The sequence below is a fragment of the Paracoccus aminovorans genome (assembly GCF_001546115.1).
Classification (GTDB): Bacteria; Pseudomonadota; Alphaproteobacteria; order Rhodobacterales; family Rhodobacteraceae; genus Paracoccus; species Paracoccus aminovorans_B.
This window is the reverse complement of record NZ_KQ955209.1, coordinates 483,949-541,619: the sequence shown is the minus strand read 5'-3', so window position 1 is coordinate 541,619 and position 57,671 is coordinate 483,949. Positions and strand designations below refer to the sequence as shown.

General features: G+C 67.2%; 48 protein-coding genes, 5 pseudogenes and 1 riboswitch (1 of these 54 running past the window's edge). Of the genes and pseudogenes, 23 read left to right on the top strand and 30 right to left on the bottom strand.

The genetic code is table 11. The annotated features are described in order from the left end of the window. From ASV56_RS14470 to ASV56_RS14430, 9 genes are all read right to left on the bottom strand, one after another. A protein-coding gene (locus ASV56_RS14470; RefSeq protein WP_062562744.1) for a purine-cytosine permease family protein crosses the window boundary here: on the bottom strand, window positions 1-115 show its 5' end (the start). 1,514 nt of this gene lie to the left of the window's left edge; the window shows 115 of its 1,629 coding nt (coding positions 1-115); the start codon lies at window positions 113-115; the stop codon falls past the left edge of the window. A 393-nt stretch (window positions 116-508) separates the two neighbouring features. Then, window positions 509-1,237, bottom strand: coding sequence for an IS21-like element helper ATPase IstB (gene istB, locus ASV56_RS14465; protein ID WP_062562743.1), 729 nt, complete (start codon window positions 1,235-1,237; stop codon window positions 509-511). Next, the gene (gene istA / locus ASV56_RS14460) at window positions 1,237-2,736 is read right to left on the bottom strand and encodes an IS21 family transposase (protein ID WP_062562742.1); all 1,500 of its coding nucleotides are present in this window, start codon (window positions 2,734-2,736) and stop codon (window positions 1,237-1,239) included. Before istA ends, istB begins: the two co-directional genes overlap by 1 nt. A gap of 78 nt (window positions 2,737-2,814) precedes the next feature. Continuing rightward, window positions 2,815-2,994, bottom strand: coding sequence for an NAD(P)-binding domain-containing protein (locus ASV56_RS24925; protein WP_062562741.1), 180 nt, complete (start codon window positions 2,992-2,994; stop codon window positions 2,815-2,817). Between the two features lie 50 nt (window positions 2,995-3,044). Continuing rightward, window positions 3,045-3,518, bottom strand: coding sequence for an NAD(P)-binding domain-containing protein (locus tag ASV56_RS14450; protein WP_082724850.1), 474 nt, complete (start codon window positions 3,516-3,518; stop codon window positions 3,045-3,047). Then, window positions 3,515-4,585: a CobW family GTP-binding protein gene (locus ASV56_RS14445; RefSeq protein ID WP_062562739.1), complete on the bottom strand. Its 1,071-nt coding sequence runs from the start codon at window positions 4,583-4,585 to the stop codon at window positions 3,515-3,517. Before ASV56_RS14445 ends, ASV56_RS14450 begins: the two co-directional genes overlap by 4 nt. Next, on the bottom strand, window positions 4,582-5,106 hold the full coding sequence (locus ASV56_RS14440) for a transcriptional repressor (protein WP_062562738.1): 525 nt from the start codon (window positions 5,104-5,106) through the stop codon (window positions 4,582-4,584). The genes ASV56_RS14445 and ASV56_RS14440 overlap by 4 nt, the downstream gene beginning before the upstream one ends. A gap of 173 nt (window positions 5,107-5,279) precedes the next feature. Continuing rightward, window positions 5,280-6,176 (bottom strand): nickel/cobalt transporter, encoded by an 897-nt coding sequence (locus ASV56_RS14435; RefSeq protein WP_062562737.1) that lies wholly within the window; start codon window positions 6,174-6,176, stop codon window positions 5,280-5,282. Next, window positions 6,164-6,823, bottom strand: coding sequence for a DUF1007 family protein (locus ASV56_RS14430; RefSeq protein WP_062562736.1), 660 nt, complete (start codon window positions 6,821-6,823; stop codon window positions 6,164-6,166). The genes ASV56_RS14435 and ASV56_RS14430 overlap by 13 nt, the downstream gene beginning before the upstream one ends. Window positions 6,824-7,137: 314 nt before the next feature. Between ASV56_RS14430 and aztA the strand changes: the two genes are divergently transcribed. The 4 genes from aztA to ASV56_RS14410 all read left to right on the top strand — a co-directional run bounded on the left by aztA (window position 7,138) and on the right by ASV56_RS14410 (window position 10,977). After that, window positions 7,138-7,860 carry a zinc ABC transporter ATP-binding protein AztA gene (aztA, locus tag ASV56_RS14425; RefSeq protein ID WP_253880049.1) on the top strand — a complete coding sequence of 241 codons (723 nt, stop codon included), beginning with the start codon at window positions 7,138-7,140 and terminating at the stop codon, window positions 7,858-7,860. Beyond that, window positions 7,860-8,726: a zinc ABC transporter permease AztB gene (aztB, locus tag ASV56_RS14420; protein WP_062562734.1), complete on the top strand. Its 867-nt coding sequence runs from the start codon at window positions 7,860-7,862 to the stop codon at window positions 8,724-8,726. Before aztA ends, aztB begins: the two co-directional genes overlap by 1 nt. Before the next feature lie 19 nt (window positions 8,727-8,745). Then, window positions 8,746-9,675 (top strand): zinc ABC transporter substrate-binding protein AztC, encoded by a 930-nt coding sequence (aztC, locus tag ASV56_RS14415; protein WP_062562733.1) that lies wholly within the window; start codon window positions 8,746-8,748, stop codon window positions 9,673-9,675. A 75-nt stretch (window positions 9,676-9,750) separates the two neighbouring features. Further along, the gene (locus ASV56_RS14410) at window positions 9,751-10,977 is read left to right on the top strand and encodes a metallochaperone AztD (RefSeq protein WP_062562732.1); all 1,227 of its coding nucleotides are present in this window, start codon (window positions 9,751-9,753) and stop codon (window positions 10,975-10,977) included. Window positions 10,978-11,038: 61 nt separating this feature from the next. Here ASV56_RS14410 and ASV56_RS14405 read toward each other — a convergent pair whose 3' ends face one another. The 6 genes from ASV56_RS14405 to ASV56_RS14380 all read right to left on the bottom strand — a co-directional run bounded on the left by ASV56_RS14405 (window position 11,039) and on the right by ASV56_RS14380 (window position 17,159). After that, entirely contained in the window at window positions 11,039-13,030 is a 1,992-nt protein-coding gene (locus tag ASV56_RS14405) for a PhoX family protein (RefSeq protein ID WP_062562731.1), read from the bottom strand. A gap of 184 nt (window positions 13,031-13,214) precedes the next feature. Then, entirely contained in the window at window positions 13,215-13,898 is a 684-nt protein-coding gene (locus ASV56_RS14400; protein ID WP_062562730.1) for a class I SAM-dependent methyltransferase, read from the bottom strand. Further along, window positions 13,895-14,329 (bottom strand): pseudoazurin, encoded by a 435-nt coding sequence (locus ASV56_RS14395; RefSeq protein WP_062562729.1) that lies wholly within the window; start codon window positions 14,327-14,329, stop codon window positions 13,895-13,897. Before ASV56_RS14395 ends, ASV56_RS14400 begins: the two co-directional genes overlap by 4 nt. Beyond that, window positions 14,330-15,094: an ABC transporter ATP-binding protein gene (locus ASV56_RS14390; protein ID WP_062562728.1), complete on the bottom strand. Its 765-nt coding sequence runs from the start codon at window positions 15,092-15,094 to the stop codon at window positions 14,330-14,332. After that, window positions 15,091-16,152, bottom strand: coding sequence for a FecCD family ABC transporter permease (locus ASV56_RS14385; RefSeq protein WP_062562727.1), 1,062 nt, complete (start codon window positions 16,150-16,152; stop codon window positions 15,091-15,093). Before ASV56_RS14385 ends, ASV56_RS14390 begins: the two co-directional genes overlap by 4 nt. Continuing rightward, entirely contained in the window at window positions 16,149-17,159 is a 1,011-nt protein-coding gene (locus tag ASV56_RS14380; protein ID WP_062562726.1) for an ABC transporter substrate-binding protein, read from the bottom strand. Before ASV56_RS14380 ends, ASV56_RS14385 begins: the two co-directional genes overlap by 4 nt. 131 nt (window positions 17,160-17,290) lie before the next feature. Then, window positions 17,291-17,486: riboswitch (cobalamin riboswitch) on the bottom strand. A gap of 140 nt (window positions 17,487-17,626) precedes the next feature. On the opposite strand from ASV56_RS14380, the gene ASV56_RS14375 reads away from it, so the two are divergent. The 5 genes from ASV56_RS14375 (at window position 17,627) to fes (ending at window position 24,093) form a co-directional block, all read left to right on the top strand. After that, on the top strand, window positions 17,627-18,061 hold the full coding sequence (locus ASV56_RS14375) for a hypothetical protein (RefSeq protein WP_156429185.1): 435 nt from the start codon (window positions 17,627-17,629) through the stop codon (window positions 18,059-18,061). 55 nt (window positions 18,062-18,116) lie between these two features. Beyond that, window positions 18,117-18,623 (top strand): copper chaperone PCu(A)C, encoded by a 507-nt coding sequence (locus tag ASV56_RS14370; RefSeq protein ID WP_062562724.1) that lies wholly within the window; start codon window positions 18,117-18,119, stop codon window positions 18,621-18,623. Between the two features lie 62 nt (window positions 18,624-18,685). Beyond that, complete coding sequence (locus ASV56_RS14365; protein WP_082724849.1) at window positions 18,686-20,032, top strand: PepSY-associated TM helix domain-containing protein; 1,347 nt, start codon at window positions 18,686-18,688, stop codon at window positions 20,030-20,032. A 390-nt stretch (window positions 20,033-20,422) separates the two neighbouring features. Further along, window positions 20,423-22,537: a TonB-dependent siderophore receptor gene (locus ASV56_RS14360; protein ID WP_082724848.1), complete on the top strand. Its 2,115-nt coding sequence runs from the start codon at window positions 20,423-20,425 to the stop codon at window positions 22,535-22,537. Beyond that, on the top strand, window positions 22,531-24,093 hold the full coding sequence (fes, locus tag ASV56_RS14355) for an enterochelin esterase (protein WP_062562721.1): 1,563 nt from the start codon (window positions 22,531-22,533) through the stop codon (window positions 24,091-24,093). The genes ASV56_RS14360 and fes overlap by 7 nt, the downstream gene beginning before the upstream one ends. Window positions 24,094-24,282: 189 nt before the next feature. On the opposite strand, the gene ASV56_RS14350 is transcribed toward fes, so the two are convergent. Beyond that, a complete protein-coding gene (locus ASV56_RS14350; protein WP_156429184.1) occupies window positions 24,283-24,543 on the bottom strand; it encodes a hypothetical protein in 261 nt (86 codons plus the stop codon). Between the two features lie 60 nt (window positions 24,544-24,603). On the opposite strand from ASV56_RS14350, the gene ASV56_RS23985 reads away from it, so the two are divergent. Further along, a complete protein-coding gene (locus ASV56_RS23985; RefSeq protein ID WP_062562719.1) occupies window positions 24,604-24,909 on the top strand; it encodes a hypothetical protein in 306 nt (101 codons plus the stop codon). Window positions 24,910-25,089: 180 nt separating this feature from the next. On the opposite strand, the gene ASV56_RS14340 is transcribed toward ASV56_RS23985, so the two are convergent. From ASV56_RS14340 to ASV56_RS14275, 13 genes and pseudogenes are all read right to left on the bottom strand, one after another. Continuing rightward, window positions 25,090-26,949: a DUF927 domain-containing protein gene (locus ASV56_RS14340; protein ID WP_062562718.1), complete on the bottom strand. Its 1,860-nt coding sequence runs from the start codon at window positions 26,947-26,949 to the stop codon at window positions 25,090-25,092. A gap of 737 nt (window positions 26,950-27,686) precedes the next feature. Further along, window positions 27,687-28,566: pseudogene (locus ASV56_RS14335) on the bottom strand (IS5 family transposase); the annotation flags it as partial. Between the two features lie 201 nt (window positions 28,567-28,767). Then, window positions 28,768-29,528 (bottom strand): annotated as a pseudogene (locus ASV56_RS22890) (IS5 family transposase). 423 nt (window positions 29,529-29,951) lie between these two features. Further along, complete coding sequence (locus ASV56_RS14320; RefSeq protein ID WP_062562717.1) at window positions 29,952-31,304, bottom strand: calcium-binding protein; 1,353 nt, start codon at window positions 31,302-31,304, stop codon at window positions 29,952-29,954. A gap of 74 nt (window positions 31,305-31,378) precedes the next feature. Then, entirely contained in the window at window positions 31,379-32,716 is a 1,338-nt protein-coding gene (locus ASV56_RS14315) for a GGDEF domain-containing response regulator (RefSeq protein WP_062562716.1), read from the bottom strand. After that, a complete protein-coding gene (locus tag ASV56_RS14310; protein WP_062562715.1) occupies window positions 32,713-33,567 on the bottom strand; it encodes a CheR family methyltransferase in 855 nt (284 codons plus the stop codon). Before ASV56_RS14310 ends, ASV56_RS14315 begins: the two co-directional genes overlap by 4 nt. Further along, complete coding sequence (locus ASV56_RS14305; protein ID WP_062562714.1) at window positions 33,557-36,622, bottom strand: response regulator; 3,066 nt, start codon at window positions 36,620-36,622, stop codon at window positions 33,557-33,559. The genes ASV56_RS14310 and ASV56_RS14305 overlap by 11 nt, the downstream gene beginning before the upstream one ends. 107 nt (window positions 36,623-36,729) lie before the next feature. Continuing rightward, window positions 36,730-38,091, bottom strand: a complete 1,362-nt coding sequence (locus ASV56_RS23980) for an outer membrane protein assembly factor BamD (RefSeq protein ID WP_062562713.1) — start codon at window positions 38,089-38,091, stop codon at window positions 36,730-36,732. After that, window positions 38,088-39,167 (bottom strand): glycosyl hydrolase family 8, encoded by a 1,080-nt coding sequence (locus ASV56_RS14295; protein ID WP_082724845.1) that lies wholly within the window; start codon window positions 39,165-39,167, stop codon window positions 38,088-38,090. Before ASV56_RS14295 ends, ASV56_RS23980 begins: the two co-directional genes overlap by 4 nt. After that, entirely contained in the window at window positions 39,167-41,389 is a 2,223-nt protein-coding gene (locus tag ASV56_RS24810) for a cellulose biosynthesis cyclic di-GMP-binding regulatory protein BcsB (RefSeq protein ID WP_062562712.1), read from the bottom strand. The genes ASV56_RS14295 and ASV56_RS24810 overlap by 1 nt, the downstream gene beginning before the upstream one ends. Before the next feature lie 2 nt (window positions 41,390-41,391). Continuing rightward, the gene (gene bcsA, locus ASV56_RS14285; RefSeq protein WP_062562711.1) at window positions 41,392-43,725 is read right to left on the bottom strand and encodes a UDP-forming cellulose synthase catalytic subunit; all 2,334 of its coding nucleotides are present in this window, start codon (window positions 43,723-43,725) and stop codon (window positions 41,392-41,394) included. Further along, window positions 43,722-44,432, bottom strand: coding sequence for a hypothetical protein (locus ASV56_RS14280; protein ID WP_156429181.1), 711 nt, complete (start codon window positions 44,430-44,432; stop codon window positions 43,722-43,724). Before ASV56_RS14280 ends, bcsA begins: the two co-directional genes overlap by 4 nt. Before the next feature lie 407 nt (window positions 44,433-44,839). Further along, window positions 44,840-45,367, bottom strand: a pseudogene (locus ASV56_RS14275) (integrase core domain-containing protein); the annotation flags it as partial. Between the two features lie 50 nt (window positions 45,368-45,417). Here ASV56_RS14275 and ASV56_RS22885 point away from each other — a divergent pair. The 13 genes and pseudogenes from ASV56_RS22885 to ASV56_RS14225 form a co-directional block, all read left to right on the top strand. After that, window positions 45,418-45,798 (top strand): annotated as a pseudogene (locus ASV56_RS22885) (transposase); the annotation flags it as partial. Further along, window positions 45,708-46,088, top strand: coding sequence for a LysR substrate-binding domain-containing protein (locus ASV56_RS24920; RefSeq protein WP_156429180.1), 381 nt, complete (start codon window positions 45,708-45,710; stop codon window positions 46,086-46,088). The pseudogene ASV56_RS22885 and the gene ASV56_RS24920, both read left to right, overlap by 91 nt. A 46-nt stretch (window positions 46,089-46,134) precedes the next feature. Continuing rightward, a pseudogene (locus tag ASV56_RS22875) lies at window positions 46,135-46,317 on the top strand (IS66 family transposase); the annotation flags it as partial. A 93-nt stretch (window positions 46,318-46,410) separates the two neighbouring features. Then, complete coding sequence (locus ASV56_RS23640; RefSeq protein WP_156429179.1) at window positions 46,411-46,614, top strand: hypothetical protein; 204 nt, start codon at window positions 46,411-46,413, stop codon at window positions 46,612-46,614. Next, complete coding sequence (locus ASV56_RS14265) at window positions 46,611-47,291, top strand: GntR family transcriptional regulator (RefSeq protein WP_062562708.1); 681 nt, start codon at window positions 46,611-46,613, stop codon at window positions 47,289-47,291. The genes ASV56_RS23640 and ASV56_RS14265 overlap by 4 nt, the downstream gene beginning before the upstream one ends. A gap of 18 nt (window positions 47,292-47,309) precedes the next feature. Next, a complete protein-coding gene (locus ASV56_RS14260) occupies window positions 47,310-48,302 on the top strand; it encodes a TRAP transporter substrate-binding protein (protein WP_062562707.1) in 993 nt (330 codons plus the stop codon). 103 nt (window positions 48,303-48,405) lie between these two features. Beyond that, window positions 48,406-48,909 carry a TRAP transporter small permease gene (locus ASV56_RS14255; RefSeq protein ID WP_062562706.1) on the top strand — a complete coding sequence of 168 codons (504 nt, stop codon included), beginning with the start codon at window positions 48,406-48,408 and terminating at the stop codon, window positions 48,907-48,909. Further along, window positions 48,906-50,183, top strand: a complete 1,278-nt coding sequence (locus ASV56_RS14250) for a TRAP transporter large permease (protein ID WP_062562705.1) — start codon at window positions 48,906-48,908, stop codon at window positions 50,181-50,183. Before ASV56_RS14255 ends, ASV56_RS14250 begins: the two co-directional genes overlap by 4 nt. Before the next feature lies 1 nt (window position 50,184). Next, window positions 50,185-51,228, top strand: a complete 1,044-nt coding sequence (locus ASV56_RS14245) for an L-idonate 5-dehydrogenase (protein ID WP_062562704.1) — start codon at window positions 50,185-50,187, stop codon at window positions 51,226-51,228. 4 nt (window positions 51,229-51,232) lie between these two features. Beyond that, window positions 51,233-52,396: an alpha-hydroxy acid oxidase gene (locus tag ASV56_RS14240; RefSeq protein ID WP_062562703.1), complete on the top strand. Its 1,164-nt coding sequence runs from the start codon at window positions 51,233-51,235 to the stop codon at window positions 52,394-52,396. 11 nt (window positions 52,397-52,407) lie between these two features. Then, a complete protein-coding gene (uxuA, locus tag ASV56_RS14235) occupies window positions 52,408-53,616 on the top strand; it encodes a mannonate dehydratase (protein ID WP_062562702.1) in 1,209 nt (402 codons plus the stop codon). Then, entirely contained in the window at window positions 53,613-55,067 is a 1,455-nt protein-coding gene (locus ASV56_RS14230) for a mannitol dehydrogenase family protein (protein WP_062562701.1), read from the top strand. The genes uxuA and ASV56_RS14230 overlap by 4 nt, the downstream gene beginning before the upstream one ends. Continuing rightward, complete coding sequence (locus ASV56_RS14225) at window positions 55,064-55,972, top strand: sugar kinase (protein ID WP_062562700.1); 909 nt, start codon at window positions 55,064-55,066, stop codon at window positions 55,970-55,972. The genes ASV56_RS14230 and ASV56_RS14225 overlap by 4 nt, the downstream gene beginning before the upstream one ends. 615 nt (window positions 55,973-56,587) lie before the next feature. On the opposite strand, the gene ASV56_RS14220 is transcribed toward ASV56_RS14225, so the two are convergent. After that, window positions 56,588-57,671, bottom strand: a 1,084-nt coding sequence (locus tag ASV56_RS14220; protein WP_156429231.1) for a TRAP transporter large permease subunit, incomplete at its 5' end; no start/stop codon positions are given.

Sequence of the window (57,671 nt, the reverse complement as noted above, 5' to 3'; positions counted from 1 at the left end):
GCCAAGTGGGCGGCACGATATGCAGGGAGAAATCTTCCGCCGCAGCCTGTCGCAAGACTTCAGGCTCATCGTGATAGATGATGTCCGGGGCTGGAATGGTTCTGGCGGTGGTCATGACTTCCGACTCCTCAAGTTGAACTGCCTTCGAAATCGGACGTCGGTGGGGAAACAGTCGTGCAGGGGGGACGGCGGTCGCGCGGGACCGCATGGATTTGCCGGGCGTCCTGGTCTGCGATTTGCCTTGAACAGCTTCGACCCTGCGGCGCTTTCGCACGGGAAAGGTCAATTCGGGAAGTCATCTGATCGGGAGGGCGTCAGATCTGCTCCGGGCAGTCTCCATAGTCCGACATCCGCGTGAATTCCGTGGAGTTTGGCTGTCAATCGGCGTTGAATGGTGCCCCCTTATCGGCGTCCAAAAGGGACCCCTCTGGCGATGTGGTGAGCAGGCCCGTGGCGGCGTAGCTTTTCAGCTGGCGCAGCCGACGCGGGCCTGCGTTTTGGAGGGCGGTCAGGCTCTTGTTTTGATGCGCCAGCTGTCGTTGCCGGTTTCGACGATGTCGCAGTGGTGGGTGAGACGATCGAGCAGCGCGGTGGTCATCTTCGCGTCTCCGAAGACGGTCGGCCACTCTCCGAATGCGAGGTTGGTGGTGACGATGACGGAAGTCTGCTCGTAGAGCTTGCTGATCAGATGGAACAACAACTGGCCGCCGGACTGCGCGAATGGCAGATATCCGAGTTCATCGAGAATGACGAAGTCGAGCCGCATGAGATGCTCGGCCAGCCGGCCGGCCCGCCCTGCACGGCCCTCGGCCTCCAGCCTGTTCACGAGGTCCACAACGTTGAAGAAGCGGCCGCGAGCGCCGTTGCGGATGACGGCGCGCGCGATCGCCACGGAGATATGGGTCTTGCCGGTCCCGGTGCCGCCGACCAGCACGACATTGCGCTGCTGGCTGAGGAATTCCCCGCTGGCCAGGTCGCGCACCAGCGTCTCGTTGATCGGCGTATCATCGAAGGTGAACTCCTCGATCTCCCGGGCATAGGGCAGCTTGGCGGTGGTGATCTGGTATTTGACCGAGCGCGCCTTCTTCTCGTTGATCTCGGCGGCCAGAAGATCTCCGACGATCTGGCGGGGTTCGTGCTGGCGGCGCACAGCCACCGCCATGAGTTCGTCGTAAGCGGCGCGCATGCCGTAGAGCTTCAGCTCGCCCATCGCTGCCATGATCTCTGCACGATCCATCAGCCGGCCCTCCGCAGCAGGTCATAGCGGGCACAGTCGGCCACCGGTTCATGGGTCAGGCGCAAGGCCGGAGAGGTGAGCAGCAAGGGTGGCGGCTCCGGGTCGCACCTGCGGGACAGGATGTTGAGGATCACATCGGCGGAGTGGACGCCCTGCGAGAGCGCTTCGGCGCAGGCCTTCTGCACGGCGGGAACTCCCTCCGTCAGCACGGCGCCGAGGATCTTCACCATCTGGCGGTCACCGTCCGAGGAGCCCTGCAGCTTGCGACGGATCTGCTCGAGGGCGCCGGGCAGAACCCAGTCCTTGAACGGTGCGCCATTGCGCTGCGCCCCGGGTTTGCGAAGCAGGACAGGCACATAGTGCCAGGGATTGTAGATTGTCCGGTCCCGCCCGAAGTGACGGGGATGGTCCCCGACCAGCCGCCCTTCCTGCCGGATCTCGATCCGTTCCGCATAGGCCCTGATCTCGACCGGCCGCCCGACAGCCGTTGCCGCGACAGAGTATTTGTTGTTGTCGAACCGCACGAGGCAGGTCTTCGATACCGCCGCAGGCAGCGAGTGGAAGCCGTCGAAGCGCCCGGCATAAGGGACGAGGTGCGGGCGTTCTTCCTGAAAGACTTCCCAGATGGTCTTGTCCGTCAACTCCGGATGCTTGCTGCTCCTGGCCGAGGCGATGCACTTGTCCAGCAGCCAGGCATTCAGTTCCTCGTAGCTCTTGACCCTGACCCGGGGTGAGAAGAACCGTTGGCGAACCGTGCCGACCTGGCTCTCCACCTGACCCTTCTCCCAGCCCGAGGCCGGGGTGCAGGCGACGGGCTCGACCAGATAGTGGCTGGCCATCTGCAGGAACCGACGATTGTAGAGGCGCTCCTTGCCGACAAAGATGGTCTCCACCGCCGTCTTCATGTTGTCGTAGATCCCGCGGGTGCAGGTGCCCTTGAAGAAGGCGAAAGCCCGATCATGGGCATCGAACACCATCTCCTGCGTCTCGCGCGGATAGGCCCGCACGAAGAACATCCGGCTGTGGCACAGGCGAACATGGGCCACCTTGATCGTGGTGGTCGCCCCATCGATCAGGACAACCTCGTGGCTCCAGTCGAACTGATAGGCTTCGCCGGGGGCAAAACTCAGCGGCACGAAGGCGGACGAGGCACCGGAGCTTTGAGTGCGCGCCCAGACCGAGGCGTAGCGGCGGACCGCATCATACCCGCCTTCATAGCCAAGGCCGCGCAGTTCCTCGTAGATCTGGATCAGCGTCAGGCGTTCCCGGCGCCCACGAGCCGCGTTGATCGCCAACAGCCGGCTCAGTTCCTCAAGCCAGGCGCCCAGCTTCGGGCGTGGCTGAACCGTCCGGGTGTAGGTGAACTCCGTTATCCCGGTGCGGATCACCTTGCGCACCACCTTCTTCGACAGCTTCAGGTCGCGGCAGATCGTCTTGATCCCCTTGCCCTCGGTAAAATGCAGCCGCCTGATTTTTGCGATTGTCTCCACGATCAGCATCCCGCGCTCGGCCTCCGATAATCCTCGGAAGCACAATGGACCCAACCCCCGGTCGGTGGGGTCCCTTTTGGACGCCGATCACCCCAGAAGCGGGGTCCTTATTCCACGCCGCTCAACACTGGGGTCCTTGTCGCCGTCAAGCCACGGCGCTGCACCACGCTCCAGCACCGTGACCCGCCGGCCCGGGCGGGCTAGCCCGATCGCCGCGTCGATGCCGCTTTCATAGCCGCCGATGACGAAGACCTCGTCGCCCGGCACATCCTGCCAACGGCCGACCGTGGCGTAGTGGCGGGCATGTTCCGCACCGATCAGCCGCCATCCGAAGGGGTTCCGAACTGCACGCAGGCCCAGATCACAAAAGCCGCGCTGATTTCGCCGCCATCCGCGTGCAGGATGAATCCGTCATCCGCCGGCTCCAATTCCCGCACCTCAATGCCGCATGCGACATTCAGCCCGAAAGCCAGCGACGCCTGCTCCAGATAGCGCGCATAGGCGCCGCCGTCGGGGTGTTCGCGCTTCAAAGACCAGCCGGGCGAGCTGTCATAGCTGATCGCGTTCAGGTCGGTCAGCCCGAAGACATTGCCGGGAAAGGACGGCGTCAGCAGGCGCGTGCCCGCAGGCCAGCGCAGGAAGCTCTGCCCGATCCGGCCACGCTCCAGCACCCAGACATCCGGGATCGCCAGGTCGCGCAGCACCCGCGCCACGCCCAAGCCCGCCGGCCCCGCCCCGACGATGGCCACGGTCACGTGATCGGGGATGTGACGATCTTGGGACAGGTTCATGATACCACCTCGGCGGAAAGATAGCCGACGGGCAGCACATGCTCGGTCACGGCAATGGAATTCAGGGCAGAGAACAGATCCCGCAGCTCGGGATCGGTGAAGTCGCGCAGGATCAGCACCAGCTTCGAGCGGCGATCCTCGCCCTGCCAGTCGGTCAGCAGGACCGGCGGATGAAAGATGTGCTGGACCCCGTGGACCACGAAAGGATGCGGCACGCCCTGCAGGTGGATCAGCCCCTTGAAGCGCAGCAGATCGGCGCCGCGTTGCGCCATCAGCATCTCCATCCAGAGGTCGAAGGCATTGGCCGAAATCGGCTCGTCGATCACCCAGGAGATCGAGCGGATCGCGTCCAGATGCTTCAGCGCTTCCACGTCGGCAAGATGCGGGGCGGGCACCGTCTCCTGCCGCAGCCAGTCCCGGACCTGCGACGACTTCATTGCCGGATCGAAATGCCCCAGCACGGTCAGCCGCCGGGGGTCGATCCGGCCATGCAGCGCCACATCGACCGGCGCACCGGCGTTCAGCGCCGCGATTTCGCGGCGGACGGCAGGCTCGTCGGCCTCGGGCTGGTCGGTCTTGGTCAGCAGGACAAGATCGGCCATGGCGACCTGGCGTAGCGCCTCTTCATGCCGCAGCAGCGTGCCCGCCCCCGTCGCGGCGTCGACCGTCGCCACGACCCCATCGGTCACGAAACGCTCTGACAGGTCAATGCTGGTCAGCAGCGTGTGCAGGATCGGCGCCGGATCGGCCAGCCCGGTGGTCTCGATCATCACCCGGTCGAAAACCAGCTCGCCCGCCTCGCGCCGCTCCGCAAGTTCGATCAGCGTGTCCAGCAGATCGCCCCGCAAGGCACAGCACATGCAGCCCGATTGCAGCAAAACCATGGTCTCGGTCGTCGAAACCACCAGTTCGTGGTCCAGCCCGATCTCGCCGAATTCGTTGATAATGACGGCCGTGCGTCCGAAATCGGGATGGCGCAACAGCCCGTTCAGCACCGTGGTCTTGCCGCTGCCCAGAAACCCGGTCAACAAGGTGAGCGGGACGGGCGCGGATGGAAGATCGATCATCCGCGGCTCCCTTTCGTTGTCATGGCCTTTGCCGCCTGACCCTGTCCCTCGACAGCCGCCGCGGTATGCTGACAATCGGCGCAGATCCCCTGCAACTCGACGACGCGCCGGCCGACACGGAATCCGAATGTTTCGGCCCGGCGCGCGAACTCGGCTTCCAGGCCGGGTAGGTCCACTTCAAATGTCGCACCGCAGTGGTTGCACAGAAAAAAGGCGCCGACGCCGGGGTCGTCCGGGTGCGACGACGGCACGAAAGCGTTTCGGGTCTCGATCCGGGTCACGAAACCATGCTCCTGGAGAAATTCCAACGCCCGATAGGCCGTAGGCGGACCTACGGATTTGCCAAGCTTGCGTTCCAGGGCACGGAGCAGGTCATAGGCGCCGACCGGACCGTTGAACTCCAGCAGCGCCTCCAGGGCGAGGCGGCGCAGCGCCGTGAACCGGACGCCGCGCTCGGCGCAGATGCGCTCGACCGATTCGATGCTCAGGGTGTAAGCAGGACTAGGACCGGATCCCGACATGCAATCGCCTCGCCGATGATTGGGTGTAATGTTATTACGTTACCAAATCGGACGCAAGACGCACCGGCATGAATGGCCCGCGGCCCGGATCAAGGCGGACGGCGCAGGCCGCAACCAGCTTGATTGGCAATTCCTCTGGTCTTGTCGGGTAGCCGCGCCGGGATCGGCGCAGTTCAGAACGGCGTCTGGACCAGGCGAAACGCCGTTGCGAAGGCGAAGATCGCCACCAGACCGCCGAAGGCGATCTCGACCAGGCTGGCGAGGACCGAGGCGCGGCCGAGGGCCGGCAGCGAGACCTGCACCCCGCGGCGCAATCCGACCGCGACGACCGCGGCAAGTCCCGTCACCATCATGGTGCCGATCCCCATGGCATAGGCGCCGGCGATCCCGACCGCGTCCAGGCCGAACCGCCAAGTCAGGATCAGCAGGAACAGCGCCCCGGTGCAGGGTCGCAGGGCTACCCCGGCGACCAGCGCCGCGGCTTCGCGCCAGGACCGGATTGCCCGAACCTCCTGGACATCGGGGACATGGGCATGGCCGCAGCCGCAGGTTTCGGAATGCGCGTGACCATACCGGTGCCGGCCGGCGGCCAGCCTGCGCAATCCGCGCCAACACAGGATCACCCCCAGCAGGGCGATGGCCGCGGCCGAGAACGGCTCGAGACCGGCCGCGGCGCCCTCGACACGATCACGCGCGCCGCCGAAGATCCAGATGCCCAGATAGACCACGATCACTGCCACCGTCGCCTGCGCAAGGCTGGTTATCGCGGCAAGACCGACCATACGCTTCATCGGCACGTCGGTCGCAACACCATAGGCGCCGATCAGCGCCTTGCCGTGGCCTGGCCCCAGCGCGTGCAGGAAGCCATAAGCGAAGCAGATGCCCAGGAATGCCGTGACCGCCCCGGCGTCGCCGCCCCGTAATGCCCGCAAGGCACGCGCCAGCGCGTTCTGATAGTCGCGCTGCCAGCCCAAGGCCATCCGGGCGACGCGATCATCCAGCCCGGTCCAGAAGACCAGACCGGCGGCCACCGCAAGAGCCAGCAGGACGATGGGGATCACCTTGCGCATTCCAGCCTCATGTCGTCGGCGAAATCGCCGCCCACATCGGGGTATTTGCCCTGATCCATGATCTCGTCATTGGTCAGCTTGGCCAGCTCGTCGCCATATTTGCGTTGCGCGGCGGCAATATCCGCCTTTTCGATCTCGATCCGGCAGTCGTCCCGGCCGTTGATCCGGGGCGATCCGGCCAGGTCATAGAAGGTGTAATAGGTCGGATCGTAGACCTGCGCCTCGATCCCGTCCTTCCCGGGGTTGATCCGGTCCAGAAGCGCGCGGATATGGGTCACGACGATCCTGCCCTGCTGATAGCGGACGACAACGTCCAGTGGTCCCGACAGCGCGACCGGCTTACCGTCGCGGGTCAGGTAGAGATCGCCGGCGAAATCCTCGGGCCAGTCGCTGAACATGGCGGTGAGGCGGGCGATCTCGTCATCGGTCAGCACGCCATCGCCGTCCTTGTCCATCTCCATGTCCTCGACCATGAGCATCGACGAGAAATCGTCGAAGGCCCAAACGACGCTGACGCCACCCAGCTTGCCCTCGCCGTCGAAGCGGAACGTCAGCCCGGTGTCGATGAAGACATGCGGATGTGCCTCGGCCCTTGCAAGGGCAAGGACCGATAGCAGGGACAGCAGGGCGGGCCGGAGACAGCGCATGGGGCAGGCTTTAGGCCGCAGGCCGCCCTTCGACAAATCACAAAGGCGGCGCGCTGGCGGAGAAACGCCGACGGCTTCTCCCGTCGCCCGGGCTGCTCCTTCCCGTTTCCCGGGATAGCGGCGCGGCGCGCGATCCCATCCGGGGGCCGGGCTCTCGTGCCATCTTGTCTTTTCCGAACGCCACGTCTTGCCGTTACAGAAAAGCAATGTAATAACATTACCGAAATCTTGAGTCCCTCCTCCCGATGTCCGAAATCCGTCCAGACATGAACCCTGACCCGGCCGATACCTGCATCGCCTTTCGCGACCTGACGGTGGGCTATAACAGCCATGCCGCGGTTCATCACCTGAACGGGGTCATTGCACGCGGCAGTCTGACGGCCATTGTGGGACCTAACGGGTCCGGCAAGTCGACGCTGATCAAGAGCGTGGCCGGCCTGCTCAGGCCCATGAGCGGGATCTGCCGGGTCGCGCCTGGCCTCAGCACCGCCTATCTGCCGCAACTGTCGGAACTCGACCGCAGTTTTCCTGCCCGGGTTAAGGATCTCGTCGCGCTCGGCCTGTGGCAGAAGCGGGGCCTGCTGGGCCGCCACCGCCCCGCAGACAGGCAGGCGATCGTTGCGGCCCTGCGCGCGGTCGGGCTGGAGGGTTTCGACGCCCGGCCCCTCGATTCGCTTTCGGGTGGGCAGTTGCAGCGCGCCCTGTTCGCCAGGGTTCTGGTTCAGGATGCCGATCTGATCCTGCTCGACGAGCCCTTCAACGCCATCGACGAAAAGACCATCCGCGATCTGATCGGCCTGATCCTGCATTGGCATGGCGAAGGCCGCACGGTGGTCGTGGTCGTCCATGACCTCGACCTGGTGCGGACGCATTTCCCGCAGGCGCTGTTGCTTGCCCGCCGCCCCATCGCCTGGGGGCCAAGCGCCGAGGTGGTGACGCCCGAGAACATGCAGCGCGCCCGGCAGTTCCAGGAAGCCTGGGACGACCAGGCGCCTTGGTGCGAACCGTCGCCCGCCCCGGCCAGAGGCGTGGCGTGATGGCCGACTGGGTCGTGGCGCCTTTTCTCGAATTCGCCTTCATGCAGCGCGCGCTGGCGGGGGCGCTTCTGCTGTCGCTCTCGGCCTGCCCGGTCGGGGTGTTCCTGATGCTGCGCCGGATGAGCCTGACCGGCGACGCCATGTCCCATGCCATCCTGCCGGGCGCGGCGGCGGGCTTCCTGCTTTACGGGCTGGAGATCGTGCCGATGACCATCGGCGGGCTGGTCGCCGGGGCCATCGTGGCGCTTGGCGCCGGCGCCGTCGCACGGCTGACGGTGCAAAAGGAGGACGCCTCGATGGCGGCCTTCTACCTGGTTTCGCTGGCCATCGGGGTCGTCATGGTCTCGCTGCGCGGTTCCAGCGTCGATCTGATGCATGTTCTGTTCGGCACGGTGCTGGCGCTGAACGACGATGCATTGCGGCTGATCGGGCTTGTCGCCGCCGTCACGCTGGCGACCACGGTGCTGCTGTGGCGCGCGCTGGTGGCGGAATGCCTCGACCCGCTGTTCCTGCGTTCGGTCTCGGGCCTGGGCGGGGTGGTGCATTTCGCCTTCCTGGGGCTGGTGGTGCTGAACCTGGTCGCCGGGTTCCAGGCGCTTGGCACGCTCCTGTCGGTCGGGCTGATGATCCTGCCGGGCGCCGCGGCACGGTTCTGGGTGAACAATACCCTCGCGATGTGCGTCGTCTCGGTCGGGATCGGCATCGTCTCCTCGCTGGGCGGGCTCTTGCTGTCCTATCACGCCAGCCTGCCCTCGGGTCCGGCGATCATCCTCTCGGCCGGGGTGGTCTATCTCCTCTCGCTTCTGGCGGGGCCGCGCGGCGTGCTGCGGCCCGCCCTGCCCCGCCGCCACCACCGGACGGCCTGACGCCATGAAAGGATATCCCATGAAAGACTGGCTCTTCCGCATCGCCGCCTGTTCGGCAATCACGTTTTCATCCCTTGCGGCTGCGCAGGCGGAACCGCTGGACGTGGTCGCGACCTTCTCGATCATCGGGGATTTCGCGGCAGAGGTCGGCGGCGACCGGATCAGGCTGAACGTGCTGGTCGGCCCGGATTCCGACACGCATGTCTATGAGCCGCGCCCGGCCGATGCGATCGCGCTGGCCGGCGCCGATGTGGTGCTGACCAACGGGCTGGAATTCGAGGGTTTCCTGACCCGCCTGATCGCCGCCAGCGGGACAGACGCCGCCATCGCCACCCTGACCGACGGGGTCGAGACGATGGAGGAGCCGGGCGGCGGCCATTACCACTATGTCGACGGCAAGGCGGTCTTCCACGCCGGCGCGCATGATCCCCATGCCTGGCAATCGGTGCCGAATGCCAAGGTCTATGTGCAGAACATCGCCGCAGCCTTCTGCGCCGCCGATGCCGAAGGCTGCGCCGCCTATCAGGCGAATGCGGCCCGCTATGCCGGCGAACTGGACGCGCTTGATACGGAAATCCGCGCCGCCATCGCCGCCCTGCCCGAGGACCGCCGCACCGTGGTCGTGGCCCATAACGCATTCCGCTATTTCGAGGCCACCTATGGCGTGCATTTCCTGTCGCCGCAGGGCGTCTCGACCGAATCCGAGGCCGCTGCGGCCGATGTGGCGGGCCTGATCCGCGAGGTCCGCGACCGCAAGGCCGCGGCCATCTTCGCCGAGAACATCAGCGACACCAAGCTGCTGGAGCAGATCGCGCGCGAGGCCGGACTGCCGCTGGCAGGCACGCTCTATTCCGACGCGCTGTCCGGGCCGGACGGTCCGGCGCCCGACTACATCGCGATGATGCGCCACAATGCCGGCGCCATCGCCGCGGCGCTGGCCGCCCGCTGACCAGATTTCCGCTGGGGCCAGCCATTGCCCCGTCCCGGCGCCTTCATCCCGATCCACCATCCAAGGAGACCATCCATGCTCAGACATCTCGCGGGCGCCAGCGCCCTGGCGCTGGTCCTGGCCGGCGGCGCCGTCGCCCAGGATCACGACCACGACCATGAGGACGTCACGCTTTACCGCGTCTTCGTCGGCGACCATGAAAAGGGCCAGGTCACGGCGTTCGACCTGTCCGAACCCGATCATCGCTGGACCTTCCCGACCACCGGCCAGGTCAAGCTGTTCCCGGTGGCGGGCGGCGCGGTGGTGGCCGCGGTGCAGTCCGATGCCGACACGGTGCAGTTCATCCGCAGCGGCATCGCGTTCCACGACCACGGCGACCACCGCGACATCGAGGTCGGCGATCCCGCGGCCATCGACGCCAGCCTGACCGGGCCGCGCCCGTTCCATCTGGTCGAGCACGACGGCAAGGTGGTGCTGAACTACGACCAGGGCGGCTATGCCGAGATCCTCGACGGCCACGCGCTGGCCGAAGGCAAGGTCGAGCCGGTCAGGTTCCCGCAGGCCCGCGCCCATCACGGCTTCGTCGCGCCCCTGGGCGACAGCTGGCTGTCCACCATCGCCTCGGACGAGAAGGTCGAGGGCGACGCCTCGGTGCCGCGCCTCGGCCTGCAGGCCTTCGACGCCGAGGGCAAGCCGGCAGGCGACCTGGCTAGTTGCACCGCGATCCATGGCGAGGCCTTCTCGGGCGCCTATCTGGCCGCGGGCTGCAAGGAGGGCGTGCTGACCGTCAAGGCAGGCGCGAACGGCCCGGAATACAAGCTCCTGCCCTATCCCGCCGAGCTGCCGCAGGGCGTCACCACCGGCACCCTGCTGGGCTCGACCGGCATCCAGGTCTTCCTAGGCAATTACGGCCCCGACGGGTTGGTGGTCATCGACCCGGTGGACGAGCCGCATTACCGCTACATCAAGCTGCCCTTCCGCCGGGTGGATTTCGCGCTCGACCCGGCCAAGCCCTCGACCGGCTACGTGCTGACCGAGGACGGCAGCCTGCACCGCATCGACCTGCTGAACGCCGAGATCGCCGACAGCGCCAAGGTGACCGAGCCCTATTCGATGGACGGGCATTGGAACGACCCGCGCCCGCGCATCGCCATGGCCGGGGACGAAATTGTCGTCACCGACCCCAATGCGGGTCTGGTGCGCCGCATCGCGACCGAGGACCTGTCGGAGCGCGGCACCCTGCCGGTCGAAGGCAAGCCCTACAACATCGCCGTGACCGGCGGCAGCGGCGTCACGCACTGACGCAGGCACGACACGAAAGGGGGCGGTTTTCCGCCCCCTTCTTTAGTTCGGGCAGGACGTATCAGCCGATCCGACCGCCGCCCTGTTTCGTGATCGCCACCACCGCCGGGCGCACCGGCATGTCGTCGTGGAAATCCGGCCAGCGGGTCGACAGGTCCTCGTAATAGGACGGGCGGCCGTGGCCCTCCCAATCCTCGCCGCCGTCGCCCGGATGCTGCACAGCCACGAAGAAGGTGGTCAGGTCCGGCGTCGGACAGGGGCCGCACATCTCGGCCCCCACGGGCACGCGATAGAACAGCCGCGAGGTGCCGCGCGCCGCGCCCTCGACATCCACCGCCCACAGCCCGTCCGTGCGTCCGGTATCCGAAGGCGAATTGCCGTCGGTCGAGACCCAGAGCCGCCCGTCGCTGTCGATGGCGCAATTGTCGGGCATGCCGAACCAGCCATTCGCCGTGGTTGCGGTCGAGAAGGTCGCGCCGACCTCGGCCACCGAAGGATCGCCGCATTGCAGCAGGATTTCCCAGCTGCCCTTGGTCGCCGCCAGATCGCCCCCGTCCTCGAGAATCTCGATGATATGGCCGAAGGCATTGTCCACGCGCGGGTTGGCGGCATTCGCCTCTTCACGCTTGGTGTTGTTGGTCAGCATGACATAGGCCCGACCGGTCTCGGCATTGGGCTCGATATCCTCGGGCCGGTCCATCGGCGTCGCACCCAGCAGGTCGGCGGCGCGGCGGGTCTCGATCAGCACGTCGGCCTGGCTCTCGAAGCCGTTCTCGGCAGTCAGCGGTCCCTGCCCGTGCACCAGCGGCAGCCAGACGAAGCTGCCATCCTCGTCGAAGCGCGCGACGTAAAGCGTGCCCTCGTCCAGCAGGTCCAGGTTCGCGGCGCGGTCGTCCGGGTTGTAGCGGCCGGCGGTCACGAACTTGTAGACATAGTCGAAACGCTCGTCGTCGCCGAGATAGAAGACGACGCGCCCGTCCTTGGCCAAGGCGCTCGCCGCGCCCTCGTGCTTGAAGCGGCCGAGAGCGGTGCGCTTCCTGGGGGTCGAGGTGGGGTCCATGACATCGACCTCGACGATCCAGCCGAAGCGGTTGGGCTCGTTCGGTTCCTTGCCGATGTCGAAGCGGTCGTGGAACTTGCCCCAGGCATAGCTGTCCTCAGGGATGCCCATGCGCTTGTAGTTTTCGGCCTCACGGTGACCTTCGGGCAGCGTGCCGGTGAAATAGCCGTGGATGTTCTCTTCGGCCATAATGTAGGTGCCCCAAGGCGTGACGCCGCCGGCGCAATTGTTGATGGTGCCCAGCACCTTGGTGCCGGCGGGATCGGCGGCGGTCTGCATCCGCGCATGCCCGGCGGCCGGGCCGCGGATCTCCATCGGCGTCTTGGCGGTGATGCGGCGGTTCAGCGCGCCCTCCAGCACCGGCTGCCATTTGCCGCCCTGCTTGCGGATTTCGATCACCGTGCCGCCATGCGCGGCCATTTCGATGTCCACGCGCGCCTCGGTCGCGTCGGCGACGGCGATCTTGCCGTCCTGGACGGTGACGATGCCGGGGAACATCAGGTGTTCGTTGGTATATTCGTGGTTCACCACCAGCAGGCCGCGGTCATCGGCGCCCTCCAGCGGGATGAAGCCGACGAAATCGTTGTTATAGCCGAACTGGCGTTCCTGCGCGGCTTCGGACTGGTTCAGCGGGTCGAATTCCGGCGCGTCGGTAAAAACCTTGTCGCCCCAGCGCAGCAGGATGTCGGCGTCATAGCCCTGGGCCACGTGATGGTCGGCATCGACGCCGGCCGTCACCTCGGGAAAGCTGAAGGCAGAGCCCTCGACGGCATCCTGGGCGCGCGCCTCGTCGGCGGCCAGCAGGGCGAAGGGGCTGACGGTGGCCGAGATGGCGGTCGCGGCCATCGAGCCCTTCAGGAAGCCGCGGCGCGAAAAGCGGGCGGCGATGATCTCGCCCATGGTGCGGTTGTCGGTCGGGTTGTGGCCCGGTCCGTCAGCCTCCTCCAACTGGCTGGTGCGGAAGACATGGCGGGACGGATGTTGCTCGGTCATATAATGCTCCTGGCGGGTGGCGCGGCCCGTGACAGCAAAAGGACCGCGGCCCCTTCCTAGAGCGCCAACCTGTCCATTATGTGACGAGATAACATTACGACGCCACAGCCCGCCCTTCTTGCGCCCGCAGGCATGGAAACGACCAGCGAGAGAGCCCCGATCTTCGGCGTAAGACCGATCCCGATCAGGGCGTGATGCGTTCCACCTTGATCGCCGTCAGGACGAAGAAGGGAATCGGTGTCTCGGGTTCGTCGTAAAGCCCGCCATAGGGGTGGTGGACGAAGCGGTCATGCCATACGGTGATGCCCCCGAAGCCCGCCCCGCAAAGCCAGTCACGCGCTTCGACTTCGCTGACACCGCAGGCGTTGGGAAGATGGGCGGCAAGATCCGCCATCGTCGGGTCGGGGTTACGCCGCCAGAGCCCGTCCGAGACCAGAACCTTGCCGCCGGGGCGCAGCAGACGGGCCGCCAAGTGCAGGGCATCGGCTGGATTTTCTAGCGTCCAGAGCACATTGCGCAAAGTGACCACGTCTGCCGCGCCTTCGGCAAGCCCACACTGGTCCATGTCGGCATGGATGAAATCCACATGAACACCGTCACGGGCGGCGGCACGGCGTGCTTCCGCCAACATGGCGGACGAGCCATCGACGCCCGTGACATGATGCCCCATGCCCGCCAGCAGCACCGCGCAGGCTCCGGTCCCGCAGCCCAGATCCACGACGCGTTGCGCGCCCTGCCCGACCGCCGCCGCCAGCACGTCCCGCCACGCATCCCGGTCGCGGTTATGCGAGGCGGCCCCCTCGAAGCGATGCGCCCGCCCGTCCCAATGCCCCGCCATGGTGGCAGCGGTCTGCGGCGCGACGCTCATTCGGCCGCTCCGGCGCGCGCGATGATCTTCGCGAAGCGGTCCTTCGCGCCCTGCGGCATGTCCTCGGGTAGTTTTACCCCTTCCAGTGGCGCATCGCCGACCCGGATCAGCATGACCATGCCCATGTCGAAATGCGGCGAGCATTTGATACCGTAGAAGCCTTCATGGGCCAGGCTGATCTCGATCTCCTCGTTGATGCGGCCGAGGAAGGTCTCGGCGCCTTCGGGCAGGAAGCCGCCGATGCTGGCGGCGTTGTGGCCGCGCTGCGTGGCCAGGAACTTGACGCTGTCGCCCGGAGAGACGCTCAGGAATTCGGGCTCATAGACCATGCCGCCCAGATGGTTGCCGTTCAGCATCTTGACCAGATGGGTCTCGGCCAGCGCGGGCGGAGCCGCCAGGGCAGCCAACAAGGCGATGGGGAACAGGCGCATTCAGTCCTCCGATAAAGCAAAGCGGATCAGCCGATGACCATCGGCCGGATCGGTAAGGTAATTGGCCCGCACAGCAAACACGCGGGCGATAAGATCGGGCGTCAGGATTTCGGCCGGCGGACCGCAGGCCACAAGCCGCCCGGCCTGCATGACGCCGACGCGGTCGCATTCCAGCGCCTGGTTGAGATCGTGCAGCGCGACCAGCGCCGTCACCCCCAGCTTGCGCACCAGCCGCAGGATCGACAGTTGCTGGTGGATGTCGAGGTGGTTTGTCGGCTCGTCCAGCAGCAGGATGCGCGGCTCCTGCGCCAGCGCGCGGGCCAGATGGACGCGCTGGCGCTCGCCTCCCGAAAGCCCCTCCCAGTAGCGTTCGGCCTTGTCCGACATGCCGACGCGGACCAGGGCATGGGCCACGATCCGGTCATCCCCGGGGCCGAAGGGGCACAGCATGGAGAGCCAAGGCGTGCGGCCCAGCTCGACCGCATCGCGCACCGTCACGCGCTCGGCGGTATCGGCCTGCTGCGCGACGAAGGCCACCATCCGCGCGGCCCGGCGCCGCGACAGGCGGGTCTGGTCGATCCCGTCAAGCCGGACCCTGCCCGCCGAAGGCGTGAGCACCCCCGCGACCAGCCGCAGCACCGTCGACTTGCCCGAGCCGTTGGGACCGACAAGGCCGAAGGTCTCGCCCTTGCGCACATGCAGGGCGATGTCCCGGACGATGACGGCCGGGCCGGCGCGCCAGGCGACATTCTCCAGCCGGATCATGCGCGCTGCCTCCGTCCCCGGATCAGGATGACGGCGAAGCCCGGCGCCCCGACCAGCGCGGTGATCACCCCGATGGGCAGCACCTGCCCCGGCACGATCACGCGCGAGACGACATCGGCCATGACCAGGAACACCGCGCCGATCAGCGCCGAGGCCGGCAACAGCCGGTCGTGCCTGACGCCCACCAGGAAGCGCGCGGCATGGGGGATCACCAAGCCGACGAAGCCGATGGCGCCGGTGATGCTGACCATCGTGGCGGTGATCATCGTCACCACCCCGATCAGCACCGCCTGCGTGCGGCGCACCGCGATGCCCATGGTGACGGCCGATTCCGCCCCGAAGGTGAAGGCGTCCAATGCCCGCGCATGCGCCATGCAGACCAGCACTCCCAGCGTCGAGATCGGCACCGCCAGCCGCACGTCGGGCCAGCGCACCCCGCTCATGTTGCCCATCATCCAGAACGTGACGCCGCGCACCTGCTCGGCATTGGCCGATTGCGCGATCACGAAAGAGGTCAGCGCGTTGAAAAGCTGCGTCCCCGCGATGCCCGACAGGATGATCAGCCCCGCTTGCGGCAGGCCGATGCCGCTGCCCGCCGCGCGCGCCAGCCCGATAACCAGCGTGAAGGCCAGGATGCCGCCCGCGAAGGCGCCGACCGACAGCGACAGCGCGCCCGCACCGATGCCCAGCACCATGACCAGCACCGCCCCGGTCGAGGCCCCGGCCGAAATCCCCAGGATATAGGGATCGGCCAGCGCATTGCGCAAAAGCGCCTGCAAGACCACGCCCGAGACCGCCAGCCCCGCCCCGCAGGCCGCCGCGACGATGGCCCGCGTCAGCCTATAGTTCCAGACGATGCCTTCCTGGATGGGGCGCAGGGGATAGTCGGTGCCGAAGAGTTGGTTCGACAACGTCTTCCAGATGACCTCGGGCGCAATGACGGTCTCGCCCACGGAAACCCCGAAGGCCAGCGCCGCGATCAGCGCCGCCAGCCCAAGGATCAGCCGCGACAGGCCCAGGGAGCGTCGCCGGACGGGGACTGTCGCGCAAACGGTCATTCCTGCGCGCCGCCGGCCTCGATGCCCGCAACCACCGTCTCGATCCCAGAAGGGATCCGGATCCCGGCATGGATCTGATGGGCATCGACGATGATGATGCGCCCGTCCCGGACCGCAGCCATCCTGCTGGTGACCGGGTCGGTCTTCAGATAGTCCAGCTTGACCTCGTAATCGTCGGCGGCGAAGCGGCGGCGGTCCATCCGGGCGATGATGATATAGTCGGGATCGGCGCTGGCGATGGTCTCCCAGCCGACCGAAGGCCATTCCTCGTCGGATTCCACCACGTTGCGCAATCCGATGGTCTTGAGCACATAGCCCGCGATGCCGTTCTGTCCGGCCACGAACGGGTCCAGCGCCAGGTCGGGGCTGGAGAACCACACCACCGCCGTCTTGCCCTCGGCGCCCAGTCCCCCGGCCTTGGCGACGGCGGCGTCGACCCGGCCGCGCAGTTCCGCCTCAAGCACGGCGCCGCGCTCCTCGACGTCGAAGATCTGCGCCAGTTCGCGCACGGCCCGATACATCGACTCGATCGAGAATTCGCTGGTGCGCGCGCCGTCGCCGCCGACCAGGTTGTCCTTGCCCACGCAATCGGCCGGCATGGCATAGACCTGCGCACCCAGTTCATTGAATTGCGCGCGCGTGCCGACCGCGCCCTGCGGACCGACGTGGAACTCGAACTGGGTGGTGACCAGCTGCGGCTCCTTCGCCATCACGGATTCGAACCCCGGATGGTTGTCGGCCAGACGCTCGATCTTGGCGTTGACCTCTGCGAACTCGGGCAGCACGTCGTTGAACCAGACCGATGTGCCCTGCACCTGCTCGCCCAGCCCCAGCGCATAAAGCATCTCGGTGGTGGACTGGCCGATGGTCACCACGCGTTCGGGCGCGCTGTCGAACACGAGGGGCTGGCCGCAATTCTCGATGGACAGCGGATAGTCGGTCGCCTGCGCCATGCCCGCCGCAAGGCCGCAGATCGCAACGGCGCCGAAAAGGCTTCTGAGGGTCATTCTCTGTCTCCGATGAGGGGAAAAACGCTCACCGGACAGCGCGGCCCTGGAAAAGGGCGCGCATCATCCGCGGTCAGGCCGCAAGGCCGGGCTCTGGTCATGCCGATCCTTTCCCGGACATCCCCGTCCGGTCTGGTGAATGCGCGCCGGTAGGTCTCCTGACTGGCGGGTCGTCGCGCGGATCCTGCCTTCCCGGACATCATGCCCAGTGGCCTGTCAGATCGCGCTCGCCGCCTACAGTTGCGGGGGCAGTTCCGTTTCGCGCCCACTCGGGCGCGCTGGATTCCCTTTTCATTCCTTGCGGAAACCGATGCGGCGACTTGGTAGCCGCTGCGAGCCTGCGAGGCAACGACATTCGGCTTCGGTCCATGCTCCGGCAAAGCCAGCGGGAATATCGCGAGGAGAACTCGGACATCTGGCGCGTGTGCCGCATCGCGCGCTATAGGGACGGGGGGAAAGGGTTTCCGGTGAGCAGAATCGCGCCATCATCCGCAAGCATCCGCCCGGCCTGCGGCCGGGTGCTGGCGCTGCTCATGGTGCTGCCTTTCCTGCTGTTGTCGCTGATGGCCCAGGGCACGATGGTCGCGGCCGGGCCGACGCCGCAAAGCTTCATGGTGGTGCTGTGCGCCGATCATCTGCCTGTCGAGATGGTGCTGGACGATGACGGCAGCGTCATCACGGCCGATGAATATCGCGCCCGGCAGGATGCGCCCGTCCCCAAGACGCCAAAGCCGCCCTGCGACTGGTCGGCCCATGCCCAGCCGGTTCTGGAGACGGCGTCCACGGTGCAATCGGCCAGGCTGGATGCATCCCGTCCCGCCGAAGCGGCACCGGCCCATGACTTGCGCATCCTGCGCGCGCAGGTGCTTGTGCCCTCGGCCCGGGGACCGCCCGCTGTCTGATCCTCGCCATCGCCCATCGGGGCGGTGAACGCAGTTCCAGACACGAGATAGAACCATGAAATCCAGAACTCTGGCCGCCCCGATGCTGGGCGTGCTTTTCCTTGGCCTCCTTGCCGCCTCGGCCTCGGCCGATGCCGTAACGCATGGCGATCTGCTGCTTTCGGACGGCTATGTCCGCGCCATGCCGCCCGACGCCCCGGTGGCAGGCGGCTATGTCACCATTGCCAACAAGGGCAGCCAGGACGACCGCCTGGTCGCGGCCCGTTCGCCGCGGGCGGGCGCGGTGCAGATCCACGAGATGACCATGAACGGCGACGTGATGAAGATGCGCGAACTGCCCGATGGCCTGCCGGTCCCGGCGGGCGGCTCGGTCGAATTGAAGCCCGGCGGCTATCACCTGATGTTCATGCAGGTGCCGACCCCCTTTGCCGAGGGCGAGACCGTCGAGACGACGCTGGTCTTCGAGAAGGCGGGCGAAGTCGCCCTGCCGTTCGCGGTGCGCGCCATGCATGCCGCACCCGCCGCCCACCAGGGCCATGCTTCGGATCATTCGGGCCATTGAGCGCCCGTTCCCAGCCAATACCGGCCCTTGCCCCGGCGGGCCGCCGCATGTGCGAGGATTCCATGTCTGCAATTCCCGATACTGCCCGCCAAAGCGTGGGCAACCTTTATCGCGCCGTCTGGCGCTGGCATTTCTATGCCGGGCTGCTGGTGCTGCCCTTCATGATCACGCTGTCGATCACCGGCGCGATGTATGTCTTCCGCGACGAGATCGACAACTGGTATCACGCCGACCTCAAGCGCGTGCAGGTGCAGGACAGCCAAAGGCTGGCACCGACCGCGCAGGTCGCCTCGGCCCTGGATGCGGTTCCGGGCACGGCGGTCAAATACACCGATCCGGCCGACCCCGGCGCCTCGACCGAGATCACCGTCAGCACGGATCGCGGCAAGATGGCGGTCTATGTGAACCCCTATAACGGCCTGGTGCTGGGCGCGATGCCGGATCGTTCGACGATCATGTGGACGGTCCGCACGCTGCACAGCTTCAAGTATTTCGGCACCTGGACGCGCTATCTCATCGAGATCGCGGCGGGCTGGTCGATCCTGCTGGTCGGCACCGGCATCTGGCTGTGGTGGCCGCGCGGGCAAAAGGGCGGCATCGTCTCGGTTCGGGGCCGGCCACAGCGCCGGGTGTTCTGGCGAGACCTGCATGCGGTGACGGGGTTGTTCGTGGGCTTCTTCATCGTCTTCCTGGCCGTGACCGGCATGCCCTGGTCGGGGGTCTGGGGCGGCAAGGTGAACGAATGGGCCAATGGCAACAATTTCGGCTATCCCGACGGGGTGCGGGTGAACGTGCCGATGTCCGGGCAGAAGCTGGACGAGGTCGCCAAGGCCGCCTGGTCGCTGGAGCAGGCCCGGATCCCCGAAAGCGTCGGGCACGGCACCCCGATCACGCTGGACGATGCGGTCGCGGCCTTCGACCGGCTGGGCCTGCATCGCGGCTATGCCGTCGGCCTGCCGCAAAAGCCCGAGGGCGTGTTCAGCGGTTCGGTCTATCCCGACGACCTGAGCCGGCAGCGCGTGGTGCATCTGGACCAGTATGGCGGGCAGCCGCTGCTGGACATGGGCTATGCCGATTACGGCCCGCTGGGGAAATGGCTGGAATGGGGCATCAACACGCATATGGGCCAGACCTTCGGCGTGCTGAACCAGATCATCCTGCTGGCAGCCTGTGCGGCCATCGTGCTGCTGGCCGTCTCGGCGGCGGTGATGTGGTGGAAGCGCCGTCCCTCGGGTTCGCTCGGCGTGCCGCCCCTTCCCACTGATCGGCGGGTGTTTCGCGGCCTGATCGCCATTCTTGCAGTCGGCGGCGTGATCTTCCCGCTGGTCGGTGCCTCGCTGCTGGTCATGCTGGCGCTGGACATGGCCTATGTCCGGCTGTCGAGGCGTAACCCCGCGGTTACGACCTGATCCGATCTACCGCCGTGTCCACGGTGCCTTCTCCCTCGCGCGGCTCCGATCGGGCTGCGCGAGAACCCCCGCATCAACGCTTATTGGCTTCACGAGCGATGTACGCCGACTGTAAGGATGGGAACTCCGCTGTTCGCCTGCATCCAGCCTCTGCTGCAAACAGGATTGTGATCGTCAACATGCGATTTTGTTGCTGGACCTTGGCGCAAGAGATCTCCGCCGGACGCTTTGCCGCCCGGCAAGGCCGCGACCCAAGCTCCATTGCCGTTGCGGCAAAGGCGAAACCCCTCGTCACGCATGGTGGACAAGCAAGGGGCAAGGGATTAGGAAGCAGCCACCATCGCGGCGCCAATCCCGAGTAGCCAGTCCGCTTCCTCACGGAGCTGGAACATGAAATCAGGGATTTCGCACCGTATGCGCCTGCATGCGGCACTTTTGACATCGACCGTGCTTGCCGCAGCCGTGCCGGCCCTTGCCCAGGCGCAAGAGGGCGCCGTGGTGCTGGACCAGGTGACCATCACCGCCGGGCAGGCGCAGGGTTATGCCGCGCAGCGCTCGACCGCCGGAACCAAGACCGATACGCCGCTCGATGAAACGCCGGCCTCGGTCTCGGTGGTGACGGATCGGCAGATGCAGGACCAGGGCGTCACCTCGGTCGCGCAGGCGCTGCGCTATACGCCGGGCGTCGCCTCGGAATATCGCGGCAGCTCGAACATCTCGGACGAGACCTATATCCGCGGCTTCGGCTACGTGCCGCGCTATCTGGACGGCTTGGCCATCGAGGGCTCGGGCCAGCAGATCGACCCCTGGATCCTGGAATCGGTGGCGACGGTCAAGGGTCCGGCCTCGCTGCTTTACGGCCAAGCCAGCCCCGGCGGCCTGATCGACATGGAACTGAAAAAGGCCGACGGCACGGAGCATAACAGGCTGGGCTTCGACACCGGCACCGATGCGCGCGCCGGCGTCCGCCTGGACATGGCCCGGCGGCTGGACGATACGCTGTCCTGGCGGCTGGTGGGCCTGGCCGAAAAGGCCGACACGCAGGAAGACGGGCTGGAAACCCGGCGGCTGACGCTGCTGCCCTCGCTGCGTTGGGCGCCGACGGATGCCACGACCGTGACGGCCTACGCGATGTATCAGCGCGAGCCCGATGCCGGCTACCGCAACTTCCGCGAGGCGCTGGGGACGCTGAACCCGACCTCCTACGGCTATATCCCCGGCGATTTCCTGGTCGGAGACCCGGATTTCGAGCGTTCGGAGCGGACCTCGAAAAGCTTCGGCTGGACGGTCGAGCACAAGATCGGCGACGCGCTGACCTTGCGCCAGAAGGCCCGGTATTCGATCGGCGACTGGGACCAGCGCACGCTGGTCTGGGGCGCGCTGGCCGCGGATGAGCGCACGATCAGCCGCACGGTCACGGAAAGCTACAGCAAGACGAAACAGGCCCTGCTGGACAATCAGGTCGAATACCGGCTGAACGCCGGCGGGGCTGAGCATGTGCTGTTGGGCGGGATCGACCTGCAATATACGCGCAACGACAGCACGTCGAGCTATGGCGCTGCGGCCAATTCCATCGACTGGACCGATCCGAACCATGCGGTCGGAACGGTTGGCGCGCCGCGCGGCCAGTCCGACGGCATCTCGCGCCTGCGCCAGACCGGCATCTATATGCAGGACCAGGCAAAGTTCGGCAATCTGCATGTTCAGGCCGGGCTGCGCTACGACTGGGCCACGAACGACTCCCGGGACCTGCTGACCGGCGACCGCGAAACCTATGACAGCGAGGCCCTGACCGGCCGCATCGGTTTGCTTTACGAGATGGGGAACGGCTTCTCGCCCTATGTCAGCTATTCGACCTCGTTCGAGCCGGTGACGCAGACGCCCGCCACCGGCCAGGACCCCTTCGACCCGACCGAGGGCCGGCAGGTTGAGATCGGCGTGAAATGGGCCAACAGCGCCGAGACGCTGATGGTCACCGCCGCGGCCTATGACCTGCGCCAGACCAATATCCTGAAATACGACGATGCCACCGCGACCTATCGCCAGATCGGCGAGATCAAGTCGCGCGGTTTCGAACTGGAGGCGCAGGGCCGGGTGACGGACGCCTTCTCGCTGGTCGCGGGCTATTCCTACAACGACTCGAAAGTGTCGAAGTCGAACGACCCGGACGAGGTCGGCACCCATAACGACCGCGTGCCGCGGCACCAGGCCTCGATCTGGGGCAAATACGACTTCGGCAATGGCTGGGATGCAGCGCTGGGTGTGCGCTATATCGGCAAGAGCTGGGCGCGCGGCAACGCCTTCACCGTGCCGGGCGTGACGCTGGTCGATGCGGCGGTCGGCTATGACTTCGGTGCGCTCGACCGCCGCTACGAAGGCGTGCATGCCCAGCTGAATGTCACGAACCTGACCGACGAGTTCTACACCGCCTCCTGCGCCAGCGCCTATGCCTGCTGGGTCGGAAGCGAGCGCCAGGCGCGGCTTTCGGTCGACTACACGTGGTAAGGCTCGCGCTGCTGCTGGCCGTGCTGGCCGGTCCGGTGCTGGCGCAGGACGCGCTGGTTCCGGGCCCGGCCGAAACGGTCGAACTGGCTGCGGGCGCGCCCCTGCGCCTGGCGATCGAGGCGCCGCCCGGCAGCTATCTGGCCGGGCGGATCGAGGCGGGCGCCTTGCCCGTCGACGCCGATCTGCTGGATGCGCAGGGCCGCCATCTGCGCCGTCTGTCGCATGACGGGCGCGGCAGCATCGGCTTTCATGCCGTGGCCGAGCAGGACAGGACGCTGCTGCAACTGTCCTCGCCACAGGCGGGCCGCATCGGGGTGGCGCTGGAACAACCGGTCCCGCCCGCCGACCAGCACCCGCCCGCGCCGGAGTATCTCAGCCCGCGCATCGCGGCGCTGGCGGCCGGTGGCGATGCCTTTGCCTTCTGGCGCGAGGTCGCCGCGGAGGGCACGCCCATGGTCGAGGCTGCCGGCAAGGGCGAGGCCATCGTCACCTTCCTGTGGCGCGGGGCCAGCCGCAACGTGCGGCTGTTCGGCGGCCCGTCGGGCGACCATGAATGGCTGGAGCGGCTGCAGGGCACGGATATCTGGTTCAAGAGCTTTCGCGTGCCGGACAGCCTGCGGCTCTCCTACAAGCTGGCGCCGGATGTGCCCGACATCCCGGGCGATGCCCGCGCGCGCCGGGTGGCGATCCTGGCCACGGCGCAGATGGACCCGTTGAACCGCCATCCCTGGCCCGTCGAGGCGCCGGACCGCTTCAATCAGGACGCGACGGTCGTGTTGCAGAATGTGCCCGCCCAGCCCGGCACGCCGCCTGCGGCCGAGGCGGACCCCGAACTCAAGCGCTTCACCTTCGACAGCCGGCTTCTGGGCAACAGCCGCGAGATCACCCTGTCTTTCCCGCGCGGCCTGGACCCCGCCGACCCGGATATCGTGCTGGCGCTGATCTTCGACGGCGAGCAGGCCATGAACCGGATCGACGCCCCGCGCATGCTGGATACGCTGACGCGCCAGGGGGCGTTGCCGCCGGTGGTGGCGGTGCTGATCCCCTCGATCGACGGCCGGACGCGGGGAAAGGAACTGCCCGGCAATCCGCGCTTTGCGCAGGCCCTGGCCGAGGAACTGCTGCCGCGCGTCGCGGCGGAAACCGGCATCCCCCCCGATCCGGCCCGGACCGTCCTGGCCGGCGCGAGCTATGGCGGTCTTGCCGCCGCCACGGTGGCGCTGGCCCGGCCCGATACCTTCGGCAACGCGATCTCGATGTCCGGCTCGTTCTGGTGGGCGCCCGATGGCACGGTGGCGGACGGCATCCCCCATGTCGCTGCCGCCTATGCCGGTCGCGAGAGGCTGCCCATCCGGTTCTTCCTGAGCGCAGGGCTGTTCGAGACCGGGCGCGCAGGCACCGCCGGCATTCTGGAGACCTCGCGGCAACTACGCGACGTGCTGCGGCTTCAGGGATATGAGGTCGCATGGCGGGAATATGCCGGTGGCCACGATTACCTGGTCTGGCGCGGGGCGCTGGCGGATGGGCTGATCGCCCTGTTCGGCAAGGCTGAGTGAGGGTGCCGCTGGCCGGCATGACTGGCCAGCCACCGGCTTCGCTCCCATCCCGAAAGTCGGGAGCGAAGCCGGCCGCCAGTTCGCGAACAGCTTGGTTCTTCATGGTGATGCGAAAGATGCGGCGACCCTGAAACGGCGCGGGCAGCCCCATGGGTCCGCATGGTCTGAACCTGAAGGGAGAAGGGGAAGTCACGCCTCAATCCGAACATCTGCAACAGTGCCTCGCCGCAGGCGAAGTGCTGGCTGGCAAAGATCGACGGCGTCTCCGGACGGGCACTCGCCGATGATGACCGAGCGGTCGAAGCCGTCGGCATCACCGAGACCATCATAGTGGGCGGTGCCAATGCAGGAGATGCGCAGGGGCAGCCTCTGGGCATGGTGCAGCCGGGGCAGCACTTGCCGCGACAATTCGCCGATGAGAGCGAAGACGGCCATGCGGGATAGGGTCATGGGGCATACTCCGCGACGGATGGCGGAAGCCTCTCTCCAGCCTAAACCCGTCACGACATCGTGACCTTCGACGCGGATCGCTGCCAAGGCCCGGCCATAGCGATCCGCGCCCTGACGCAGGATTCCAACGCGGCGCCATGCAGGAAGCCGGCGATCCCTTGCGCATCGATTTTCAAAGAGGCGGAGCAAACCAGGGTTTTCGAATGGAAGCAGGACGGTGCTTTGCCCGTGACGGGCGCTGGATACCCCCTGCCGTCCTCGGCGATCCGACCGGGGCACGAACTGCTCGTATTGCCCGACAACATGGCGAAACGCCGCTCCCCCCATATTATCGAGCTTTGTAAAATGCTTCTGTTCCTCCTGTGAAGCCCGCCAGGCGGGGAAATGATTGAAAGGGCGTTATCGGAGGTCCTGCCGCCTGAGAGACCGAGAGCAGACAGACGGTCTTTATTCCGATACCGAATGATGCCGGAAAGCCTGTCTGGGGCGGCTCGGAAACCGCCATGATAAACGTCTGCCCCCCGCCGGGGTGCAGCGCCTGCCAGGCTATCCGCCCTCGATCCTCTGCCGGTCGAGGCGATAGACCCGTGCCCTGTCCGGATCGACGCAGCGGGGAAGGCGATACTGATACGACCTCTGCTCACCACCAGGGATCAGCAGACCCGCATCGGCCAGAAGCTTCACCGCGAGGCCGGCCGGCATGCCCGCGGCGATGTCCGTCCGGAAGGCCTCGATGCCGAGATAGATCCAGCGGGCATCGCACCAGCCAATGGCATCCGGATCCGGCTCGGCTCCCGGCGGGCACAGGCGGTGGCGGTTGTGGCGCAGATATCCGGCCAGGCGCGCGGCCATAGCCTCGGCGGTCGAGGGCGGACGCGCCGCATGGGCTTTGTGCCAGATCACCGCGGTCTCGACGAGGGCACTGGTCGCCGTGCCTTTCCGCCAGGGCAGGATGCCGAGCCGGCTGCCGATTTCGCCAGCCGCGGCGATCAGGGCCAGACGGTTCAGAACCCGCAGCACCGGACCCTCTTTCGCATCCGGGGGCAGGCCAATCGCCGCCAGCATCACGTTGCGCAGGCGCGTGATCATCGGGCGCAGGATCTCCTTCATCAGGTCGTGTTGCGCGATGATCCTTTGCACGAACGCCGGCATGACATGTCCGTAATGCTCTCTCGCAGCACTCTGGAGCGCTTCGGCGAAGGCGTGGCCCGAGCCATGTCCATGCAATGTCTTGAAGAGGCCGAACTCCCATGACCGTGCAGGAACATCGATCAGTCGGACGCCGATCCCTTCGGGCATCTGGATCCCGGCAGCAGCCAGGATCCGCTCGATCGGTTGCTCCGAGGTCGAGAGCAGCACCGTCCGCCAGCGCGCCGTCTCTTCAAGGGTAAGCTTGCGGTTGCCGCGCCCCCGCCCCGTGCCGTTGCCAATCATGTAGAGGGCCTCGATGATCGCGGGCGAGGGCTGGGCCGGGAATTCGTCGAGCATCAGGACGCCGTCATGCGCCCGCCGGCAGGCCAGCTCCAGCGCAGTGTTGGTGGCGTTCCATCGGTCAAGTTCCGGCGGACCCATGCAGCTCTGCGCAAGGCTCAGGGCGGTGGTCTTTCCAAAACTGGTCGGGGCGTGGAAATTCACCCCCAGCGTCTCGATCCCCGCATGTTTCAAGAGCGGTCCGGCCAGGACTGCGGAAATGGCGCAGATCAGCGCCGGATTGCCTGCGGCCAGACGACCAACGGTGTCTTTCCACCCTTCCAGCGAACCCGAGGGCGGCACCGCACTGCGGGCATGGACCAGTTCGATCTGGTCATCAGGCTGCGGATCCGCCGAGAGCAGCGTGCCGTCCGGCAGCAGGTAGGCGGGTTCCGCATCCGTCCCTGCCATCCAGCCGGGACGCGAGACCGACAGGATCCGGGCCTCCACTGGCCAGCGGCGGATCAGGTCGATGATGTCATGCCGGTTGCCCTCGATGGCAAGTCCCGCCGAGATCAGCTGCGCACAGACGCTGCGCGGCTTTTCGAGAATATCGGCCTCGGGGACGGTTTCCCGGCGCAAGCACCCGTCGCGATCGAGAAAGCGGATGCGGCGGCTCCAGTTCCTGCCGCTGCCATCGCGCGTCAGGGCCTCGACACGCAGCGGCCCGCACATCGGCACCCATTCGTCGTCGATGCCGCCGTAGCCGAGCATCTGCTCTCGGGGAAGATGGGTCCAGAACGGCGGAAGATCCTGGCGCATGTCGGCCAGGAAGGCGGCGATTTCCGGGTCATGATGAAGAGGAACGGGCAGCCCGGCCTCGGTCGTCTCCTCAGCGACATCATCCGGCAGGAGGGTTTGCCCGGCCTCGGTCGGCGGAGGCGGGGTTTCGGCGAAAGCACTGTGGTGTGCGTCGATAAGATTGTTGTCCGGCATGAGTTTTTCCGTGTAAGGCGCGGGACTGCGCCATCCCCACCATGATGTGCCGGGCTGATATGCAAGTCAGCGGCCGGGATGCGGGATATTGTGGACAACGGCACCAGATGCCCGAATTTTGGGGATAACCCGCATGGGCAATGATGATGACCCGATGGCAGAAGGAAGCGGCGGTCACCGCGAATGCAGAAAATCCGGAGAAGTCACCCGTAGCAGTCCGTTGGATCTGTTGGACCATTGGACCGGGTTGGGCAGTACGAGGCAGTGCGGGTTGAAGGCTGCGGCAGCAGCCCAAGTGTCCAACGATCCAACTGGTCCAACGGACCAGAATACAGGAAGGCCTCGAGCCCGCGTCAGGCGAGGATTCCCGCTCATGATGTTGCAATCCTGGGCTGGGCCCGGGACTACAAATCACATGTTCGGTCAGGGGATGCCCGCGACACCCCCGTTTCCAGATCGATCATGGGGATATCCCTCATCTCTCCGGCCATGACCAGAAGCCTGCTCGGCCCGCCTCGCCGGGGACGAGCATTGCCGGATCCTGTTTTCAGATTTTCGGGGATCATTTCATGGATAGCCTCAGCTTTTCATATGTGCTCACCGAACCCCGAACCGCCAGTCGATGTTCAAGCCGATCTGGCTGTCGTCATGGAATGCGATGTTGCTGTCGGTCTTTGCACCGTAGATCGACAGGCCGATATCGTCGCGGATCCGATACGACAGGCTGGCGGACCGGATGTGCTTTTCACGCTGACCTTGCAGCCGAACTCATAGCGCATCCTGGCCTTGCCCTTGGAGATGCAATCGACTCGGGCTCATGCAAAGCATAGATCTTGTCGCTGCCCTTGGGCTGCTGATGCAGCAGCCGGGACACGAGGGCGAGCTTCGCGATCACCTGGTCGCGCAGGCTGCCTTCGGGGATATCCTGCAGGTGACGGCGCAGGTCACGCATCACACGGCCGGTATAGCCCTTCAGTTTTTTCAATGCTTTGCGCATGCGCTTGAACTGTTTGGCGTGGGCGTGGCGCCCGACCTGCAGCCGCCAGCCGCGGGGCAAGGCGGGCATAGGATTGCCGCAGCTCCACCCCGGCCTCCTGCGCCAGTCCCGCCAGTTGCGCCCGCGCCCGCTCGTAAAGCCAGGAATCCGTGGGATGGGCGATGTTCTTTTCCATCACGGTCGTATCGAACGCCACGCGCTTCATGCTGGCCTCATCGATGGCGCCGGTTTTCTGCCCGGCCTGGATCGTCTGGGTCAGCAGCCACTCTACGCCCTCTTCGCCAATCCGCTTGCGCCAGCGGGTCAGCGAGGACGGGTCGATGGGCGAGCGGTGCTGGAAGAAGGTCTCGCCGGTGAAGTGCTGGTAGTAGGGGTTCTCGACCCAGCGGTCGACGACAGCCTCGTCCGACAGCCGATAGGCATGCTGCAGATAGAGCAACCCCGCCACCAGGCGCGGCGGTGTTGCCGGACGCCCCGTGGCCGATGGAAAGAACCATGCCCATTCCCGATCGAACACCTCCCAGTCGATCAGCGCCGCCAGCTTCACCAACTCGTGCCGTGTCGACCAGTTGCGGACGCAGAAGGTCATCCTGTTCGGGAGGGCGCGAGCAATGCTTCATGGGCAGACCGAAATTGCAGGGTTTCGGCTGGAATCATGCGAAACCCTGCAGGCAAGCGCGAGAGCAACCGCCTCGGTTCAGCACGAAATCAACAGGATGACAATTGTTCAGGGGGGAACGAAGAAGAAAGCTGCCCCGCATCATGGTGGGGCGGCCTTCTCTATTGGGGGAGTGTCTGTCAATCATTTCTGAGGTGTTAGGTCATGTTGACAAATGGCGGAGCCAGAGGCGGATCGACGTGATATCGATGAAGCCAAGGAAGCTTTCGGCGGTCTTGTCGTAGCGGGTGGCGACACGGCGAGCGTTCTTGAGCTTGTTGAAGCACCGCTCGACAAGGTTCCGCAGCCGGTAGAGCCTGCGATCGACAGCGACACGGAGCCTGCGAGACTTGCGCATCGGGACCACCGGCAGGATGCTACGCGCCTCCATGGTTTTGCGAACCTTGTCGGAGTCATAGCCGCGATCGGCCAGCAGGATGCAAGGCTCCGGCAGGTTGTCGTCCATGACCAGATCAAAGCCCAGGTAGTCCGATGTCTGGCCCGGCGTGATGTCCGACCTCATTGGCAGCCCGGCAGCATTGACGCGCAGGTGGACCTTGGTCGTGAAACCACCTCTTGAACGGCCAAAACCCTGTCTTGGAGTCCCCCTTTTGCGCCCGCTGCCTGATGATGGGCGCGGATCACGGTGCTGTCGATCATCTGGAGCGCATCCGGCACGATCCGACTTTCGTTCAGCGCTTCGAGGATCTGCTCCCACAACCCCGCCAGGGTCCAGCGCCGGAACTGGCGGTAGACACTGGACCACTTCCCGAACTCTTCTGGGAGGTCGCGCCAAGGAGAGCCGGTCCGCGCGATCCAGAAAATCCCATCAAGAACAAGGCGGTGATTTGCGGGCTTGCGCCCGTTCGGGGCGCGCACGGCCAGAATGAAGCGCTCATGAAACGCCCATTCCTCGTCCGACATCAGGTCTCGTGCCAAGCTGGTCTCCATTGCAGGTACCAGCTTGAATCACGATCAGGCCACCCTGTGAATCCCTTTTGTCAACACCACCTAGTGGCAGCTATGCGCGACCTAGCTGCCGTTTTGCAGGTGCCGCGCGACGAAGCGCAACGTCGCCCCCGGACCCGGCCCCGCCCCAGCACCAGGCTCGCTTCATCGCCAAGACGCTTCGGGAGTGGATTCCGGCGGTGGAGTCCAAAACCGCCGACATCATGCCGGGTAGCCCGTGGGAAAGCGGCTATTGCAAGAACTTCAACTCGGAGCCTCGCGATGAACTGCTACCGCTTCTTCCGTTGAACATCCGTAAGTTTGGCCTTGCTGGACACCGCATCACGTTGTGTCTAACCTTACCGATTGGAAAAAGAATGTGAAAGCGATCGGATCTTTCTACAGCAGGAAGTCCGAGGCGTGAAAATCGACGGACTTGCCGATGACGATCGCCAGATCGGCCACGCGATCCCCGTCCACATCGGCCTGGACATAGGTTGCGTCGGCCGTGCGCAGCCAGCGCAGTTCTCCAGCCGTGCCGCTGAAACTCTGCTCGCCGATAGAGGTGAACGCCTGGTTGCCATTCGCCAGGCTGTTGGCGTCAATCGCCGCCAGGTCGATCCGGTCGCCCTCGGCATGCGTGAAATCGTCGATATAATCCCGCGCGCGCGGCGTCGAATCCGAAAGGCTGGCAAAGACGAACACATCGGCGCCAGCGCCGCCATACAGGCTGTCCGCGCCGGCCAAGCCCACCAGCCGGTCGTTGCCCGCGCCGCCGAACAGCTGGTCATTGCCCAGCCCGCCGTTCAGCAGGTCCGACCCCGCCTCTCCGAACAGCCGGTCATTGCCGGGGCCGCCCAGCAGCCTGTCGGCGCCGGCGCCGCCGCCCAGCCAGTCATCGCCCAGGCCGCCGCCCAGCAGGTCGTCGCCCATCTCGCCATAAAGCGTGTCATTGCCGACGCCGCCGTCCAGCGCGTCGTTGCCGATGCCGCCATACAGCGTGTCATTGCCATTGCCGCCGAACAGGCTATCGTTGCCGGCCTCGCCATAGAGCCTGTCGGCGCCGTCGCCGCCATAGGCCAGGTCGGCGCCATTGCCGGCATAAAGGCTGTCGGCACCCGCACCGCCCAACAGCCGGTCATTGCCGTCGCCGCCATAAAGCGCGTCGTTGCCGACATCGCCCGACAGGGTGTCCGTGCCGGCATCGCCGTAAAGCGTGTCATGGCCGATGCCGCCGGACAGCAGGTCGTCGCCCGCCTCGCCCAGCAGCGTATCGTCGCCCGCACCGCCGAGCAGCCGGTCGCCGCCCGCGCCGCCGAAGATCTTGTCGCTGCCACCCATGCCCAGGATCGTGTCGGCGCCGGCATAGCCGGCCAGCGTCTCGGCCAGGTCGGTGGCGCGCAGCACATCGGCGCCCGCCATGAGCAGCCGCGTCACCGCCCCGTCGTCCGAACGCGCATAGGCATCGGCCAGGGCCGCCGCCGACAGCGCCAGACCTGCCGCTTCGAAGACGGTCTGGCCGGCGCGGGTGATGCGCAGCTCCTGCACGGTGCCGGCCCGCAGGCCGCCGGGACCGCCGCCGCCATAGGCCAGCCCGCTGCCCGTCAGCACCGCCTGGTTCGAGGCATCGTCGAACAGGCGCAGTTGCGTGGCCGAGCGGCTGGCCCGGGTAAAGCCCAGGACCTGCGACCAGTCGATCAGCGTCATGTCGCGGATCGCACCCTGGCCCTGGCGAAGGGTGATGATTGCCATGCGGTCACACTTTCAGGTTGAGGGGCAAAGATGCGTCTCGCTTGCCCGGATTGCAATCCCCTCGTTGCGCCCGATCACCGCGTGGCCTGCGCCAGCGGCGCCGCTGCAACGGTCCGTTGCGCCTTCTTGCGATAGAGCAGCCGGTCGGCCTGCTCCAGAAGCTCGCCGTGGTCCCAATGCGCGGCGCTGGCCATCGAGATGCCGATGCTGATCCCGACCGAGACGGCGATGCCGCCCTTGCCGATGTCGATGGGCTGGCGCACCGCCTCGGACAGGCGCTCGGCCATCTGCTCGGCCTCGCGCATCTCGTCGCAGGGCATCAGCACGGCGAATTCGTCCCCGGCCCAGCGGGCGGCGACATCGGCATCGCGCACGCAGCGGTTCAGCCGGGCGGCGATCTCCTTCAGCACGACATCGCCGGCGGCATGGCCGAAATTGTCGTTGACCGGCTTGAACTTGTCGAGATCGCCGAACAGCAGCGCCAGGTCGCGGCGCGTGCCGTCCCGCGCCGCCAGCATGGCCAGCAGCCGCTTGTTGAAGCCGGCGCGGTTCAGAAGCCCGGTCAGCGGATCGGTCTCGGCCGCGCCCTGCAGGGCCAGGTGGCGGGCATAGGCCTGGGTGGCGTCCTGGAACACCACGACGCCACCGATCGGCTGCCCGTCGGGGTCGCGCACGACCGAGGCCGAGCTGCTGATCGGGATGACCTTGCCCTCGCGCGAGCGCAGCAGCACATGCGCGGCCGCAGCCCGGCCGGGCCAGGCCAGCGGCGTGACGCTCAGGGGCTGGCCCTCGGCCGTTTCCAGCGGCATGACCTGGGACAGCGGGCGGTTGCCAAGCGCGGTCCAGCCGGTCATGCGCTCGGCCGCCGGGTTCATCCACGAGACATGGTCCTGATTGTCGGTGGCAATGATGCCGTCGCCGACCGCGTCGAAGGTGGCGCGCAGGATCTGGCCCTGGCGATGCACCTGCGCCAGGGCCTGCATCAGCTGCTGCCGGCTGCGGTAAAGCTCCAGGAACAGGCCGACCTTGGACAGCAGGATGCGCTCGTTGATCGGCTTGCCGATATAGTCGATGGCCCCGGAATCGTAGCCCCGCAGCTGGCTGAATTCATCCGCGTTCGAGGCGGTCATGAAGATGATCGGCGTCTCGGCCGAGAACGGGCCGTCGCGCAGCAGCGTGGCGACCTCGAACCCGTCCATGCCGGGCATCTGCACGTCCAGCAGCACCAGCGCGAAACGGTGGTCCAGCGCCAGCGACAGGGCCTCGTTGCCCGATTGGGCGGTCATGATCTCGGCATCCAAATGGCGCAGCAGGACGCGCATCGCGATCAGGTTGGCGGCGATGTCATCGACGATCAGGATGCGGGGACGCTCGGCCCCGGCGTCCGGATCGGGCGGGATGGGCTGGGTCATGGGATCCTTTCGTCTGGTGGCAGGAAGGGAAGGACAAGCGGCGGCCGCGGCTGCGCCGTCGGGCGATAGATCCACCGGCTGCCGGGCATCGGCGCGAAGCGCCCGCCCGCGCCGATGGGCGTTTCGCGCTGGCCGAGGCAAAGATGCCCGCCGCGGACCAGCGAATCCGAGAACAGCTCCAGCGCACGGCATTGCAGCGGGCGTTCGAAATAGATCAGCACGTTGCAGCACAGGATCAGGTTCGCCTCGCAGAAGACGGCATCGGTCGCGAGATTGTGGCGCACGAAGCTGATGTGCGACATCAGGCGGCGCGAGAGCCGCATCTGGTCGCCCTGGGCCGTGAAATGCCGGGCGAGGTCGCCAGTGCCGCCGCTGGCCCGATAGCGCGGCGCGGCCGCGCCGAGCTGGGCGGCCGGCACCAGCCCGCGGGCCGCCTGCGCCAAGGCCCCGGCCGAAATGTCGCTGGCGAAGATGCGGCTGCGCGGCAGAAGCCCGGCCTCGTCCAGCAGGATCGCCATGGAATAGGCCTCTTGCCCGGCGGCGCAGCCGGCATGCCAGACGGTGATGGCCGGAAAGCTGCTCAGCGCGGGAAAGACCAGCCGGCGCAGCTCGCCCAGCGTGCCGGGCTCGCGGAACAGCTGGCTGACCGGGACGCAGATCTGGTCGACGACATAGTCGATGCGCCGCGGGTCGCTGGACAGCCAGTCGCGCAGCGCGGCCAGGCCGTCCAGATGCAGCCCGGCGCAGAGATGGCGCAGCCGCCGGCCCAGGGTTCCCAGCCGATACTGGCGGAAATCATGGCCGAAGTCGCGATAGACCCAGGCGGCGAAATCGGCGGCGTCATGCGGCATGGTCAAGCTGGGTCCGGATCTTGGCGATGAGCTGCGGCATGTCCACCGGCTTGGTCATGTAGTCCGAGGCGCCGGCCGCAAGGCAGCGGTCGCGGTCGTCCTTCATCGCCCGGGCGGTCAGCGCGATGATCGGCAGCCTTTCCCAGGCGCCGCCGGCGGCGCGGATGGCCTGCGTCGCCTCGTATCCGTCCATGTTCGGCATCATCATGTCCATCAGCACGATCTGGATGTCGGGATGGGCCTTCAGTTCGGCCAGGGCCTTTTGGCCGTCCTGGGCCAGCACCACCTCGCAGCCGCGCGCCCGCAGCACCTTGGCCAGGGCATAGATATTGCGCATGTCGTCGTCGGCCAGCAGCAGCTTGCAGCCCAGCGGCGCGCCGTCGTCAGCCGCGGCAGAAGCGCTCGCCGGCGCGGGTTCCGAAACGCTCTCGGCTTCGGCCGCGGCCGCCTGCGTCGGTGGCGGGGCCAGGAAGGCCTCGACCTCGTCCAGCAGCCGCTTCTCGGAATGCTCGCCCTTCAGCACGATGCTGTCGGTATGGGCCCGCAGGCGCAGGATCTCGTCGGGCTGGATGTCGCGGGCGGAATAGATCACGACCGGCACGGCACGGCCGGTCTGCGCCAACCGCTCGAGCAGGTCGAAGCCGGAAAGGCCCGGCAGGCCGATGTCCAGGATCACGCAGTCGAAATCCCGGCTCCGGCACAACTCCAGCGCCTCTTCGGCGGTCAGGGCCGAGCGCGCCTCGATCGCCGCGCGCGCCATCAGCTGCAGCAGCGCCTTTTGCGTGCCCTCGTCATCCTCGACCACCAGCACCCGCCGGCCGCGCCCTTGCCGCGGCACCGGAGCCGGAGCCGGCGGCAGCGGCCGCAGGGCTTCGGCAGGCGTGCCGGCCTCGGCCGCGACCGGGATCGTCAGCCGGAAGACCGAGCCCTGGCCCAACGTGCTTTCCACCGCCAGATCGCCGCCCAGAAGCATCGCCAGCTGGCGCGAGATCGCAAGCCCCAGCCCGGTGCCGCCGAACTGGCGATGCGTGCTGCCATCGACCTGCTCGAAGGGCTGGAAGATCGCCTCGAGCTTCTCGGCCGGAATGCCGATGCCGGTGTCCGAGACGACCAGCGACAGGCTGCGGCCGCCATCCGCGGGCGCCAGCCGCACCCGGACTTGGCCGGCGCGGGTGAATTTCAGCGCATTGCCGATCAGGTTGTTGGCGATCTGCTCCAGCCGCCCGGCATCGGTGTGCAGGATCTCGGGCAGGCCTTCGGCGCAGGTGATGGTGAAATCCACGCCCTTCTGCGCGGCCAGCGGGCGGAAGCCGTGCTCCAGCGTCTGGACCAGCTGGCGCGAGGCCATGGGCTCGCGATGGACCTCGATCTTGCCGGCCTCGATCTTGGACAGGTCCAAGATCTCGTTGATCAGCCGCAGCAGGCTGATGCCGCTGGCATGGATGACCTCCGCCGCCTCGATCTGGTCGGCTTGCAGGTTTTTCCCGGCATTCGCGGCCAGGTCCTGGGCCAGGATCAGCATGCTGTTCAGCGGCGTGCGCAGCTCATGGGACATATTGGCCAGGAAGCGCGACTTGAACTGGCTGGTGCGCTCCAGTTCCTCGGCCCGGGCCAGCGCCTCCTTCTGGGTCTCTTCCAGCTGGTTGGTGCGGCAAGCCAGCTCGGCATTGGTGGCCTGCAATTCCTCCTGCTGCGCCAGAAGCTCCTCCTCGGCGGCTTGCAGCTCCTCGGTCTGGCGCAGGCTCTGGGTCAGCAGCTCCCTGGTCTCCAGCGCGCGCTCCAGGTTTTCCAGCGGCCGCGCCACGATCTCGATGGCCTCTTGCAGGATGCGGCCATAGATGCTGGCAAAGGGCTGCAAGGCAGCGAATTCCATCACGCCGATCAGCCGGTCGCGCAGCAGCACCGGCGTCAGCAGCACCAGCTGCGGGCGGCCCTCGCCGGTGCCGGAATGCACCTTGACGTAATCCTCCGGCAGCCCCGAGAGGATGCGCACCCGGCGGTCGCGCGCGACCTGGCCGATCAGCCCCTCGCCCATGGCATAGGCGTTGGGCGTGCCCGCCTCGGCGCGATAGCCATAGGTGGCAAAGCGCCACAGCTTGTCGCGCGCCGCGTCATAGGAAAAGAACACCGCCACCTCGGCGCCAAGCTCGCGCGCCAGCGCGCTGAGCGCCGCCTGGGCAAAGCCGCGCAGATCGTCCTGGGCCTGCACGGCGGCCGAGAGCCGGGTCAGCGCGCCCCTGACCTCCAGGTCCTCGGCGCGCGCCGCGGCGAGGTTGCGAAAGATCAGCAGCGAGCGGCCCATGGCGCCGATCTCGTCCTGGCGATCCTGGAAGGGGATCGGCACATCGCGGCCGTCCTGCGCCAGCCGCCCCATCGCCATGGCCAGCTGGCGCAAGGGATGGCTGATGCGCCGGTGCAGGATCACGAAGGCCGCCAGCGCCGCCACCACCACGACCAGCGCGGCGACGGCGCCCATGTTGTGCATCCGCCGCAACGCCTGGTCGCGGTCCAGCCGGGCCTGCCGGAGCATGTCCTCGACCAGGTTCTTGAGCCGCGAAATCGACTCGGAGGCGATCTGCGTGCTGCCGCCCAGCGGCGACTGCGCCAGATAGCCGGCCAGCAGCGTCCCCGGCCTGACGCCCTTTTCCGCGGCGCGCGCCAGCAGCGGCAGCGCCTGCCGGTTCAGCCATTGCGTGCTGGCGGTCTGCACGGCGATGACGTCGGTCAGCGCCTGGGCATTGGGCGCCGGCAGCGACAGCAGCGTCTGCAGCGCCCGGTCCGCATCGCGGTTGGCCTTGTCGAAGTTGGCGCGCCCCTCGGGCGTGCGGATGATCAGGGCCTGGACCAGCGCGATCTCGCGCGCCAGCATGGCGCGTTCGGTCGTCTCGATGGCGGTCAGGCCGGTGGTCACGTCGCGCACCCGGTCCTGGGCCGAGGTCAGGGTGCGGACGGCGCCATAGCCGAAGGCGCTGATCGTGCCCACGATCAGCACGAAGCACAGCATCACCAGGGCGAATTGCAGGCTGAGGGACAGGCTTGGGCGCCGCCGGTTCACGATGTCTTCTCCGTCCGTGGACCCGGCATGCCGGGACGGGCCCGGGCCGGGAATGCATGCGAAACCGGGATACGAGGAAAACAACAGGGCGCCGGCGGCGCGCGGGGTCAGTTCCCCGCCGCCGCCCGCAAGCCGCGCCGGGTCTCGGCGGTGGAAAGCTCGCTGTTCAGGCGGCGGAACTCGGCCAGGGCGCGGGGCTGGTTGCCGGCGTTCAGATAGGCATAGGCGCGCAGGATACCGAGATCGCGGCGCAGCGAGCCGGTGACCTGCTCGATCGCGTCGAAATAGCGGATGGCATCGCGAAAGCGGCGGGCCTTGTAGGCGGCGACGCCGCGCTGGTCCAGGATCTGGCGCTCGACGTCGACGCGCTGGCGGCGGTCGAAATCGGCGGTAGCGGCGATCTGCGAGGCCGGCTCGCTCATCCCCAGCTTCAGATAGGACAGCGCCAGGCCATATTGCGCATCGCGGCGCTGCTGGGCGTTCAGCCGCCCCGCCAGCGCCGCCTTGAAATCGGCCATGGCGTCCATGGTCCGGTCCAGGTTGTAGACGCACCAGGCCCGCTCCAGCACCGTGCCGGCGGCCCGCGCCCCGGCGGTGCGGGCCGCGCATTGCGCCGGGCTTTCGCCGCGCCGCGCGCGCGGGACGGCATCGGTCTCGGCCCGTGCGCTGCGGCGGGCGGCGGGCTGGGGCGCGGGTTTGCTGGCAGGCTTCTCCGCCGCTACCTCGGCCTTGGGCTGGGCGGCCGAGGGCGCGGGCGCCGCGCCGCGCCCGGCCAGCAGCCGTTGCAGCACGGCATCGAAGCGCCCGGCCTCGGCCGGGAAGCGGCTCGAGACCTGGGCGGCCAGGCTGCGCAGCTCCGCCTCGCTCGCCACCGCATCGGCCTTTTCCAGGGTCGCGACCAGATCGCCCGGCGCGGTGCAGGCGCCCAGCACGGCGCGATAGGTCGCCAAAGCATCGGCCTTGGCCCCCGCTGCCGCCTGGCTCTCGGCGATGCGCCAGGCGTTGTTGATGCGGTCGCAGCGCAAGAGCCCCGGCGTCCGCGCCGCCACGCTGCGCGCCGCCGCGACATCGCCGCCGGTCAGGGCGCTGTCCAGCGCGCGCTGGCCCTCGGCCGTCTCCAGCTGCGCGGCCATGTCGGGCGGCGGGGTCCAGCCGGGATTGTCGCGCCGGGCGCGGGCCAGGGTCTCGCGCGCCTCGTCGGCCTGGCCCGCCGCGATCTGGCGATAGAACTGGTCGATCTCGGCCTGCGGCACCGGGTCGGCCACCACCTTGCCGGGCTCGGCCGGGGGCACCCATTGCGGATATTTCAGCCGCAGCCGGCGCAGCTCGGCCTGGGCCGCGGCATCGTCGCCCTGCTGGACATAAATGTTCAGCGCCAGCAGCTCTTCAGGCGGCGGCGCGGATTGCGCCAGAGCCGCGCCCGCCGGGGCGGCGATCAGCAGGGCGGCGAAAAGGGCGGATCGGATCATAGCGGCACGCATGTCGGATAGTGGGAAACCTGGGCCAGCAGCGCCATCATGTGCAGCGTCGCCGGGTAATAGGGCTGGTCCTTGGCAAAGGGCCGCATGGCCGAGCCGACCCCGCCCGGGCCAGAACCGGCCGCGGCGCAGGCCGCCAGCGCCGCCACGGCGCCATAGCCGGCATGGGTGCTGCTCTCGATCACCGCGCGGCTGTCGGGGACGAGGACGACCGGATAGGGGCCGCCCGGCGGCGCCTCGCCCGCCGCCTGCGCAAAGCCGCGCACGGCCGGCGACGCGGCCTCGCCCGACCACAGCGCGAACAGCGGCACGCGGATCGATTCGTAGCCCGCGTTCTGCGAAAAGCCCGAGGGCGGCGGCACCTGCCCAGCCGGGCCGAAGGCCACCCAGTCGGGCACCAGCCCGGCGCCCGCTAGCCCGTCGATCAGCCGCACGCCGTCGTCGGCAAGCTGGGCGAGCTGCGGCGTGCCGGTCGCCTGCGCCAGCTCGCGCATCGCCCGCGGCATGTAATAGGACGGGTTCACCACCACCCGCGCGTCGCTGCGAAAGCCGGCGGCGGCGGGCAGGAACAGCAGCCGGCCATCGTCGCCCGGATGCGGCGCGGTGCAAAGCCGCAGCAGGTCGCGCGCGATCGCGCCGGCCCGCTCGGTCAGTTCGGGGCGCTGCTGGCGCGTGGCGGCGATCGCCAGCCCCCAGGCCAGGAACAGGTCGCCGTCCGAGGCATTGTTGCGGTCCTGTACCTGCGGCGTTGCATCGGGCTGCCAGCGCCAAGCCATCAGCGCGTCGTCGCGGATGGCAAGGTTGCGCTGGGTCCAGTCCAGGATCGCGTCGAAGGCCGGCCGGTCGTCCAGCATCGCGGCCATGGCCAGGCCATAGCCCTGTCCCTCGGAATGGCTGGCGGCGTTCTGGAATCCGTCCACCACCCGCCCGTCCTGCGACAGGCAAAGCGATTTCCAGGCCTGCCACGAGGCGTCCAGCGGATGCGCGGGCGGGGCCGCGCCCTGCGTCGGGGGCGCGCCGGCCAATGCGGCGGCGCCAAGGCCCAGCAGAAGCGTCCGTCGGTTCATCAGCGCAGCCTCCGCTTGCGGTAAACGATCACGATGGCCAGCGCCGGCAGAACCGAAAGCAGACCCAGCCCCAAAAGCGCGCAGGCGAACAGGAACGGCGACCACGAGGCGTAATTACCCAGGATCGGGAACAGGTTCGCCGCCGTCACCCGCTCTTGCAGGCGCGGCAGCGCCACCGGGGACCAGAGCTGCCAGCTGCCGTCGTTGGACAACAGCGCCGCGCCGCCATGGCCCTGCCCGCTGCTGCGCAGCGCGTCGAGCGCCCGGCCGATGCCGCGGATCTGCGCATCCGGGCCCAGGATCAGCCCCAGCGCCTGCGGCTGGTCCGGGTCCAGCGCAATCAGCAGCGCATCGCCGCGCCGGCCGTCCAGCCAGTCCGACAGGTTTTCGCCCGAAGCCATAAAGGCCGATTTCCCGATCCGGTCGCCCAGCCGTGCCAGCCAGGCCAAGGGCGACCAGGATCTCGTCGGCTGGGCGGCGGGCTCGGGCGCGGCTGGCTCGGCCTCGCTCAGCCGGAAGGTGGGGGCGGGCTGGGCGGGGGTGGCGGCGGGGGGCGGCGCGGGAAACAGCGCCTCTTGCAGGGCGCGCAGCGACACGTCGGCCAGCGCGTTCGGCAGGGTGCTGAAATCCATCACCACCAGCGAGGCGGCGGGATCGGGTTGCGCTGCCGGGCGCAGGCTGGCGGCCAGCTGGGCGGCGGCAAGCTGCATCCGCGCGGGATCGGCCGCCTGCGGATCGGCCGTGACGCTTGGCGCGGACAGGCCCGACAGCGTCGCCGCCAGCCCCGGCAGACGCATCGCGGGCGAGCGCGGCACCGTCAGGCTGCTGTCCCGGGCGATCACCAGCATGTCGGTCTGGCGCGGCGGGCAGGCGATATCGGGCGGGTTGCCCGGCACCATCATCTCGAAGCTGAGCCGGTTCACCCCGGCATGCAGCAGCCGGGCGGCAAAACCCACCGGCAGGGGCGCCAGCAGCTTGCCGCCATCGCGGTCCAGCGGCAGCAGGCGCACGGTCTCGTCGTTCACCTTGACCAGCAGGATCGCACCCTGCGGCAGGTTGTCGGCATGGCCGTAATGCAGGTCCAGCCGCGCCTTCTGATTGGCCAGAAGCAGCCAGTCGTCGGGCAGGCGGAACGGGATGTCCTGCCGGAAATAGCGGGTATTGCCGACGATGTCGCCCTGCCCCAGCTGGGCCAGCGTCACCGGCTGGCCGGGGGACAGCAGCTCCGCATCCGCCTGCGGCGTCGCGGATGCCAGGGCCTGCAAGACCTCGGCCATGTCCGGCAGGGTGGCGTCGCGATAGGCGACGGTCATCACCGGCGCGCCGCTGCCATCCAGGCGATAGTCCAGTTGCGGCGCATCGGCCTGCACCAGCAGGACCGAGGCGCCGGGGCGCGGCGCCATGTCATAGGGGGTGCGGATCTGGATGAAGGCCTGCCCCTGCATCGCACTGCCCAGGGCATCGGTCAGCAGGCGCAGCACGGCCGGGTCGGTGCCTTCCGGCGCCAGCACGGTCAGCGGCAGGCCGGCGCGGACCTGCTGCTGCAGCGCCCGCGCGAAATCCTGCGCCGAGGGCGCCGCCGCCGCGCCGGTCAGCACCGCGCCGCTGCGGGCCAGGTTCAGCTCGGTCCAGACGGCGAAACTGGCGTCGGGACCACAAAAGACGCGATGCGGCTGGCGCAGCGCGATGCCGATGCGGTTGGCCCCCGGCTTCAGCGCTGCGGCGGGCAGGTCCACGGCCTGGAAATCGCCGAAGTTCCGCAGCGGCAGGTCCACCGGCGCGGCATCGTTCACCGTGACCTGCATCGCGGCCGTATCGGGCAGGATGTTGATGGCCGAGCGCAGGTCCAGCCGCAGCCCTTGCGCGGGCGCCGCATCCGCGGGCAGCTCCAGCGCCAGGGTGATCGCGGCCACCTCTCCGGTCAGGCGCAGGATGCCGGGCTGCGGCAGGCTGGCCCCCATGCGGATCTGGTCGGGCAAGGCGGAAACCGGCGCCAGGCCCGAGACATGCGCGGGCGCCGGCGCGGCCCCGGATTGCTCGGCCTTCTGGACGACCCCATCGCGGATCGCCGGCGCGACCTCGATGGCGGCCACTTCCGGCGGGTTGCTGCCTGCGGGGGCTTCGGGACCGGCTTCGGATGCGGGCTCGGGCAAGACGATGTCCTGCGCCAGGGCCGGACCCGAGAGCACCAGCACCGAAAGCAGCGCGGTAAGGCGCGCCATGCTCATCGCCGGGCCTCGATCTCGATGAAATCCTCGATCGGGGCGGGCATGGACTGGCTGCGATGCTCGACCGTGTCGAAATCGGCGCCAAAGGCCATCAGATGCGCCGGCCGGGCCGTGCGATGCGCGCTTTGCGCGACGCGGCGGCGGCGGGCCGGCTCGCGCAGGAAATCCCCCAGGGTGCGCGGGATCGAGGTCAGCATCAGCCCCAGGATATAGCCCAGACCGGCGATCAGCCCCTTGCCGCCTCGGGTTTCCTCACGCTGCGCGCGCCAGACCTCGCTGTCGCCGAAGATCATCTGCGCCACCGCCTCCTGCACGGCGACGGGCTGGTCGCCGACCAGGCGCAGGCCCAGGACGGTGCCCTCGCCCGCGCTGCTGGATAGCGCCAGCACCACCGCCCGCACCTCTTGCTCCAGATGCGGGGCATTGGCGAAAACCGGGCGAAAGGCGATCTCGTCGCCCTGGCGCACCATGACCGCGCCCACGCCGCGCGGGGCGTGATCCAGCCGCAGGCTGGCGCCGCTGGTCGAGACGTCCTGCACCGTCGCCTTGACCGGCGTCGCGCCCGAGCCGGCCCAGCTGGCCGTCGCCGGCAGGCTCAGGAACACGCGCGGCGCCGCGCGGCGCTGCTGCTTTTCCGAAACGGCGCGCAGCGACAGCGACACCATCAGCAGGTTGATGACCGCCCAGACCCCGACCACCGACAAGACGCTGCGGTCGCCCGGAAAGGCGATCCAGCGGATCAGCAGCGCCGCCACCCCGGCCAGGGTCAGCAGGAACAGCCCCAGCAAGGGCTTGTAGATCGGCGAGATGTAATCCTCGGCCAGCGTCTCGTCCTTGGCGGTGACGTTGAACTTGGCGCCGCGCGGCTTCAGCAGGGTGCGGAAGATCGAGGTGGCGAGATAGGGCGCCTGGGCGATCTCGTAGACCTCGGAGATCAGCGGCCAGCGATAGCGCGAGAAGATGGCGTTCTGCACCAGCAGGACCACGGCCATGTAGCTGAGCACATAGGCCATCGCCTCCTGGAAGGTGGTGACGACGATCTCGACCCCAAAGAACAGATAGGTCAGCGGCGCCAGGATATAGACCAGCCGGATCAGCGGAAAGAACCAGAAGGACATCGAGTTGATGTAGCACAGCCGCTGCAAGGGCCGCAGGCCGCGCCGGAACAGCGGGTTCTTCAGCACCAGCATCTGCACCATGCCCGAGGCCCAGCGGCCGCGCTGCTGGATGAAGGACACGAAGGTCTCGGGCTGCAGCCCGGCGATCATGGCGCGGTCAAGGTAAAGGCTGCGCCAGCCCTGCGAATGGATCTCCAGCGCGGTCTCGGCATCCTCGGTGATGGTCTCGCCGGCAAAGCCGCCGACGCTGTCCAGCGCCTTCCTGCGGATCACCGCGGCCGAGCCGCAGAAGAAGGCCCCGCCCCAGCGGTCGAGGCCGCGATGGATCATGCCGTAGAACATCTCGTTCTCGGGCGGGGATTTCAGGCCCAGGTTGCGCTGGATCGGATCGGGGTTGATGAAGTGATGCGGGGTCTGCACCAGGAACAGCTTGGGATCCTGGGTGAAATAGCCGACGGTGCGGGCCAGGAAATCGCGCGAGGGCACATGGTCGGCGTCGAACACCACGACCAGATCGCCGTCCAGCCGCGCCAGGGCCGCGCTCATGTTGCCGGCTTTCGCGTGCTCGTTCCGGGCGCGGGTCGAATAGATCACCCCCAGATCGGCGCAGAGCGCCTGCAATTCCGCCCGCCGCGCCCGCGCCCTGGCCGCCAGTTCGGGGTCGGGCGCATTGCACCGCTGGTCGGTGCCGCCATCGTCGCAAAGCACGACCCGCCGTTTCGAGGCCGGGTAGATCATGTTCTTGGCGGCCGAAAGCGTGATGCTGAGCATCTCGACCGGCTCGTTATAGGACGGCACCAGGATGTCGACGGTCGGCAGATGCTCGAGATCAACCTTGGGCGGCAGGCCGCGGTCCAGCGGGTCGGCGGTGATGAAGCCCCCCAGGAAGAAGACCAGGATCGAATAGGTCTCGACCGCCAGCAGCAGGACGGCACAGAGGAACGAGGCATTCAGCCCCGGATCGGGCAGCGTCGCGCTGACGCGCCAGAACCAGTAGCGCAGCACCACGATGCTGGCGACGCCGACCAGCGCCATGCGCGGCACGATGCTGCGCGCAAAGGGCTTCAGCAGCACGACCAGCGCCACCGCGAACAGGCCCAGCATCGCCTGCGCCGCGTCCGAGACCGGGATCGCGCTCAGCACGAAGACCGGGATCAGCAGCGCCAGCCACAGGACCAGCAGCAGCGTCGCAGGCAGCTTGCGGCGCGTCATGGCCGGCCCCTGGGCAACGCCACCACGCTGGCCGAGGGCGCGGCCAGGGGCGACAGCAGCCGGCTGCTGCCCTGCGGATCGCGCGCGATGGGCGCGACGCCGATGCTGTCGGCCAGAAGCGGCGCCAGCGCCTGCTGCTGGTCGCCGGGCACGCAATTACGCAGCAGGATGTCCATCACCCCCGCATCGCCGGGCAATTGCCGCATGCCCGCGTTCAGCCGCCGCATCCCCAGCACGCAGGTCGCACCCCCGACCGTGCGCGTCGCCCAGAAATACGCGCCGACGCCGTCGTCGCCCTGCACCAGATCCCCCGAGGAGAGATCCGCGAACGGCTGCGGCAAGCCGCCGAAGCTGTCCACCAGGCTTTCGAACCGCAGCCGGCCAAAGCCCGAAACGACATTGCGAGTGCGCAGCATGACCAGGTTATCCCCCGGAACCGCGGTCGCATTCGCCAGGCCGATGCGCTGTTCAAGCCCGTTGCCCAGGTCGCGCTGCAGGACGCTGCGCATGTCAGGTGCGTTGATCCAGGCCTGCGCGGGCGAGAGGCTGGCAAAGGGCGTGCGCTCGCGAATCTGCTGGGGCGTCAGCGACAGATCGCGCATGTCCGACACGCAGCCCGCGCCCGCCATGGCCACAAGCAGCGCGCCCAGGCCCATGGGCCTGCGCGCACAACGCAACATTCTGGTCAGGATCGGGGCAGCTTTCATTAACATTCCTTGGCATGGCCCGCGCGGAGCCTGCCGTTCACTTCGGGCACGATGTGGGAATTGTTAACAGGACACGATTTCGCGCAGAGATTGTGCGTCAATCATCGGCGAAGGCAACCCGGTCCGCGCATCGGCTGCCGCTTGTCAGCCGATAGTTGCTGATTTGGCGCAGCCGGAGAGGCTTGCCGCCAGTTCCAAGGGACACCATCACCCTCGCGTCGACCGGGCGGATATAAAGGCTGATAGAGCCGGCGCGTCCCGAGCGCGCTGGCAAATCTGCGAACCTGCCGGTGTGCGGGTTCGGGGCACGCATTTTTTTAGCATGAAAGACGCTCGGAGCGCTGGGGATGGCTCCTGGTGCGGCGTGGGGTAATCCTCCCCGTTTTAACGGGGCTTGATCGTAGAACTCACGCGGCCATTTTCAGCTTCATGGCGGGTGTAACCCCGCCGATGCCCATGTTGGGGCGTTCATTGTTGTAGGTCCATAGCCATTCGGTGGCGATCTGCTGCACCTCCTCGATGGTTTCAAAGATGTAGAGGCCCAGCCATTCATGGCGAACCGTCCTGTTATAACGCTCGACGTAAGCGTCCTGCTGGGGCTTGCCGGGCTGGACATAGGTCAGGGCGATGCCCTGCTTCTCGGCCCAGGTCATCAGCGTGGAACTGACGTATTCGGGGCCGTTGTCGACTCTGATCGCCAGAGGCTTGCCGCGCCATTGGATGATATGGTTCAGGGACCGGACGACCCGCTCAGCTGGCAATGAAAAATCGACCTCGATGCCCAGGCCTTCGCGGTTGAAATCGTCCAGCACGTTCAGCAGTCGGAACTGCCGCCCATCGACCAGCCGGTCCGCCATGAAGTCCATCAACCAGACCAGGTTCGGCGCCTCCGGCACGGCCAGTTCCTCGGGCTTCTCCCGTTTGGCCTGCTGCCGGTTTTGTGGTCACGAAGATAAGATGGTGACCAAGGACCTGGAGTGCAGATATGACAAGACGGAAGTTCAGCCGTGAGTTCAAAGTCGAGGCGGTCAGGCTGGTAACGGACCGTGGCGTTGCGGTAGCGCAGGCGGCCCGTGATCTCGATGTTGCGCAGAGCGTGCTGCGCCGCTGGATGCGGGAACTGACCGCAACCCTGCCGCAGCATTCCCCGGGAACGGGCAGATGCGGGCCGATCTGTCCGAGATTGCAGCTTTGAAGAAAGAGGTCGCGCGGCTGCGTGCGGAGCGTGACATCTGAAGAAAGCTGCGGCTTTTTTCGCGCGCGAGGCGATATGAGATTCGCCTTCATCGCCAAACACCGCCACATCTGGCCGGTCAGCTGGCTCTGCGAGGTTCTAGAGGTCTCGCGGTCCGGCTTCCATGCCTGGCCATCATCAGCATCGACCTGATCCGCGATGCCGCGCTGGAAAGGCACGGGCTGGCCTATCTGCCGCTGGATCAGGTGCAGCACGATCTGGACGAGGGCCGCCTGGTTCGCGTGCTGAGCCGATTTACTTCCGACCTGCCGGGCCATCACCCCTATTACCCGCACCGCCGCCATGCCTCGTCCGTCTTCACCCTGCTGGTCGAGGCGCTGCAACGCCACTGGATATTGGACGGCATCGATATCGATGCGATGGTCCGCCATCCGGTGCGGCAGTATCGGCTTGCCGGCTGAGACCCCGGCTGTTGACACAGCGTCAGGGGCCGGATTCAAGCATGGGATGAATCGACCAGGCAACCCGATCGCTGAAGAGTTGATGGCGCAAATAGCCGCGCTGCGGGCGGAAAACCGGCAGCTCTGCGGACGCATCTTCAAACTTGAGGACGAACTGGCGCTTGCGCGGCTGCATCGTTTTGCGCCGCGCAGTGAAAAGCGTGTCGATCGCATCTTCAACGAAGCTGAACAGGTTCCGGACCGTGGATGTGATCGACTGGTCTTCCCCCTGAAAAGTGGCCCTCCCTGAAGTAGGCTATTTGGCCTGAGAGAGGGCGTTTGCATGCACAAGCCCGAGGAGATCGTCGCGAAGCTGCGCCAGGTCGATGTTCTGCTGTCACAAGGCCGCTCGGTTGGCGAAGCGGTTCGCACGATCGGCGTGACGCAGTTTCCAACAACCTCGGCATGGTTCGGGGCATCAAACGCCGGCGAAATATTTACTAGTATGCAAGTATGCTATATAACCACGCAAGGGAGAGAATCATGACAGCGCAGCCGAACCTCGACTTCACTACCGCGACGGCGCCGCAGGTCTATGACTGGCTGCGGGACGCGATCCTGCGCGGGGAACTGGCGCCCGGCGCTCGGCTCAGCGAGGTCGAGATCGGCAAGCGCATTGGCGTCAGCCGCCAGCCGGTGCGAGAGGCCTTCATCCGCCTGACTACCGAGGGTCTGGCCGAGGTGCGCCCGCAGCGCGGCACCTATATCAGCCGGATTTCGCTTTCGGCGGTCCTGTCGGCGCGATTGATCCGCGAGGCGGTCGAAAGCGACTTGGTGCGCATGGTCGCGCCCGAACTCGGCGACGACGCCCTGGCGCGTCTGGATCAGGAGATGGCGGCGCAGCGCCAAGCCGTCGAGGCGGGGGATTCCGACACTTTCGTCCAGCTCGACGACAGATTCCATAACCTGCTCGCTGCCTTGGCCCAGCAAGAGGCCGTCTGGGTCGTGCTGGAGGGGTTGAAGTCGCAGATGAACCGGCTGCGCTATATCACCGCCCGCACCTTCGACATCCAGAAACTGATCGGCCAGCACGCCGACATCGTCGAGGGCCTGCGCCGGCGCGACCCGGCCCTGGCGGAACAGGCCATGCGCCATCATCTCCGCGAGCTTCTGAACGACCTGCCCGAGATCGCGCGCAGCCGTCCCGAACTTTTCATACCCTGACACAACCTGGAGGAGAATATGACCAGACTGAATCGCCGCCAATTCACGGCTTTGGCCGCCGCCGGCCTGATCGCCGCCCCTGCCCTACGCGCCTCCGCCGCCGGTGCCGAGGTCACGCTGAAGCTCGGGCACCTCGCCAACGAACAGAACAGTTGGCACAAGGCGTCCGTGAAATTCGGCGAGGAGCTGGCCCGGCTGACGGAAGGCCGCGTCCAAGTCCAGGTCTTTGCCAACGAATCGCTGGGCAAGGAAATCGACCTGATCAACGGGATGCAACTCGGCACCGCCGACATGACCATCACCGGCGAAAGCCTGCAAAACTGGTCGCCGATGGCGGCGCTGCTGGCCGTGCCCTATGCCTATCCCACGCTGGAAAAGATGGACCAGGTCGCCTCGGGCGAGATCGGCAAGCAAATCGAGGCCGACATCCTCGCCAAGGCGCAGATCCGGCCCATCGGCTATTTCGCCCGCGGCCCGCGCAATGTCACGTCCAACCGCGAGATCAAGTCACCAGCCGACCTCAAGGGGTTGAAGCTGCGGGTTCCGAACGTGCCGCTTTTCGTCAAGACCTGGGAGGCGCTTGGCGCCGCACCCACGCCGATGGCCTTCGGCGAGGTCTTCACCTCATTGCAGAACGGCACCATCGACGCGCAGGAAAACCCGCTGGCGCTGATCGAATCGGCGAATTTCAACGAGGTGCAGAAGTTCCTGAACAAGACCGAGCATGTCCGGTCCTGGATCTACCTGACCATTTCGGAGCTGAGTTGGGCCAAGCTGTCGGAAGCCGACCAGCAGGCCGTGCTGGAGGCCGCCAAGACCGCGCAGGCCCATGAGCGCGAGCTGTTCCTGGCCGACGAGGAGCGGCTGGCCAAGGTGCTTCAGGAGAAGGGCATGACCTTCGTCGACAGCGACAAGGCAGCCTTTGCCGCCGCCTCGCGCGACGCGGTCCTGGCCAATGTCGCGCCCGAGATCAAGTCGGTGGTCGAACAACTCTTCGCCGCCCAGGGCTGAGCCCTTCCACGACGGGCGGCCGGGACAGTCCCGGCCGCATCCATTTCCCCCGGGCCGGCTCGCGGCGGCACCGGCAGCGAGGCTATATGCCAAGGAGGAGGACATGACCGCGATCATGCAAACATTGCGCATCGTGCTGCGCATCGGCACCGGGCTGTCGTTCCTGGTGCTGATCGGCGCGGTCACGGTGCAGGTGGTTGGACGCAGCTTCGTTGGCAGTTCTCCGGTATGGACCGAGGAGCTGACCCGCTTCGCGCTGCTCTATCTGGCCGGCTTCGGCACCGGGCTGGCGCTGTTCACCGGCGACCTGGTGAACGTGGACCTGGTCAGCGAGGCGACGCCCGGGCGCTGGCCCTGGGTGCTGCGGCTGGTCTCGGCGGCGCTGGTGCTGGCCTTCTGCGTGCCGCTGATCGGGCCGGCGTGGCGCTTCACGCAGATCGGCGCGATCCAGACCTCGCCGGCAATGGGCCTCCCGATGAACTACGTCCACGGCAGCGTCTTCCTGCTGCTGGTCATGTTGGCCGTCGCCGCAGCGCTGCGCATCGTCGGAATGCTGACCGGCGCCACCGACGGCAAACCCGAACATCTGGTGGGAGAAAGCGAATGAGCCTTGCAATCCTAGGTATCACCTTCGTCCTTGGACTGATCATCGGCATGCCGGTGGCGGTCACGCTGGGCCTGTCGTCGCTGGCCTATCTGCTGATGCAGGGCATCCCGCTGGTCGTGGTCCCGCAAAAGATGTTCGCGGGCATGGACAGCTTCGTGCTGCTGTGCATCCCGGGCTTCATCCTGGCCGGCAACCTGATGAACGGCGGCGGTATCACCGGCCGCATCATCCGCTTCGCGCAGGCCATGGTCGGCTGGATCCGGGGCGGGCTGGCGCAGACCAACGTGGCCTCGTCCATGCTGTTCGGCGGTATTTCCGGCACTGCGGTGGCGGATGCGGCTTCGATCGGCGGCATGATGATTCCCGGCATGAAGAAGGCGGGTTACCCGGCCGATTTCTCGGCCGCGGTCACGGCGGCCTCGTCCACGGTCGGGCCGATCATCCCGCCCTCGGTGCCGATGATCATCGTCGGCTCGCTGTCGGGGATCTCGGTCGGCAAGATGTTCATCGCCGGCGCCATCCCGGGCGTGCTGATGGGGGTCGCCATGATGGTGACGACCTATATCATCGCCGTGCGCCGCGACTTCCCGCGCCAGGCCTGGCAGGGCTGGGGGGAACTGGGCTCGTCCTTCCTGGGCGCGTTCTGGGCGCTGGCCATGACAGCGCTGATCGTCGGCGGGATGCTGACGGGTTTCGTCACGCCCACTGAAACGGCGGTCGTCGCCTCGATCTACGCCATCATCGTCGGCGCCTTCGTCTATCGCGAACTGCCGCTGTCCAGCGTGCCCAAGATCGTCGTGGACAGCGCCGTCGGCTCGGCCGGCATCCTGTGCCTGGTCGGCACCGCGAACGTTTTCGGCTGGATCCTGGTCAGCGAGCATATTCCGCAGATGATAGCGGATTCGGTGCTGTCGATCACCACCAACAAGTTCCTGGTGATCCTGCTGATCAACATCGTCCTGCTGCTGGTCGGCATGTTCATGGAAACGATCGCCGCGCTCATCATCCTGTTCGTGCCGCTGCTGACGCTGGCGCAGGGCGTGGGGATCGAGCCGCTGCACTTCGCGGTCTTCATGGTGTTGAACCTGATGATCGGCCTGACCACGCCGCCGGTGGGGATATGCATGTTCATCTGCGCCAATATCGCCCGGCTGCCGCTGGGTCCGGTGATCCGCGCGCTGGTGCCCTATATCCTGACCAACATCATCGTGCTGCTGCTGGTGTCCTATATTCCGGCGATTAGCACCTGGCTTCCTTCGCTGATGGACAAATAGGATGACGCAAGAAATCTGTTGCCGCCTTCACGCGGCCCATGATCTGCGGGTCGAGCCCCTGTCCCAGCCCCAGCCGCAAGAGGACGCCGCCCTGGTCCGCGTCCTGCGCGGCGGTATCTGCGGGTCGGACCTGCACTACTACCATGACGGCGGCTTCGGCCCGATACGCGTGCGCGAGCCGATTATCCTGGGCCACGAGGCCGCTGGTGTGGTGGAAGCCGCGCCAGACGGTTCGGGGCTGCGCGCCGGGCAAATGGTGTCGCTGTCGCCCTCGCGTCCCTGCGGGAAATGCGAATACTGTCTTGCCGGGCAGGAACGGCACTGCCTGAACATGCGCTTCAACGGCTCGGCCTATCGATTCCCGCATGAGAACGGCTTCTTCCGCACCCGGCTTTATCATCCGGCCAGCCAATGCCTGCCTCTGCCCGAAGGCGCAACCGCCGAAGCCGCCGCCGGGGCCGAGCCGCTATCGGTCTGCCTTCATGCGCTGAACATGGGGCCAGACCTTGCGGGACAGCGCGTGCTGATCACGGGCACCGGTCCCATCGGCGCGATCTGCACCGCGCTGGCCCGGCTGCGCGGCGCGGCCGAGATCGTGGTGACGGATGTGCAGGATTTCACGCTGGACGTCGCTCGCCGCATTGGCGCGGACCGCGCGATCAATGTCGCCGATGATCCCGAGGGGCTGGCCGACTACGCCACCGGCAAGGGCCGCATCGACGTGGTGCTGGAATGTTCGGCCAATCCCCATGCCATCGCACAGGCCATCGGCGTGACGCGTCCGCAAGGCACGGTCGTCCAGATCGGCGTGGGTGGCACCCTGCCCTTGCCGCTGAACCTGATCGTCAGCAAGGAGTTGCGCTTCGTCGGCACCCACCGCTTCGACATCGAATTCGCCGAGGCCGTGCGGATGATCGGCGCGGGCGAGATCGACCTTGCGCCCATGGTCACGCAGGTCATCCCGGCGGCCGAGGCACAGCGCGCCTTCGACCTGGCGGCCGACCGCGCGCAGGCGGTCAAGGTGCAGCTGGATTTCGGGGCCTGAACCGATGCCGGTCATCACCGAGATCGAGGACCTGCGCCGCCTTCACCAGCGGCGCGTCCCGCGCATGTTCTACGATTATGTCGACGTCGGGGCCTGGACGGGAGCCACCTATCGCGCCAACCGCGCCGATTTCGAGGCGATCCTGTTCCGCCAGCGTGTCGCGAAGAACATCGAGGCGCGCAATCTGGCCTGCACGATGATGGGCCAGCCGGTCTCGATGCCGGTCGCGCTGGCGCCGGTCGGGCTTTTGGGAATGCAGCACCCGGACGGCGAAATCCACGCCGCCCGCGCGGCACAGGCGGCGGGCGTGCCCTTCACGCTGTCCACCATGTCGATGTGTTCGCTGGAAGACATTGCCGAGGCAACCCGCGCCCCCTTCTGGTTCCAGCTCTATACCCTGCGGGACGAAGAGTTCCTGGACGCCATCCTTGACCGCGCCCGTCGGGCGGGGGTCACGGTTCTGGTGCTGACGCTGGATCTGACCATTCAGGGCCAGCGGCACAAGGACCTCAAGAACCGCATGACCGCACCGCCGAAGATGACGGCCGCGAACTTCATCAATATCGCGCTGCATCCACGCTGGGCCTTGGGAATGCTGGGGACGAAGCGGCGCAGCTTCGGCAATATCGTCGGGCACGCCCGCGGCGTGGACAGCCTGGGCGACCTGATGGATTGGACCTCGCGCCAGTTCGACCAGCGCCTCGACTGGGGGCGGGTCGAGCAGATCATCCGCAAATGGGGCGGGCCGGTGATCCTCAAGGGCATCAACGACCCCGAGGACGCCCGCCGCGCCCTGGACACCGGCGCGCAGGCGATCCTGGTCTCGAACCACGGCGGGCGCCAGCTTGACGGGGCACCATCGACCATACGCGCGCTGCCGGCGATCCGCCGCACGGTCGGGCCGGACTTCCCGCTCTACCTCGACAGTGGCATCCAGTCGGGGCAAGAAGCGCTGAAGGCCATCGCCACGGGTGCGGATGGGGTCTTCATCGGCCGCGCCTTCACCTATGGCCTGGGTGCAATGGGCGAAAAGGGCGTGGAAGCCGCGCTGGCCATCATCCGCCGCGATATGGACATCACGATGGCGCTGTGCGGCGTCAACGACATCAAGGACTTCGGCCCCGGCTGCCTGTGGTCCGACAACCTCGGCGCTCCCGCCTCGACATAAAGGAAAACGACATGCGACACACTTGGCGCTGGTTCGGTCCCAAGGACCGCGTTTCGATCGACGACATGATGCAGGCGGGGGTTCAGGGCGTGGTCACCGCGCTCCACCACGTCCCCACCGGCATCGTCTGGACGCCCGAGGAGATCCGCAAGCGGCAGGACCTTCTGGCGGTGATGGCCGACGGCGCGCCCTCGGGCCTGAAATGGGAGGTGGTCGAAAGCCTGCCCGTCACCGAGGCGATCAAGACCCAGACCGGCGACTGGCGCGCGCATGTCCAGAACTGGATCGCCTCGATGAAGAACCTGCGCAACGCGGGCATCGAGGTGCTATGCTACAACTTCATGCCGGTGCTGGACTGGACCCGCACCGACCTGGCCTGGCGGCGGCCGAACGGCGCGCGCTGCATGCGCTTCGATTTCACCGATTTCGCGACTTTCGACATCCATATCCTGAAACGCAAGGGTGCTGCCGACGACTTCCCCGAGGAAATCCGCGAGGAAGCCGCCCGTCGCTTCGCCGCCATGGACGACGCGCGGCGCGAGCAGTTGGCCGGCAACGTGGTCTTCGGCCTGCCGGGAGCGGCCGAGAATTTCAGCCTGCAAGACGTGCGCGACCTGCTGGAGACCTATGCCCCGGTGACGGATGCCGTGCTGCGGGCGAATTTCAACGCCTTCCTCGAACAGGTCGCCCCCGTCGCGCAGGACATCGGGATGCGGCTCTGCTGCCATCCCGACGACCCGCCCTTCGGCCTTCTTGGCCTTTCGCGCGTCATGTCCACCGAGGCCGATTATGTTGAGCGCATGGCCGCCGTGGACCTGCCCGCGAACGGGATCACGCTGTGTTCCGGCTCGCTGGGCGCGCGGCCCGACAACGACTTGCCCGGCATGATGGAGCGGCTGGGCGAGCGCGTGCATTTCCTGCACCTGCGCAACGTCCGCCGCGACAGCGACGCGATCCGGGGATCCTTCTTCGAGGACGAGCACCTGGGCGGCCAGACCGACATGGTGGCGCTGGTCGCCGCCGCGCTGCGCGAGGAAAGGCGCCGCCGCGAATCCGGCCGGGCCGACTGGAACATCCCGATGCGGCCCGACCACGGGCAGGACATCCTCGACGACATCGGCCGGGGCGGCCAGCCCGGCTATCCCGCCATCGGCCGCCTGAAGGGGTTGGCCGAGTTGCGCGGGGTCGAGATGGCGCTGAACCACGGGGCCCGGATATGAGCCCGCGCCTGACCGGGCTTTCCGGTCTGCCCTCTGCCGTGCGGCGCCCCGGCTATGACCGCGCGGCGCATGGTTTCGGCATCCTGCACCTGGGTCTTGGCGCGTTCCACCGCGCCCACCAGGCGATCTATACCGACGACGCGCTGGCCGCCGAGGGCGGCGACTGGCGCATCCTTGGCGCGAACCTGCGCAGCCGCGACCTGCCCGATGCGATGAATGCGCAGAACGGGCTTTACACGGTGCTGGAACGATCGGAACAGGACCGGGCGCGGGTGATCGGCGCGCATGGCCCGGCCATCGGCGGCGATGCGGCAGCGATCCTGCGCACGGCCTGCGATCCGGGCATTCGCATCGTCTCGCTGACCGTGTCGGAAAAGGCCTATGGCATCGACCGGGCCGCGATGGACGCCGACATCGCCCATCCGGCGGTCGCCGCCGACTTGGCCTGCACGCAAGCGCCGCAGGGCGTGCTTGGCATCCTCGTCGCGGCGTTGGCCGCGCACCGCGCCGCCGGGACCGCGCCCTTCACGGTGCTTTGCTGCGACAACCTGCCCGACAACGGCGCGCTGCTGCGGGCAGGCGTGCTGGGCTTCGCCCGCCGCTCGGATCCCGCGTTGGCGGAATGGATAGCGGAAACCGTCGCCTTTCCCGCGACCATGGTGGACCGCATCACCCCGGCGGTGACCGGGCGCACGCTGGCCGATGTCGAGACCATGACCGGCCACCGCGACCTCGCCTGCGTCGAGTCCGAGTCCTTCAGCCAATGGGTGATCGAGGATCATTTCCCCCAAGGCCGCCCCGCGTGGGAGGCCGGCGGCGCCCAGTTCGTCCGCGACGTGCGCGCGCATGAGGCGATGAAGCTGCGGATGCTGAACGGCAGCCATTCGCTGATGGCCTATGCCGGGCAGATCCTGGGCCAGCCCCATATCCGCGAGGCGGTCGCCGACCCGATGCTGGCCGCGCTGGTGCGGCGCCATTTGCGCGCGGCGGGGGCGACGCTGCCACCCGGGGCCGGGCTGGACGTCGCGGCCTATGCCGATGCCCTGATGGCCCGCTTCGCCAACCCCGCCATTGCGCACAAGACCAGCCAGGTGGCCACGGACGGCACCGAGAAGCTGCCGCAGCGCTGGTTCGCCCCCTCGGTCGAGTTGTTGGCGCGGGGCGGCGATCCCCGCCCCTTCGCCTTCGCCACCGGGGTCTGGCTGGCCTGGCTGGCCGGGCTGGCCAGCCGCGACGAGGCCCCGGACGACCCGCGCGCCGCGGCCCTGCTGGATCTTGCCCGGCGCGCGGAAGGCGACGACGCGGCGCTGGTCGCGGGCGTGCTGGCCCTGCCTGGCCTCGCCCCCGAGGCCTTGCGCGCCGGCGCCTTCGCCGACACCGCCCGCGACACCCTGTCCCGCATTCGGGCCAAGGGGCTGAGCGCCGTCATGCAGGCCGAGTTGGCGGCATGAGCGGGCGCATCCTCTCAATCGGCGAGGCCATGGTCGAGCTTTCGGGCGCGGGCCAGCCCGACCTCTGGCGGCTGGGCATCGCCGGCGACACGCTGAACACCGCTTGGTATGTGCGCCGCCTGCTGCCCGAAAGCTGGCAGGTCGCCTATTGCAGCCGGGTCGGGCGCGGCGAATTCTCGCAGCGGATGATCGACTTTCTTGCGACCGAAGGCATCGACGCAAGCCATGTCAGCCGCGATCCCACGCGCGAGATCGCCCTTTACGCGATCTCGCTGAAGGACGGCGAACGCAGCTTCAGCTATTGGCGCGACACCTCGGCGGCGAAGCGGCTGGCCGACGATCCGGCCGCGCTGGCCGAGGCAATGCGGGACGCTGACATCGCCTATTTCTCGGGCATCACGCTGGGCATCCTGCCCGAGGCGGGGCGCACGGCGCTGCTCCATGCGCTTGCGGCGGCGCGCAAGGATGGCACGCAGGTGGTCTTCGACCCGAACCTGCGGCCCCGGCTGTGGCCCGATGCCACGACCATGCGCCGCGAGATCGAAGCCGCTGCCGGCATCGCCGACCTGGTCCTGCCCAGTTTCGACGACGAGCGTGATTTCTTCGCCGACGTCGATCCGCAGGCCACGGTGGCGCGCTACCTCGCGCATGGCGCCGGGCAGGTGCTGGTCAAGGCCGGCGGCGGCCCGGTGCATTACGGCGGGCGCGAGGGGGCCGGCGTCATCGACGGCTTGCCGCGTGAGGTGCCTGTGGACACAACCTCGGCGGGTGACAGCTTCAACGCCGGCTACTTGGCCGCACGCCTTGTGGGCGTGGACATTCCCGAGGCGATCCGCCGTGCCCATGACCTAAGTCGCAAGGTGATCCGCCAGCGCGGCGCCCTGGTCCGCGAAGCTTTCACATAGGAAGGCCGAGATATCGGCCACGCAACGGAGACGGCCGGGTCGGGATGTTTCCTGTCCGGCAGCCCGACCCGAGCGCCTGGTATGCCGAGTGAACGTGCTGCAAGGAAACTAGCGCCGCACATAGGCAGATATTCCTTTCCAAGAGGACCACCTGCCGTTCGATGATCGACTACAGCGCGGCTGTGGCGGGGGGCTGTTGCTTGTCTCTCACAGCGAGGTTTGTGGCGCGGACAACGTAGCGTGCAATTCCGGAGGACAGCCCGGTATGGGCGCCGACAGCCGCGAAACGTCGGGATAGGCGCGCGCCGGGATCACGGCTACTGCTCCGCCTGCCGACAAGCCGGGGACGAAAGCGGCCGTACTGGAAAGTCAAGAATCCTGAGTGAGCAGTAATTCGCGGCAACATATCATTGTTGACGCGGCTTCTCCGAAGACGAAGTATCAGCGAGCCCGGGATCTGGCACATGATGACTAGGGTCACCTTACCAGATGTCCGCAAAGGCACGGATCAACGACAGGCATTGCCTGCCTGATGCTGTTGTTCGAGGTGCGGCTATTTCACTACTTGGGCCGATGCAGAGTGCATCCCGGACCGGCCGCTTCAAATCCCCCGCGTCATGCTGCAGACGCTTGCCCCGGACCGGTGCGTTCCGCGAAATATTGCCGCAAAACGACCAGGCCGAGGATTGCCGCACCGATTGCGGTAGAGATCATCTCCGGCGCGATCATCATCAGCGCTGCGATGGGCAGAAGCATTCGCTCGACCAGCAGCAGCGGTCCAAGAAGCCAGTTCGTGATCGCTGCCGACAGGGCCACAATGCCCAGTACCGCGCCGGTGAAGGCCAGCAGGAAATCGGGCAGCGTGAAGGATTGCGTCACCAGCAGCAACGAGGGCGAGAAGACGAAGACGAAGGGCACCATGGCCTTGCCCATCGACAGCCGGAAGGCGGTGTTGCCGGCCTTGAAGCCGTTTGCGCCCGCGATCCCAGCGCCGGCATAGGCCGCCAGCGCCACTGGCGGCGTCACGTCGGCCAGAACGCCGAAATAGAAGACAAAGAAATGCGCCACCAGCGGTTCGACATTCATCATGCCCAGGACGGGGGCGGCCACGGCGACCATGATGATGTAGTTTGCCGTCGTCGGCACGCCGCAGCCCATCAGGACGCAGACCACCGCCGTCATCAGCAGGGTGAACAGCAGCGTCAGCGTCTGGATGCTGAACAGCTCGAACGGCAGGCCGGCCAGCAGCCCGTGCAGCCCGGCGGCCCAGTTCGCCGCGACCGAGGTGACCATGAAGGCGATCTTGAAGCCCACGCCGGTCAGGGTGACGATGCCGATCACCACGCCGACCAGCGCCGCCGCCGCCGTTACCGCCAGTGATTGCCGTGCGCCAGAGACGAAACCGTCGTAGATGCCGGCGCCGGTTTCCCTGATTCCCTCCAGTATGCCGGCCGCCATTATCCGCTGGATCAGATAGACCGCCATGCAGGCGGTGATGGCCCAGAAGGCCGACAGGAAGGGTGTGCGGCCGGACATCAGCATCCACACGAGCAGCACCAGCGGAAACACCGACAGCCAGCCCTCGCGCAGGACGTGCCACGCCTTGGGCAGCTCCTCCTGGCGCAGGCCGCGGATGCCGAGGATGCCCAGGTATTCGACCATCAGGAAGGGCACTGCCCCCAACACCGGGGGGGTGGTC

Excerpts from the sequence above, each read along its gene's own strand:
- ASV56_RS14385 (WP_062562727.1), bottom strand. The coding sequence starts at position 16,152 with ATGACCGTTTGCGCGACAGTCCCCGTCCGGCGACGCTCCCTGGGCCTG.
- ASV56_RS14410 (WP_062562732.1), top strand. The coding sequence starts at position 9,751 with ATGCTCAGACATCTCGCGGGCGCCAGCGCCCTGGCGCTGGTCCTGGCC.
- istA (WP_062562742.1), bottom strand. The coding sequence starts at position 2,736 with ATGCTGATCGTGGAGACAATCGCAAAAATCAGGCGGCTGCATTTTACC.
- ASV56_RS14310 (WP_062562715.1), bottom strand. The coding sequence starts at position 33,567 with ATGCCGCATGACGCCGCCGATTTCGCCGCCTGGGTCTATCGCGACTTC.
- ASV56_RS14295 (WP_082724845.1), bottom strand. The coding sequence starts at position 39,167 with ATGAACCGACGGACGCTTCTGCTGGGCCTTGGCGCCGCCGCATTGGCC.
- ASV56_RS14395 (WP_062562729.1), bottom strand. The coding sequence starts at position 14,329 with ATGCGCCTGTTCCCCATCGCCTTGTTGGCTGCCCTGGCGGCTCCGCCC.
- ASV56_RS14365 (WP_082724849.1), top strand. The coding sequence starts at position 18,686 with ATGTCTGCAATTCCCGATACTGCCCGCCAAAGCGTGGGCAACCTTTAT.
- ASV56_RS14430 (WP_062562736.1), bottom strand. The coding sequence starts at position 6,823 with ATGCGCTGTCTCCGGCCCGCCCTGCTGTCCCTGCTATCGGTCCTTGCC.
- ASV56_RS14245 (WP_062562704.1), top strand. The coding sequence starts at position 50,185 with ATGACGCAAGAAATCTGTTGCCGCCTTCACGCGGCCCATGATCTGCGG.
- ASV56_RS23980 (WP_062562713.1), bottom strand. The coding sequence starts at position 38,091 with ATGATCCGATCCGCCCTTTTCGCCGCCCTGCTGATCGCCGCCCCGGCG.
- ASV56_RS14360 (WP_082724848.1), top strand. The coding sequence starts at position 20,423 with ATGAAATCAGGGATTTCGCACCGTATGCGCCTGCATGCGGCACTTTTG.
- ASV56_RS14350 (WP_156429184.1), bottom strand. The coding sequence starts at position 24,543 with ATGACCCTATCCCGCATGGCCGTCTTCGCTCTCATCGGCGAATTGTCG.
- ASV56_RS14445 (WP_062562739.1), bottom strand. The coding sequence starts at position 4,585 with ATGATCGATCTTCCATCCGCGCCCGTCCCGCTCACCTTGTTGACCGGG.
- ASV56_RS14250 (WP_062562705.1), top strand. The coding sequence starts at position 48,906 with ATGAGCCTTGCAATCCTAGGTATCACCTTCGTCCTTGGACTGATCATC.
- ASV56_RS24810 (WP_062562712.1), bottom strand. The coding sequence starts at position 41,389 with ATGGCGCGCCTTACCGCGCTGCTTTCGGTGCTGGTGCTCTCGGGTCCG.
- ASV56_RS14230 (WP_062562701.1), top strand. The coding sequence starts at position 53,613 with ATGAGCCCGCGCCTGACCGGGCTTTCCGGTCTGCCCTCTGCCGTGCGG.
- aztC (WP_062562733.1), top strand. The coding sequence starts at position 8,746 with ATGAAAGACTGGCTCTTCCGCATCGCCGCCTGTTCGGCAATCACGTTT.
- ASV56_RS14400 (WP_062562730.1), bottom strand. The coding sequence starts at position 13,898 with ATGAGCGTCGCGCCGCAGACCGCTGCCACCATGGCGGGGCATTGGGAC.
- ASV56_RS14280 (WP_156429181.1), bottom strand. The coding sequence starts at position 44,432 with ATGAAAGCTGCCCCGATCCTGACCAGAATGTTGCGTTGTGCGCGCAGG.
- ASV56_RS14260 (WP_062562707.1), top strand. The coding sequence starts at position 47,310 with ATGACCAGACTGAATCGCCGCCAATTCACGGCTTTGGCCGCCGCCGGC.
- ASV56_RS14320 (WP_062562717.1), bottom strand. The coding sequence starts at position 31,304 with ATGGCAATCATCACCCTTCGCCAGGGCCAGGGTGCGATCCGCGACATG.
- ASV56_RS14265 (WP_062562708.1), top strand. The coding sequence starts at position 46,611 with ATGACAGCGCAGCCGAACCTCGACTTCACTACCGCGACGGCGCCGCAG.
- ASV56_RS14450 (WP_082724850.1), bottom strand. The coding sequence starts at position 3,518 with ATGAACCTGTCCCAAGATCGTCACATCCCCGATCACGTGACCGTGGCC.
- ASV56_RS14255 (WP_062562706.1), top strand. The coding sequence starts at position 48,406 with ATGACCGCGATCATGCAAACATTGCGCATCGTGCTGCGCATCGGCACC.
- istB (WP_062562743.1), bottom strand. The coding sequence starts at position 1,237 with ATGGATCGTGCAGAGATCATGGCAGCGATGGGCGAGCTGAAGCTCTAC.
- aztB (WP_062562734.1), top strand. The coding sequence starts at position 7,860 with ATGGCCGACTGGGTCGTGGCGCCTTTTCTCGAATTCGCCTTCATGCAG.
- bcsA (WP_062562711.1), bottom strand. The coding sequence starts at position 43,725 with ATGACGCGCCGCAAGCTGCCTGCGACGCTGCTGCTGGTCCTGTGGCTG.
- ASV56_RS14240 (WP_062562703.1), top strand. The coding sequence starts at position 51,233 with ATGCCGGTCATCACCGAGATCGAGGACCTGCGCCGCCTTCACCAGCGG.
- ASV56_RS14440 (WP_062562738.1), bottom strand. The coding sequence starts at position 5,106 with ATGTCGGGATCCGGTCCTAGTCCTGCTTACACCCTGAGCATCGAATCG.
- ASV56_RS23640 (WP_156429179.1), top strand. The coding sequence starts at position 46,411 with ATGCACAAGCCCGAGGAGATCGTCGCGAAGCTGCGCCAGGTCGATGTT.
- ASV56_RS14340 (WP_062562718.1), bottom strand. The coding sequence starts at position 26,949 with ATGCCGGACAACAATCTTATCGACGCACACCACAGTGCTTTCGCCGAA.
- ASV56_RS14225 (WP_062562700.1), top strand. The coding sequence starts at position 55,064 with ATGAGCGGGCGCATCCTCTCAATCGGCGAGGCCATGGTCGAGCTTTCG.
- ASV56_RS14390 (WP_062562728.1), bottom strand. The coding sequence starts at position 15,094 with ATGATCCGGCTGGAGAATGTCGCCTGGCGCGCCGGCCCGGCCGTCATC.
- ASV56_RS14435 (WP_062562737.1), bottom strand. The coding sequence starts at position 6,176 with ATGCGCAAGGTGATCCCCATCGTCCTGCTGGCTCTTGCGGTGGCCGCC.
- ASV56_RS14380 (WP_062562726.1), bottom strand. The coding sequence starts at position 17,159 with ATGACCCTCAGAAGCCTTTTCGGCGCCGTTGCGATCTGCGGCCTTGCG.
- ASV56_RS14405 (WP_062562731.1), bottom strand. The coding sequence starts at position 13,030 with ATGACCGAGCAACATCCGTCCCGCCATGTCTTCCGCACCAGCCAGTTG.
- ASV56_RS14370 (WP_062562724.1), top strand. The coding sequence starts at position 18,117 with ATGAAATCCAGAACTCTGGCCGCCCCGATGCTGGGCGTGCTTTTCCTT.
- ASV56_RS14315 (WP_062562716.1), bottom strand. The coding sequence starts at position 32,716 with ATGACCCAGCCCATCCCGCCCGATCCGGACGCCGGGGCCGAGCGTCCC.
- uxuA (WP_062562702.1), top strand. The coding sequence starts at position 52,408 with ATGCGACACACTTGGCGCTGGTTCGGTCCCAAGGACCGCGTTTCGATC.